Annotated in this window: 43 protein-coding genes and 10 pseudogenes (2 of these 53 running past the window's edge); 26 read left to right on the forward strand and 27 right to left on the reverse strand. The window is 47.0% G+C overall.

The window, feature by feature from the left end:
• Positions 1–56 carry the beginning of a hypothetical protein gene (locus DAI21_RS22575; RefSeq protein WP_107704353.1) on the reverse strand. Its footprint begins 487 nt before the window's first position, so the window shows 56 of its 543 coding nt (coding positions 1–56); it begins with the start codon at positions 54–56; the stop codon falls past the left edge of the window.
• 70 nt (positions 57–126) lie between these two features.
• Entirely contained in the window at positions 127–480 is a 354-nt protein-coding gene (locus DAI21_RS22580) for a hypothetical protein (protein WP_234419542.1), read from the reverse strand.
• A 639-nt stretch (positions 481–1119) separates the two neighbouring features.
• Between DAI21_RS22580 and DAI21_RS22590 the strand changes: the two genes are divergently transcribed.
• Both DAI21_RS22590 and DAI21_RS22595 read left to right on the forward strand, forming a co-directional pair.
• A complete protein-coding gene (locus DAI21_RS22590; RefSeq protein ID WP_107704355.1) occupies positions 1120–3330 on the forward strand; it encodes an AAA family ATPase in 2211 nt (736 codons plus the stop codon).
• 949 nt (positions 3331–4279) lie between these two features.
• Positions 4280–4990, forward strand: coding sequence for an RES family NAD+ phosphorylase (locus DAI21_RS22595; RefSeq protein ID WP_107704356.1), 711 nt, complete (start codon positions 4280–4282; stop codon positions 4988–4990).
• 32 nt (positions 4991–5022) lie between these two features.
• On the opposite strand, the gene DAI21_RS22600 is transcribed toward DAI21_RS22595, so the two are convergent.
• Both DAI21_RS22600 and DAI21_RS22605 read right to left on the reverse strand, forming a co-directional pair.
• A complete protein-coding gene (locus tag DAI21_RS22600) occupies positions 5023–5649 on the reverse strand; it encodes a DNA-binding protein (RefSeq protein ID WP_107704357.1) in 627 nt (208 codons plus the stop codon).
• A 694-nt stretch (positions 5650–6343) separates the two neighbouring features.
• Positions 6344–7462: a PIN domain-containing protein gene (locus DAI21_RS22605; protein ID WP_107704358.1), complete on the reverse strand. Its 1119-nt coding sequence runs from the start codon at positions 7460–7462 to the stop codon at positions 6344–6346.
• 151 nt (positions 7463–7613) lie between these two features.
• Between DAI21_RS22605 and DAI21_RS22610 the strand changes: the two are divergent.
• Positions 7614–7985: pseudogene (locus DAI21_RS22610) on the forward strand (VapC toxin family PIN domain ribonuclease).
• Positions 7986–9199: 1214 nt separating this feature from the next.
• On the opposite strand, the gene DAI21_RS22615 reads toward DAI21_RS22610, so the two are convergent.
• Positions 9200–9586, reverse strand: a complete 387-nt coding sequence (locus DAI21_RS22615) for a conjugation system SOS inhibitor PsiB family protein (RefSeq protein ID WP_107704359.1) — start codon at positions 9584–9586, stop codon at positions 9200–9202.
• A gap of 775 nt (positions 9587–10361) precedes the next feature.
• Here DAI21_RS22615 and DAI21_RS23130 point away from each other — a divergent pair.
• Together DAI21_RS23130 and repE are read left to right on the forward strand one after the other, a co-directional pair.
• Positions 10362–11006, forward strand: a pseudogene (locus DAI21_RS23130) (RNA-guided endonuclease InsQ/TnpB family protein); the annotation flags it as partial.
• Positions 11007–11474: 468 nt separating this feature from the next.
• Positions 11475–12227: a replication initiation protein RepE gene (gene repE / locus DAI21_RS22625; protein WP_107704360.1), complete on the forward strand. Its 753-nt coding sequence runs from the start codon at positions 11475–11477 to the stop codon at positions 12225–12227.
• Positions 12228–13013: 786 nt separating this feature from the next.
• Here the strand turns inward: repE and tnpA are convergent.
• Positions 13014–13439, reverse strand: coding sequence for an IS200/IS605 family transposase (tnpA, locus tag DAI21_RS22630; protein ID WP_234419543.1), 426 nt, complete (start codon positions 13437–13439; stop codon positions 13014–13016).
• A gap of 57 nt (positions 13440–13496) precedes the next feature.
• On the opposite strand from tnpA, the gene DAI21_RS22635 reads away from it, so the two are divergent.
• A complete protein-coding gene (locus tag DAI21_RS22635; RefSeq protein ID WP_107704362.1) occupies positions 13497–14663 on the forward strand; it encodes an RNA-guided endonuclease TnpB family protein in 1167 nt (388 codons plus the stop codon).
• Here DAI21_RS22635 and DAI21_RS22640 read toward each other — a convergent pair.
• From DAI21_RS22640 to DAI21_RS23575, 3 genes and pseudogenes are all read right to left on the reverse strand, one after another.
• Positions 14644–15270 (reverse strand): annotated as a pseudogene (locus DAI21_RS22640) (RNA-guided endonuclease InsQ/TnpB family protein); the annotation flags it as partial. The gene DAI21_RS22635 and the pseudogene DAI21_RS22640 overlap by 20 nt on opposite strands.
• 577 nt (positions 15271–15847) lie before the next feature.
• Entirely contained in the window at positions 15848–16327 is a 480-nt protein-coding gene (locus DAI21_RS22645; protein ID WP_107704363.1) for a hypothetical protein, read from the reverse strand.
• A complete protein-coding gene (locus tag DAI21_RS23575) occupies positions 16320–17087 on the reverse strand; it encodes a winged helix-turn-helix domain-containing protein (RefSeq protein WP_107704364.1) in 768 nt (255 codons plus the stop codon). The genes DAI21_RS22645 and DAI21_RS23575 overlap by 8 nt, the downstream gene beginning before the upstream one ends.
• A gap of 499 nt (positions 17088–17586) precedes the next feature.
• Between DAI21_RS23575 and DAI21_RS22655 the strand changes: the two genes are divergently transcribed.
• From DAI21_RS22655 to DAI21_RS22665, 3 genes are all read left to right on the forward strand, one after another.
• Positions 17587–18918 carry an EAL domain-containing protein gene (locus tag DAI21_RS22655; RefSeq protein WP_159075454.1) on the forward strand — a complete coding sequence of 444 codons (1332 nt, stop codon included), beginning with the start codon at positions 17587–17589 and terminating at the stop codon, positions 18916–18918.
• Positions 18919–18999: 81 nt separating this feature from the next.
• Positions 19000–19323: a hypothetical protein gene (locus tag DAI21_RS22660; RefSeq protein ID WP_107704366.1), complete on the forward strand. Its 324-nt coding sequence runs from the start codon at positions 19000–19002 to the stop codon at positions 19321–19323.
• 1 nt (position 19324) lies between these two features.
• On the forward strand, positions 19325–20569 hold the full coding sequence (locus DAI21_RS22665) for an FKBP-type peptidyl-prolyl cis-trans isomerase N-terminal domain-containing protein (protein WP_107704367.1): 1245 nt from the start codon (positions 19325–19327) through the stop codon (positions 20567–20569).
• Between the two features lie 84 nt (positions 20570–20653).
• Here the strand turns inward: DAI21_RS22665 and DAI21_RS22670 are convergent, their stop codons facing one another.
• Together DAI21_RS22670 and DAI21_RS22675 are read right to left on the reverse strand one after the other, a co-directional pair.
• Positions 20654–21037 (reverse strand): hypothetical protein, encoded by a 384-nt coding sequence (locus DAI21_RS22670; RefSeq protein ID WP_107704368.1) that lies wholly within the window; start codon positions 21035–21037, stop codon positions 20654–20656.
• Positions 21038–22169: 1132 nt separating this feature from the next.
• A pseudogene (locus DAI21_RS22675) lies at positions 22170–22535 on the reverse strand (VOC family protein).
• 151 nt (positions 22536–22686) lie between these two features.
• On the opposite strand from DAI21_RS22675, the pseudogene DAI21_RS22680 reads away from it, so the two are divergent.
• Positions 22687–23141: pseudogene (locus DAI21_RS22680) on the forward strand (DDE-type integrase/transposase/recombinase); the annotation flags it as partial.
• Between the two features lie 42 nt (positions 23142–23183).
• Positions 23184–24347: pseudogene (locus DAI21_RS22685) on the forward strand (IS3 family transposase).
• A gap of 919 nt (positions 24348–25266) precedes the next feature.
• On the opposite strand, the gene DAI21_RS22690 reads toward DAI21_RS22685, so the two are convergent.
• The 4 genes from DAI21_RS22690 to DAI21_RS22705 all read right to left on the reverse strand — a co-directional run bounded on the left by DAI21_RS22690 (position 25267) and on the right by DAI21_RS22705 (position 28251).
• Positions 25267–25536 carry a FaeA/PapI family transcriptional regulator gene (locus DAI21_RS22690; protein WP_107704369.1) on the reverse strand — a complete coding sequence of 90 codons (270 nt, stop codon included), beginning with the start codon at positions 25534–25536 and terminating at the stop codon, positions 25267–25269.
• A gap of 322 nt (positions 25537–25858) precedes the next feature.
• Positions 25859–26359: a hypothetical protein gene (locus DAI21_RS22695; RefSeq protein WP_159075456.1), complete on the reverse strand. Its 501-nt coding sequence runs from the start codon at positions 26357–26359 to the stop codon at positions 25859–25861.
• Positions 26331–27071: a helix-turn-helix domain-containing protein gene (locus DAI21_RS22700; RefSeq protein ID WP_107704371.1), complete on the reverse strand. Its 741-nt coding sequence runs from the start codon at positions 27069–27071 to the stop codon at positions 26331–26333. Before DAI21_RS22700 ends, DAI21_RS22695 begins: the two co-directional genes overlap by 29 nt.
• Positions 27072–27486: 415 nt before the next feature.
• Positions 27487–28251 (reverse strand): tyrosine-type recombinase/integrase, encoded by a 765-nt coding sequence (locus DAI21_RS22705; protein ID WP_107704372.1) that lies wholly within the window; start codon positions 28249–28251, stop codon positions 27487–27489.
• A 1883-nt stretch (positions 28252–30134) separates the two neighbouring features.
• On the opposite strand from DAI21_RS22705, the gene DAI21_RS22715 reads away from it, so the two are divergent.
• The 13 genes from DAI21_RS22715 (at position 30135) to DAI21_RS22775 (ending at position 42416) form a co-directional block, all read left to right on the forward strand.
• On the forward strand, positions 30135–32456 hold the full coding sequence (locus tag DAI21_RS22715; RefSeq protein ID WP_107704374.1) for an inverse autotransporter beta domain-containing protein: 2322 nt from the start codon (positions 30135–30137) through the stop codon (positions 32454–32456).
• Positions 32457–32826: 370 nt separating this feature from the next.
• A complete protein-coding gene (locus DAI21_RS22720) occupies positions 32827–33381 on the forward strand; it encodes a fimbrial protein (RefSeq protein ID WP_107704375.1) in 555 nt (184 codons plus the stop codon).
• Positions 33382–33432: 51 nt separating this feature from the next.
• Positions 33433–33972 carry a fimbrial protein gene (locus DAI21_RS22725; RefSeq protein ID WP_107704376.1) on the forward strand — a complete coding sequence of 180 codons (540 nt, stop codon included), beginning with the start codon at positions 33433–33435 and terminating at the stop codon, positions 33970–33972.
• A 41-nt stretch (positions 33973–34013) separates the two neighbouring features.
• On the forward strand, positions 34014–36515 hold the full coding sequence (locus DAI21_RS22730; RefSeq protein ID WP_107704377.1) for a fimbria/pilus outer membrane usher protein: 2502 nt from the start codon (positions 34014–34016) through the stop codon (positions 36513–36515).
• A gap of 62 nt (positions 36516–36577) precedes the next feature.
• A complete protein-coding gene (locus DAI21_RS22735) occupies positions 36578–37312 on the forward strand; it encodes a molecular chaperone (protein ID WP_107704378.1) in 735 nt (244 codons plus the stop codon).
• Between the two features lie 30 nt (positions 37313–37342).
• Complete coding sequence (locus DAI21_RS22740) at positions 37343–37945, forward strand: fimbrial protein (protein ID WP_107704379.1); 603 nt, start codon at positions 37343–37345, stop codon at positions 37943–37945.
• On the forward strand, positions 37945–38445 hold the full coding sequence (locus DAI21_RS22745; protein WP_107704380.1) for a fimbrial protein: 501 nt from the start codon (positions 37945–37947) through the stop codon (positions 38443–38445). Before DAI21_RS22740 ends, DAI21_RS22745 begins: the two co-directional genes overlap by 1 nt.
• A gap of 14 nt (positions 38446–38459) precedes the next feature.
• Positions 38460–39266 carry a fimbria/pilus periplasmic chaperone gene (locus tag DAI21_RS22750; protein ID WP_107704412.1) on the forward strand — a complete coding sequence of 269 codons (807 nt, stop codon included), beginning with the start codon at positions 38460–38462 and terminating at the stop codon, positions 39264–39266.
• Positions 39266–39775: a fimbrial protein gene (locus tag DAI21_RS22755; protein ID WP_107704381.1), complete on the forward strand. Its 510-nt coding sequence runs from the start codon at positions 39266–39268 to the stop codon at positions 39773–39775. Before DAI21_RS22750 ends, DAI21_RS22755 begins: the two co-directional genes overlap by 1 nt.
• 23 nt (positions 39776–39798) lie before the next feature.
• Positions 39799–40299, forward strand: a complete 501-nt coding sequence (locus DAI21_RS22760) for a fimbrial protein (protein ID WP_159075457.1) — start codon at positions 39799–39801, stop codon at positions 40297–40299.
• Complete coding sequence (locus DAI21_RS22765) at positions 40299–40835, forward strand: fimbrial protein (RefSeq protein ID WP_107704383.1); 537 nt, start codon at positions 40299–40301, stop codon at positions 40833–40835. The genes DAI21_RS22760 and DAI21_RS22765 overlap by 1 nt, the downstream gene beginning before the upstream one ends.
• Positions 40835–41422 carry a fimbrial protein gene (locus DAI21_RS22770; protein ID WP_107704384.1) on the forward strand — a complete coding sequence of 196 codons (588 nt, stop codon included), beginning with the start codon at positions 40835–40837 and terminating at the stop codon, positions 41420–41422. Before DAI21_RS22765 ends, DAI21_RS22770 begins: the two co-directional genes overlap by 1 nt.
• A gap of 7 nt (positions 41423–41429) precedes the next feature.
• A complete protein-coding gene (locus tag DAI21_RS22775; protein WP_107704385.1) occupies positions 41430–42416 on the forward strand; it encodes a reverse transcriptase domain-containing protein in 987 nt (328 codons plus the stop codon).
• 1146 nt (positions 42417–43562) lie between these two features.
• On the opposite strand, the pseudogene DAI21_RS23365 reads toward DAI21_RS22775, so the two are convergent.
• Positions 43563–43835: pseudogene (locus DAI21_RS23365) on the reverse strand (zinc ribbon domain-containing protein); the annotation flags it as partial.
• Between the two features lie 222 nt (positions 43836–44057).
• A pseudogene (locus DAI21_RS23135) lies at positions 44058–44132 on the reverse strand (IS3 family transposase); the annotation flags it as partial.
• A gap of 6 nt (positions 44133–44138) precedes the next feature.
• Here DAI21_RS23135 and DAI21_RS23370 point away from each other — a divergent pair.
• Together DAI21_RS23370 and DAI21_RS22805 are read left to right on the forward strand one after the other, a co-directional pair.
• Positions 44139–44531: pseudogene (locus tag DAI21_RS23370) on the forward strand (N-acetyltransferase); the annotation flags it as partial.
• 1070 nt (positions 44532–45601) lie between these two features.
• A pseudogene (locus DAI21_RS22805) lies at positions 45602–45880 on the forward strand (serine recombinase); the annotation flags it as partial.
• Between the two features lie 249 nt (positions 45881–46129).
• On the opposite strand, the gene DAI21_RS22810 reads toward DAI21_RS22805, so the two are convergent.
• From DAI21_RS22810 to traD, 10 genes are all read right to left on the reverse strand, one after another.
• Complete coding sequence (locus tag DAI21_RS22810; RefSeq protein ID WP_107704388.1) at positions 46130–47488, reverse strand: DUF1173 family protein; 1359 nt, start codon at positions 47486–47488, stop codon at positions 46130–46132.
• 26 nt (positions 47489–47514) lie between these two features.
• Entirely contained in the window at positions 47515–47718 is a 204-nt protein-coding gene (gene hha, locus DAI21_RS22815) for a hemolysin expression modulator Hha (RefSeq protein ID WP_107704414.1), read from the reverse strand.
• A 35-nt stretch (positions 47719–47753) separates the two neighbouring features.
• Positions 47754–48335: a DUF2913 family protein gene (locus tag DAI21_RS22820; RefSeq protein ID WP_107704389.1), complete on the reverse strand. Its 582-nt coding sequence runs from the start codon at positions 48333–48335 to the stop codon at positions 47754–47756.
• 77 nt (positions 48336–48412) lie between these two features.
• Positions 48413–48718, reverse strand: coding sequence for a hypothetical protein (locus DAI21_RS22825; protein WP_107704390.1), 306 nt, complete (start codon positions 48716–48718; stop codon positions 48413–48415).
• 969 nt (positions 48719–49687) lie between these two features.
• Positions 49688–50668: a plasmid replication initiator RepA gene (repA, locus tag DAI21_RS22835; RefSeq protein ID WP_107704391.1), complete on the reverse strand. Its 981-nt coding sequence runs from the start codon at positions 50666–50668 to the stop codon at positions 49688–49690.
• The gene (locus DAI21_RS23580; RefSeq protein WP_107704392.1) at positions 50661–50741 is read right to left on the reverse strand and encodes a hypothetical protein; all 81 of its coding nucleotides are present in this window, start codon (positions 50739–50741) and stop codon (positions 50661–50663) included. Before DAI21_RS23580 ends, repA (DAI21_RS22835) begins: the two co-directional genes overlap by 8 nt.
• A gap of 228 nt (positions 50742–50969) precedes the next feature.
• Entirely contained in the window at positions 50970–51212 is a 243-nt protein-coding gene (gene repA, locus DAI21_RS22845) for a replication regulatory protein RepA (RefSeq protein WP_107704393.1), read from the reverse strand.
• 162 nt (positions 51213–51374) lie between these two features.
• Complete coding sequence (locus DAI21_RS22850; RefSeq protein WP_107704415.1) at positions 51375–51980, reverse strand: DUF2726 domain-containing protein; 606 nt, start codon at positions 51978–51980, stop codon at positions 51375–51377.
• 104 nt (positions 51981–52084) lie between these two features.
• Positions 52085–57277 (reverse strand): conjugative transfer relaxase/helicase TraI, encoded by a 5193-nt coding sequence (gene traI, locus DAI21_RS22855; RefSeq protein ID WP_107704394.1) that lies wholly within the window; start codon positions 57275–57277, stop codon positions 52085–52087.
• On the reverse strand, positions 57277–57671 hold the 3' portion of the coding sequence (gene traD / locus DAI21_RS22860; protein ID WP_107704395.1) for a type IV conjugative transfer system coupling protein TraD. The gene runs 1786 nt beyond the window's last position; the window shows 395 of its 2181 coding nt (coding positions 1787–2181); its start codon lies beyond the right edge, outside the window; its stop codon occupies positions 57277–57279. The genes traI and traD overlap by 1 nt, the downstream gene beginning before the upstream one ends.

Below are 57671 nucleotides of genomic sequence, written 5' to 3' on the forward strand. Positions count from 1 at the left end.
GTGAGAGCCGAAATCCAGCAGAGTATCTGTAATCCACTCTTGAATAGTACTGTCATTATTGAGGTTCCTGTCCGGGTCTGAACTTCTTGTCGGTATGGAAACGGCAAATCCTTCCTGCCATTATGATCAATACTCTGCGGATAGGAAAAAGGGCCGCAAAAACATAGAACCTGTTTCTCCCATAAGGAGCCGGGTTAACAGCAGATGCAAATCCACCTTCACAGCACCTTCCGGCAGCCCCCCAAAATCTCTGGCGCGCCAGGTGGCGATTCGCCAGCCACCTTCTGGCTGTTCATGGATGTTTAAGCGGCGGGCCAGTTCAGTCCCGTTCAGATCAACGATGAACTGAATATCAGGGGAGGTCCCGTCAGGATTTTCAAGGCCAGGTTCGCAGAGATACCATACGAATCGGTGGCCACTATCCTTCAGTTCACAAAAAGTTCTTGCTCGTCCACGTATTCCCTCTGCTGTCCTTTCCACAAAATAGTCCCATCACAAAATCATTACCTGCTTACGCACCTGACGGTCACTTCACAGGATTTCTCCCTGCCGTCATCATGTTTAGGATGATAAGAAGCAGCCATATAGCCACGCAGTTAAATTACCGGATGGCCGTTTTAGCGAGATCCGACTTTCTGGCGTATAACAACTTTCCGGAAGCGTACCACGGCGGTGAAACAAGCAAAGCGCTAATTTCTGGTGCTGAGCGGGCGGTCGCTGGGGAGAGGGGGGAACACGACATACAGTAGAAAACGCAGCTGACCTCAAGGCACATGTTGTGTCAGTGGGCCGCAGCGCGTCGGATGCAGTAAAGAAGATCCGGAACTCAGGGTTTTCGGATCTGCATGAAGAAGAATACACACTAATGTTATAGTGGCATAAATAATAAATGATTATTGCGATATCATTATTAATGTAATTTAAGCACAGGAACTATAGTTTATTGCTTTAAGTGCAATAATCACCGGCGCATTACAAATTCTGTAACTTCTGCTTCCCGTCGAGCACGTTACCATATTGCAGCCTCAGTCAGAAAATAGTCTCCGAATAGCACAATCTGAATACATAATGCGCTACGATAGAAAGGCTTATAAAACTCAGGGATAAGGAATAAAAACAATGGCTCAACTCAGGATCCGGGGCGTTAGAAGCTACGCACCCGACAGGGATATATGCTTTGATCTGAGCAGCAAAGTGACGCTCATCTATGGCCAGAACGGCTCGGGAAAATCCACGATATCCGGTTATTTCTATGACCGACAGGCTGATAAATACCGACACTGCGTCTTTGAAAGTCCCCACATCAGCCACTTTCAGGTCTTTAATCAGGAATATATTGACAGCAAGTTCGCCCGTTCGGACTACCAGCCCGGGATATTCACGCTCAGCGAAGCCAATCAGGAGAGCCAGGATAAAATAAACAATAATAATAAAGAAAGAGCAAAAATCAGTGTTCGTATAGACAAGCTCAATGAAGAGATCGCAGAAAAAGAAGGAATGATAGGCACAATCACTGACCGCTGTGCCCGGGATATTTTTAACAGAACGGTTAATGAAAGAAAAAGTCTCAGCGATTTTCTTGATGGCGCCAAAATAAAGAGATCATTCTACGAACGAATGGTGGCAACACCACTTTCAGACGTACGCACCACAACAGAGGAACTGGCTGATAAATGGCGGATGCTAAGTCAGAGCGAAGGAACGCTCGTCGCCGAACTTCATCTTCCCCCGACCTCTGTCTTAACTGAAGAAATAAGAAAACTGATGCAGGAGCCTGTTATGCCTGCAGGCAGCACGCAATTCTCCGCCCTCATTCAGAAAATTGGCAATGCAGACTGGGTTCGTCAGGGACAGCATTTTATTCACGACGACATTTGCCCGTTCTGCCAGCAGACTCTGGACGTTACGGCCTTTTCGCGTGAGCTTGCTCAGATGTTTGATGAGACATATCAGACTTCTCTTGCGGCCCTGAGCCGGGCATCAGAACAACTGGCTCAGGACTGTGATGCCCTGGCAGAATTTGAACGCCGCGTGACGCTCCATGCTTTCGTTGATGATTCAAGCCAGATTTTGTCTCTGGTGAAAGCAGTCAATAAAGGCTTTCAGATTTTGTTGCAGCAACTCCTTAATAAAATTAAAGAGCCGTCTCTGACCATCCAGCCAGAGCTTCTCCAGGACCCCCTGGCGTTACTCCGGAATGAAGTCGACACATTCAATACCCGGGTACGGCAGAACAACCGGCTGGCTGAAAACTTCACCGAGGAAAAAAGAACCCTGTACGCTGATGTAATGGCACATCTCCGGGGAGTTTGCGATGAGTTCTTTACCGAACGTGACAGGCAGATTGATGAACTTCGAAATGACATAAACAGCAGGTTGCGTGATGTCCGGATCCACGCAGCCAACAGGCAGCAGCTGGACGAAGAGACGAATGCGCTGACCGGACAACTCTCCGATATACAACCGACCATTGACAGTATCAACGCGAATCTCAGGCTACTGGGGATCACCGGCTTTGAAATCATCTGCCATGATGCTGAAATGAAACTATATCGTCTGCGTCGGGGAAGCGAGCCTGAAAAGGCAGAAGTATTCAAATCCCTCAGTGAAGGTGAGAAAACAATGGTGTCTTTCCTCTATTTCATAGAGTCATGTTCCGGCAGCCTAACCCCCGAAACCATACATCCGGAGAATAAACTTATTGTTATTGACGATCCGATTTCCAGCCTGTCACATAACTATATTTATGAAGTGGCAGCCCTTATTAAACGGAAAATTATAAAGGCAGCCGCGGCGAGACATATTGTGATACTGACTCACAATATGTTTTTCTTCCAGGAAATGCTGCTGAACAGCGGGCGGCTGCAGGATAAAAAAGAAGCACCGGTAAACTGGTCTCTGCTGCGAATCATCAAGTCTGACTACAGCTCCTGCGAAAAGCTCTCCATGCACGAGATGCTTAATGAATACCAGGCGTTATGGCAGACCCTGAAAGACGTCAGGGACGATAAAACCCAGCCTGTTGTGCTCTTTAATACGATGAGAAATATCCTTGAGTATTATTTCAGCTTCGCCTGTAAAAACGAAAAGCTAAAAGAGGCACTAGAGGCGCTGGCGGTAGAACACAGCAATGCCGGAGAGTATGATTCATTTTACAGGGCCATCAACCGCCACTCGCATTCGGACGGCAGAAATCTTTTCTCCACCGGCGTCATCGATAAAGAGCGCTATCTGAAAATGTTCAGAAAAGTGTTCATTCATACCGATGACGATGCTCACTACCTGGCCATGATGGGGGAATCAGAAGCACGGCCGGAAACAGAGGCGTAGGAAGAGTATCGTCACCTGCGGGTACCGTTCACTTAACGCGTCGGGAGCGAGCGCATGTGATTACGCACATGCTCTACGCGCCCGAAACGAAAACGTGTATACCGTACAACGGGTACAATTTTCGGTTTCATGGCGGGTTTCCTTTTACAGTCCGGCTACTGCCGGAAGTCCCTGTAACCATTTACAGGCGGTAAAAAGCGCAGAGGGGAACACCCGAGGTGACGACAGCCTATTATAAACGCCATTCCGGTCAGAGGTAAATCATTCCCACATCAGAAAAAGGGAACGTTTTGTTCGACAGCGATTCGCGCAAAGCCTTGTATAACTGTACCTGATGAAAGCGGCAACTCACTGCTGTTAACTGCCAGTCCACACTCCCATCCCACTCGCTGGTAACCGAATATGATATTTCCAGGTTTACCTTTTTTCGGATCCCTGCGAGGGGGAAGAGGGATTAATGCAGAGCAGGCACTAATTAAAGAACATTGTTGCGTTATCTAGATTGTTGTCTCATAGGAATGAAAATATGCCGATTATTGCCCTAAGTGAACGAGACTCTCTGACGGCGAATCCGCGGCGAAGCTACACGCATCAACTTCATCCTGAGCGTTTTTCCTAACCTTTAACACGATGACGGCTCTGAAGTCCGCTTTGTGCCAGGAGCGGACAACTACACCGATGCTTCCACAGTGCTACACACTGTATCTATATGAATCCCTATCTCAATTGTTGTTAATAAAGTTACTTATTGTAAATCAATACATTGAAGACGGTGCGGATAATACCTAAGATATCGCAACCGGTGTAAGTGCGTACTCCTTTGAGTATTCACTCGCCGGATAGCAAGCATGTGGCCATTGGGCAAGCACTTTGGCTGTACAGTCATCCCATAACCCAGAAATGGTGAAATTATGGTTAGAGAAACTTTGAAACGTAACGGTGGTATCAAATGGCAAGAAAGAATCAAAAAAATGGAGAACCCCTCCATGAACAACTAAGTAAGTTAGAAGCACAGGGACAAATCCCAACGGTAGTTCGTGGGATTGTTCAGCAAAAGCGGTGGCAGTGGGAAGAGTACGAGTCTGGCGTTCACTACGCGGCTCCAACAAACCCCAAGAAAATGGGCCGGTATAATGACCCTACCGCAAAAACTGGCGTCTGCTACACGGCAGATTGCTCCTCTGTTGCGATAGCTGAATCTCTGGGAAGGGTTTACCAGCAAGACCCGGACAATTTCACATTAGGTGAGAGCGACTTGGTAAAAGCCCAGCTGTATACGTTGGAAACAACGCGTGAAACGACAACCATCGATATGCCTCAATTGCAGGCTATGCTGCATATTACCGCAGATAAAACGATGGGCGACGACCAGAGCGTAACCCAGGCTATTACCGACTGGGCTGCAAATAACTCTGAGAATGGCTATGATGGGGTTACTTACGCATCACGCCATTATAGTAGCGCAGGGACATGCACCGCGTTCTGGAAACGCGAGGGGATGGATGGTCCTCTTGTCGATGTAGAACATAGTCCTGTTGATTCATATGTCGATTCTGATAAGCGGAACTACCCACCGAACTGGCAGGAAGAAGACATCTCTGGATTTGAAATCGTGACCCAAACGTTACGCTTCAATGTGTCCAAAGACGGCAAAAAATAAGCGAAGTGGCCCGGCTCTCCGGGCCACTTTTTTTAATGGGCGTCCTGATGACCAAAAAGCGCAGCCTGCTTTCTGATCACATCCATGTGTGAGCTATCGCTGCCATATTTTTTCAATGTTTCAATAACATTGATATTTTCGTCACCGAAAAATTTTAGACCTGTGAAGAAGGATATCTTCGTAACGTCGCTGATATCTCCCAGCTCGGCTAGAATTTCCTCTACTCCGTCAGTTATTTTTTTTCCATCAAACTGAAAAATTGGAAAACGAGTTTCTTCGCCAATTTTAATCGACAGAAGTTTGTTCGCCTTCTGTCTGTTGCTGACCGTTTGACGCTTAACACCCAAGATATCCGCAGCAACACTCGCCCGGCAAGTTCCACCCAATTCCTTCAGTCTATTTGAGAATTTCTCTGTACCCTCAGTCAGCGCACTGATTCTTCTTAGCTCGCGAGGAGACATTTCTGAGTTTCGTTCAATCTGTGATTCAAAAATAATTCGTGCGAGTTCGGTATCAGTAGAGTTAAGCACTTTCCCAAGATTCTTGTCCTTCGACCACTTCACAACAAGCTCAGCGGCCAGGTGATGTATACGATTCATCACAGCTTCTTGCTGTTTTGTTTTCGGAGCCGGGACTTCTTTTTCAAGTGTACTATTCATGCTTCACCTCTCTTTTACACTTATCCTATTAAATCATTGGTAAAGTGTCAAATCAAAGAGCAATAAATGTTCATCGTTGCGCTGCAGACGTATAGACGCAGGTTTCGAAACAGCTGCGGATATCTTATGTTGCACTGCTGCAGACGCGCATTACTGGCATTTTAGGTCCACGCATCGCTCAGGCTGTGTGAAAAAGTTAGCGATCGCAAAAAAGGTGTAGAACAGAGCCGAAAAATGCGCTCCTACGTAAATATTGACGCAGTTGACCAGTCGATCGGACTCCAGTCTTTGCATAACCTCACGCATTTCGACTTTTGGTTAGGGTTTGCACACATTCTGCGCTCATAGCTGACTGTAAGCCTGAACTAAACCTTTCGAAAATCCGATCTAGGCCTTATCTATACTGCTCTCTTGAAAGATTCACCGGCAAAGATCCGACTCTACCTTTTTTCGGATCTCAGGATAAGAGATGAAAAATTATTGCAGGATAGTCAAAGAAAATGACTGATTGTTGCGATTGTCGGATTATTGAAAGATTGAAAATTATAACTCTTCTTTTTTGCTTTTCTGTGAACTCACTTCACCTCCCGCCTAGGGATATATCTCAGGGATGCATGCCAGCCGTGTCCTGAGACTGCCAGTTTCTTCTATGGCTGGGTGCTGCGTAGCGGCCTGCAGCACCTGGTACTGTTATTCAGAAGGGATCGGGAATTTGAGGCTCATCTGCGACAACTGGTACATAATCAATATGTTCAGCGCTATCCAGCTCCAAGAGGAAGATACTGTCGTCAAAACTCAGAAAATGAATTTCCGCGTTTGCCTTTATGCCGTACAAAAATCCAATCTCAAGCGCCGCCGTGTACTGTTCCTGATGACGATAGGAATCACTGGAGACCTCAACTCCATAGTACACACGATCTTCTTTATCCCAGATAGCGCCGGAGTAATCTTCGTAATCGTATTTGGCCATGACATCAATTTTAAACGTGATGTCGTAAGTAGCGTCATCTTTGCTGACGTCAATCAGCTGAACTTCATCAATGCTGACTGCGGTTATCGCTGTTTCATAGATCTCCGGCTCGTACTCTCCGGAGGATACGGGCATGAACTCTGCTCTATTCAGATGTTCCCGTGCCATCCTTATCACGTCATCCTTCAGTTGCTCCAAAATACCATCCGCAAATGTGGACAGTTCCGCCAGCTCTTCATCATTCCTGTTAACCAGGTCTAGCAGCGTATCGATGGCTGGAAGGTAAATATAATTATCATTAGCCGCCGCGACTGCTGCCATGTCCTCATCAGCACTGACAACATATACCTTATGGTGACGAGCTCTAGCCACAGCATCCACTGCGGCAAGGGAAAACGCATCCGGAAACTCTGACTTTTTCGCCTCACGGTGAAACGGTGCGGCGCGGGAAAAATAAGCATCAAAAATGAGTTTCGGATTTACGTCAGCGACGGACACGGATTCCGTTAACCCGTTATCAACTAACGCCCGGAATTTTTTCATAGCCACGCTGAGTACCGCTTCTGAGGTGAGCTCCGGGAAAAGGCCACCTCCAGTGATTTCGTCGGCCACGCATAAAAAACTCCCTTTTTTACGGAAATTTTTATGTTCCTTAACCGCCGTCTCAGCGTATTTTTTCAGATGTAATTCTATTTCTGCGCGAACAACATCGGTGATGAGCAGGTGTATTTTTTTGTCTTCGACGAGCTGCTGAAGCCTGGCCAGAACGAAATGACCGAACTGGAGTTTTTTTGTTTCGTATGCAGAGGTGTCAATAAACACGAGTCTTGTCTGTAGTTCCATGCGGATCTCTGACCAGCTGATTTTCAGATCACTATATCAGCCAGAAAAAGGCAGATGAAGTCAGGGATATGCCGTTACTGCAGTTGTTAAATAGTGAACGGCAGTTCAGTCCATTCCGCTTTTGCTCGACACCGGTATCTGCTCGTTAATCATGCGTGAGCAACCGGAAGTCATACTGAAGCGGCTTGAGCAGGCAGTACTGCGCAACCACCATATCATGGCGCCGCTAACACCTACTGAGAAATGAGCTTCGGAGCAATCGGCAGGAAGGCTCCCCCACGTCACGGCCAGCTGGTCCTCGCGTTCTGTATCTGCTTTGATGCCGCGTTGGCCTGGGACTGGGCAGCGGTGGGCACCACCACGGAAATTACAGCTGCACTGGCTGCAGCCGGGACGCCGATCGGTCCGAACGACACGGCGATTTCCGGACATGCCATCGCTCCCATCGCCGTACTGGTAACCAACAATACCAGGAAATCCGCGCAGGTACTGGGACTGATTCTGGAATGATTGGGTTAACTGATCACAAAGTTATGAAGGGTCTATGAGTTGTGTTTACCATTTCCCCCGTTCTGATACCGAGTAGGGATTGGCATTAAGAGGTTTGAGGTGCCTGGTGCCTCCAGGTGAGCCATTAACCAGCAGTAATGACCCGCGTAACTAACGACAATGTTGAGAGCATTGACTGGTTTGCCCCTCCGCATAGGGGGATTCACCTCAATTTGGAAAAGATAAATATGAATGCAAAAGGCAAATTAGGCCAAATATGAGTAATACAGCCGCTTGGCTGGATAAAAACATAAGGGCACTTAATATTTCCATATCATACATATCTTTATAAAGCATAGTCTCTAAAAGAAATAACCGCTATAAATACTGTGAGTTAGTGACAATTGATATAACCACCTTGCTTTATGTGAATTTAAAGTGTGGCGGCTCTCGTCCGGGAACAGCGAACACGATGAATAGTGGAAGGAGTTAAACTATCCATCTGAGAGCCAAAAAAGGCCGCTCGATTGAACGGCTAAACTCTGGACTGGATTGTGAGACTCAGTCACAACCGAAAAGCGTTCATCCCTTACTGCTTTCCCAAGCCTGTCCAAAACTTAGTTAACATGAACGCTTATCGCTTATGGCTAAGAACTGCCGCCATATAGCGGCGTAAAACTGTTGTACCATATGTTTCTGTTCGGGCATGACTGCACCTACACAGACATATTTGAACAAAACAGTCTCGCGACATCATTTATAATGATTTCTGTATAATTTAAAAAAATCAGTAATGATACAGATAACAATGTTACTACACCAAATCAAAAGGTCAATAACAACTTACTGGTTGCTTCTGGATTAAAGGATAGCCTTATAAATTTAAACGAATCCTAAACGCAAAATATAACTTTTTTAAACGATATAATCTGTATACCTACAGGATTCAAACGATAGTTTTATCTGGCAGTCCATCCCGGAAGGGTTAGTATCATGATGATTCAGTCCAGGTATGAATAGAATTCCAGGGCAATTTGAGCAAAAGGGGTTCATAAAGGAACAAAGATTAAATCTTGTTATTGATCGGTTTCATGATGATTGGCCAAAGTTTTCTAGAAAACGCTGTTGTGTCATAAGACTGAGTTTTGCATTAATTTACAAATAATCTTCGTTGTCGAAACACTTACATCAGTAAGCCAACCTCCAACAGGGAATGTTTAAAGCAATCCGTGAAAATTAATAGTTAACTTAATAATTCATTCTGTCAGCAGTTTTAAGAATTGAATTTATGATTTCAGGTTGAAATTTCTCTGTTTGAAGCTCGAATTTGACTTCCGAGCTATGAGCTGACATAAGCGTTGTAACCCAATTTTTGGATGAAAGACCTGGACTATAGACAGACAGGCAAAAATCACTCCCGGGGGACAAGTAATGAAGGCGTATTGGAGGCGCGCCTTCACGCTCTTTGATTACCCCCTCGCTGACTATCCATCCTTCAGGTGGATGCAAAAGGTTCATTAACGCTGTGGTTAGAACATGCCGTTCTGTATCACCTCTTTGAATCCATGCATTTAATTCAAGTGAATTCATGGTGTTTATTTCCTTTAAGAGATAACGATATTCCTTTCGAGTCATTTAATTTCCTTACTACCATATGATACATGTAAGACAGATTTATATACTTTGAAAATAACTTACACACAGTAATGATAACACGAACTCAAGTTCAATTAAGTGAGATTAAGTGATTAAACGAGATAATAATAATTACCATAACTAAATGCGTTTGATAGCATCATAGAAAATTATGTACTTTTTGTTAAAAGCTTTAATTAAGTGTTCCTAAAATTATAAGTGTAAATTATGCAACACAAAGAATGACGAGAATAGGTGTGTTTGCGTCATGATGCAATGCTGAGATTGTAGGATAGGCAAATTACGATAGTAATTAACGTATAGATAAAAAATGCGACATATAACGCTGTAAATTAATGCAATCACTGTTCATTTAAATGCAGGTCGTTAAACTTACAACGGGTTAAAAACCTGAAGCATAAATCTTGCAGTCATTAAGAAAAATATTTTCCTTAAATAGTCAGGGCCACTGGCAGTTCGACTGTGAGTCATGCAACTTAAAATTTAAGTTTTTCAATCGCGTTTTTTGTGATTGTCATATGTGGCTCCTTATGAAGTATTGAAATGATTCAATACTTCACAGTGACAGGAACAAAATGTTCCACCTGTTAACCTTGAAGATGAAATATTTCGGGATAGATGTGCTGAAAAAAAACAATCTAAACTATCCAAAGGCTAAAGATAATTGCCAGTTCGGACTTATCTGTTAAGAATGTATTTAACTGTGAACGTACATATAAAATTCACTCAGAATATTCTGAGCGCAGAATAAACCGTCACTGACAGCAAGTCATACGGTAAGTGGTATATCAGCATTCAGACAGAATACAAAGTTTTTCCACCTTCAATATCGATGGTAGGTCTGGATGCTGACGTAGCTAAACTCTCCACGCTGTCAGATGGAACAGTCTTTATACCTGTAAACACTTTTCAGAAAACCCAGAAGAAGCTGGCTACACTTCAGCGCTAGTTAAGCCACGAGGGTAAATTCCGCAACAACTGGCAGAAGCAGAAACGCAAAATTCAGTTACTGCATTCCTGTATCGCAAACATCTACAGAGACTATCTTCCCGAAGTCACAACGACCATTGCAAAAACCACGCAATGATCGTCATTAAGTATTTAAAGGTATTAACATGTCCATGTTCGCAGCGGTACATTCAAGCAGCCGGGACGCAATATACGGGCAAAGCCATCGATACTGGATCAGGGCTAGTATGAATTACGCCGCCAGCTTGAATACAAGCAGCTCTGGCGTGGTTGTCAGCGTTGCGCATACTGTAGTCATATAGCAAAAGCTGATGTAAATGGCGCTCGTAATATTTTATCGGCGGGACACGCCAAGCTTGCCAGTGGAGGAATGGTGCAGTCAGGCTGCCCGTTAGCGGTACCTAATGAAATGATTCAGGCGACAGCCTGAACGTAGCAGGAATCCACGTCCTTCAGGGCGCGGAGGATATGAACAAAACAATAATTCGCTACATCCAATACCTTGATGTTAAGAGGCTAGTAGCGCTCGACACAGACCTGTGACCGGGCTTAAGCCCGCGAACAGGCGAGTAAGCGCAAGGTCGTGAAGCCGATATAACTGCGTACGCTTTTATCCACATATACACAGCTATTTTTAAAGATCTTTTTTATAGATCTTTTTATAGATCTTTTTAGGGGTATCGTCAGCCCTTTGGTACCAAGCGTTTCAGCTGCTTTACTGTGACAATTTGCACTCTATGTGTGACAATCTGCCCTCTTTCAATGCTGTTTCAGGTGACAATTTGCCCTTAGATCTGTGACAAATTGCACTTGGATTTCCTTCTTAACCACAAGCTTATTGACAGAGATATTATTCAGTGACAACCTTTAAGTTTGTCACACTTCTATAGGCAGCAGGATGACCGATGTACCTCTGATAAATGCTAGGCGACGCAAAAACAGTCCACGTATTGTTCAGTCTAACGAATTGACTGAAGCGGCATACAGTCTGACCCGCGATCAAAAAAGAATGCTATACCTCTTTGTAGAACAAATAAGGGGATATGACGGTACGCAGGATGAGCATGGTGGGAAATGTGAAATTCAGGTTTCACATTACGCTAAGACCTTTGGTTTAACCTCTGCAGAAGCTAGTAAAGATATCCGTCATGCCCTCAAGGGGTTCGCAGGTAAAGAAATCACGGTTTATCGCCCAGAAGAAGACGACGGAGAGGAGAAAGGCTATGAGTCCTTTCCTTGGTTCATTAAAAGGGCCTATAGCCCTGCCAGGGGTGTATACAGCGTGTACATTAATCCTTTCCTAATTCCATATTTTATCGGTTTGCAAAATCGCTTTACGCAATTCAGGTTAAGTGAAACAAAGGAAATCACAAATCCTTATGCTTTACGCCTCTATGAATCACTGTGTCAGTATCGTAAGCCAGATGGCTCCGGCGTGTTATCACTGACAATCGAATGGATAATGGAGCGATATCAGTTGCCTCAAAGTTATCTGCGCATGCCTGATTTCCGCCGCCGCTTCCTCCTTCCAGTTATCGAAGAAATCAATACGAGAACACCAATGGAAGTCACTTACATTGAGAAAAAGAAGGGGCGCCAGACCACACATATTGTGTTCAGCTATTTCGACGATCAACGTGTTCTGCCGTAAGTGAAAACCACGTTATCTTAGTACTAGAGTCTGGTGTATCACATCATCTCTCTAGAAATTTGAATCTGATTACTCACATCTTATTATCATTTTTTCTTAAATATCAACGAAATAATACGAGAATGCACATCTTCAGTTTGAGGGTGATTTGTCACACTTGCGTTGACAGAAACCTATAATCGAGGGAAGTTGTAACGTAATTGTTTTTCTTTTTCCTTTATAAGGCCTGGTTCAGTAGGTAAGTCATTTATATCGTATTTATGCATATCAATCTCTCGATATGATGGTTTAATTTGAGGGTCCTTTGTCACACTTGATAGTTGCAGGACGTCTTATACCGTGTCGTTATGTAGGCACAATGTGTGCTGACAAAGACGATGAATGGGAGGGTGATTTGTCACAGATATGAACAAACTGCGTTGATGTGAGTCTTTGTGGCTATGGAACATAAACGTTTTAGGAGGCAACAAGCTCCCTTAAAGCAGAAAGTATCGCATTACAGATGCTGAGGGTGATTTGTCACAATTGGCATATGTTGCAAATGTATTACAGGAAACAGACCTACTTCCATAGATAATCAAAAAAAAATAATGAGGGCGATTTGTCACAGATGAATGCAGGTTTTCCAGTGGTGACCTTGACTAAGCACATGATGTTAAACCAATTGATACTTCCCTCTCTAAAGGAAGGGGATTCTTGTTTCGCGGGGTCGAACCTAAGCCGCGTTAAGCGGTTTAGCGTATGCCCCGTAAACCCTCGCCCAATCGGGCGGGGATATAAGGGGAGCTAATCAGAGGTTTTCTGCGAGGCAACATAAGCTTTCAATGTTTCTATTGTTGCGCCGCCAGTACTACAGGCGAAATAGGAGCGTGACCAGAGCACCCCGCTTTTACTCACCTTGCGTAAATTCGTATTCAGGATGCGCACCCGGCGGCTACTGACCGATTTCAAATTATTCACCAGCACGCTGATAGACAGTTTCGGCGGGTACGCTATCAATACATGGACATGATCCGCTTCGCCGTCCATTTCCAGAATCTCAATTTCCAGCTTTTCCGCTGCACTTTGAAAAGCTTCACGTATCTGCTGGATCATCATGCCGTCGAAAACCTTACGGCGATACTTTGTCGTAAATATCAGATGCACAACCAGTTTGCTGACACTATGGCGACGTGAGAGATAACCCTCAAACGCCTTGTCGTGTACACTCACTTGCATAACCTCGAACTAAACCCTACATTGTGCGAATTCTATGCCTGAGCACTGAAAATGAAAAGAGCTACCAAAGTACGCATTTACCCCGACGCAGAGCAAGCCGCATTTTTAAATGCGCAGTTCGGCGCAGTGCGTTTTGCGTACAATAAAGCCCTTCATATCAGCCGCCACATGTACAAGCGCCACGGCGTTTCCCTCAAGCCAACGCGCGATATTAAGCCCTTGCTGGCAGTGGCGAAAAAGTCACGCCGCTATAGCTGGCTCAAAGAATATGACTCACTGGCGCTACAGCAGGCGGTGATCAATCTGGATAAGGCATTTGCCAACTTCTTTAACAAAAAGCTCAAAGCCAGATTCCCCGTCTTTAAAAGCAAACATGGCAAGCAATCCAGCTATCATCCCAACGGGAGGGTACTAACTGACGCTATCCAGTTGCCGAAAATCCCCGCTATCCGGGCAAATATTCACCGGGAGATCGTAGGCAAAGTTTCGAGCATTACGATCTCCCGCAACGCGGCGGGAAAATACTACGCCTCAATCCTCGCAGACGATGGGCAGGAAGCGGCTGCAAAGCCGACCTTTATTACCCGCGTGGCGGGCTATGATTTGGGGTTATCTCACTACCTGATTGGCAATTACGGCGGCAAGGAGGCGAATCCCCGCCATCTGGTCAACGCATACCGCCGCTTACGCCGTGACAGCAAGTCGCTATCCCGTAAGAAGCTGGGGAGCGCAAACCGTCGCAAGGCTCGCTTGCGCCTTGCCGCACAACACGAACGGGTAGCCAATGCCCGCGCTGACTTTCAGCGCAAACTTTCCAGACAAATTATCGACGAAAACCAAGCGGTGATTGTGGAAACGCTTAAATCAGCAAATATGATGAAAAACCGTCGCCTTGCCCGTTATATCGGGGATGCGGCATGGTCAGGATTTGTGGCTAAACTCGCGTACAAAGCGGAGTCGGCGGGCGTCCACCTGGTCAAACTAGATCAGTGGTTCGCCAGCTCGAAAACCTGCCATTGTTGCGGTCACAAGATGCCAGAAATGCTGCTCAAAGTGCGCGAATGGACTTGCCCTGGCTGTAATGCTGAACATGACCGCGATATCAACGCGGCGATCAACATACAGCACAAGGGCATAACAGAATTAATGGCGGCGGGTCACGTCGTCAAAGCCCATCGAGGCTTGCGTAAGTCTGGCTCTATGCCAGTTGCAGCCTAAGAAGTGGGAAACCTCGCCGTTTACGCGGGGAGCAGTCACGATTTAAAGACTCTCCACAAGCGAACGTGGTCAGCCCAACCGCTTTTATATTTCGTGCCGCGCTAATGTCACGGTCATGGTCTGCACCGCATTCGGGGCAGTGACATTTCTCCAGGCCTTGTGGCAATGCTTTATAGATATACCCGCACCAATGGTAACGCTTTGAGGACGGGAAAAAGCGGTTAATTCTGACGACGTTACGCCCCGCCCATTCACCTTTTTATTCAAGCTGGCGCACTAACTCACCCCCATCTCGCGTCTGCTATCGCTTTGGCTCGTTTCGGGTTGCGGATCATATTCTTCACTGCAAGGGATTCAGCGCAAACAACCTGGTTTTCGTTAATCAGTGTGCGGGACAACTTATGCAAGTTATCCAGACGACAATCGGCAATTTACGCGTGGATGCGGGCTATGGATCGGTTTTTCGAGGCTTGGTCTTTTTGCTTAGACGGCGCTGGAGTAGTGCCAGACGCTTCGCATATTTAGCGGTGACCGGCAGTGATACAGGTTAAAACTCGCAGAGGCATGATACAAAGTACCGTCCAGCGGCGTCTTTGGCGGTCTTGACGTAAATGCCGCGAAGAATGTAAACGCTGCGGGGCTGGCGGTGTTAGCCTACGGAACGATTGAAAACCATAAAGCTGCTTAATATGGCTAAGGCAGGTTGTGTTAAAGGGGAAATCCTCACCCTTAGGGTGGGGGAGGAGACAAACCGGAATGTTCAACAACCGGGCATAGTGTCACAGTTACCTCGGCGGCGTAAGCCCGGAAGACTTTAACTGACCTTATAATGAAGACAGGATATATCTACTGTAGTGAGATCAGTCCATGAAAGACATCCGAGATGTCTGTTAAAACCCGCGGCGAACCCGCACTACATAACCTCATGCTTTACTTATCTGGCATTTATGAGGAAGTTTTGAATGCGCTTAGAACTATTGGCGCTGCATCAATTGCCTGTTCTGTGTAATTGAATTACGGGAAATAAAAGTGCTGAATGACACAATCAGCATATCAGGCAATAATGACTTATAAGTCGTAAAAGTTTAATCTTTATGGGTATAAAATCTTCTTCTTTGTTCTTTGAGTATAAAAGCGAAATAATAAATTGACAACGTATTCTTATACCTTTAAAAACACAGAAATTATTCAGAAATACATACAAACGCCGGTGCGTATAATCCCCCAATTATATGAGCCTTATCAAGAATATCCAGTGTGCCTATGTAAATAGTGTGTGGAGAAGTTCGTTGTACAGAGAAAAAATTTTGATCGAGTAATGACTGATGTGTATTATCTTGCCCTGCAGTTAAAACCTCAATATCAAAAAGTTGATAAATGTTATTATTTTTATGTGTGTACTTGAAGTGATAGTCTCTCCGCACTTTATAAGTCAAATCAAAATGAGTAACAACTCCATCCATCGAAAGACTCCCACTACCATCTTTAGAGAATGTAATAATGTTATTTGTAATCATCATGAATTGATTATCAAGAACTTTTTGTTCATAATATGATGAACATGAAAAATTTAACTTATTGTTTTGATTGACAGAAATAAAAAAACAAGCCATAAATAAAATTAATAAAACCGACATCATGATTATAATTTTCATTTTAATCATGTTCTTGCTTCCAGTCATTAGTTAAATAATCTCTACATTGATAGTGTTGTTTATCGTCTCTCATACAATAAGAAAGAAAAACCTTCCCTTTCGCGTAGTTTATAACGTGAGCATCAACGTGTATGAGAAAAAATCCGGACACGTCACATTGCATTTTTGACGAAGAGATTACGTCATTAATAATTTTTATGGTGGGGATCAATGAGTCATGTTTGTACAACTTTATGTTATACACAGGACATCCGTTGTAGTTATAGATAAGTGAAGATGAGGTTTCGCTCTTTGGATTGAATTGGAACGATGCTAACATCAGTATTATTAACACAAGAATCAAAATAAATATTGAATGATTGCGTGCCGAAAATTTATTCTTTTTTAGAATGCTTAATTCTTTCGTTAAGTCAAGAACGCTTGTGTCCTTATTTTTAACGATTTTTATAGATATCTCGTTATTAAAAATAAAACCTGTTTTTGGTATGGTTTTGATGACTTCGGAATTGACGTTGAAGGAGACAAAAATCTTTCTTAGCATCGATATATATTGATTAAGTGTGTTATTGGATGCATTAAGCCCGTATTCTTCCCACACGATTTTTAATATTTTATCACGTTCCAATATTACACCCTGGTGATTCAAGAGTGTCATCAGTAAACGATTTGTGGAGACGTTTAGCACAACTTTATTTTCCGGATTGTCGATCTCCCACATAGTACCATCAACAGTACGGTAAAATAATGACTCTTCGATTATATAATTCATTAAATTACCCTTACTGAGTGATTTGGCAACAACATATAATTCTGTGTATGCAGGTGTGGTTTATTACTAGTAGCATCATGCGAATGCTATCATAATATTGTGCAGATTGATTAATTTTCAAGTTAATAATAAAAAGTATATTTTTCAATATGTCATTAAATGCTGTCTTTTATGTTAATAACGCTGTGAATAACAACGATCGGGTGTTGTGTTTTTGTTAATTTTGGATGCGTCTAATAAAAAATTAATGCGTTACTGATTAAAGAATGCAGAGTTTTATATCGTGGAAACTTTGTCTTATTACACTTAACAGGTGAGATGTATCGCTAGTTTGATGGGGATATCATGAATTAATCGTTGTTTGTGCGCATGCGCTTCATTATATTTTTAATGATGCAACACGGGTATTATATTTCTGCAAATCAGAGCATGTGTAATACTTAATTTAAAGCCAGACTCAATTCAATGGAAGTGCGTTCGTAAGCCGATGAATGATATTATGACAAAAAAAATGACATCTCCTTTAGAGCACATTACAGGGCTGCGACTACAACCTTTGGTTGTTGTCGAGAATGGAAATGTCATCGGGTATGAAGTACTTACTTCATTGAAGGACCTGGATCCTGAAGTCTTTTTCTCGTCTTTAACTGATGAATTACTGGTTTCATACACGTTCTGGCAGATAGCTGTCATCAAGGCAAATAGTGTTTGTTTATGGATGAATCTTCCTTTTACTGTCTTTTTAAATACTGACTTGATATCTGCTATTATTAGTCATTGCGATGGAAAAAAAATCACATTTGAGTTGCAAGACACTATTAAGCTTCTTCATTTGAAATTACCACAACTTCATCAGGTTAAAACTGGTATCAAACGACTTCGCGAGGCTGGGTTCGAAGTTTGGATGGATGATGTTGATGAGAGCATGCTTAGCTTTATCTACTTGAATAAAATTGAGTGTGATGGTATCAAAATCGATAAAAAAGTGATAAGAAATAAGAAACTCTTCAATGACTTTATAAATGAAGTTTTACCTATCTATCGTGCGGTTCTTGTTGAAGGGATTGAAACTACTGATGATTTCTCGATTTTGTCAAAAACTGAAGCACGAATGGGGCAAGGATTCTTTTGGCCAGAAATCGTTCTTGAGATAGATGTTCCTGAAGAGATATATCTTAGAGCGTATGAGTTTTATATAGCATTACTGACCAGATCACATAATAAAATATCAATTTTTATTGATAGCACAAATAATTTCCTGATAAATGGGATGATAAATGCTTCCGAATTAGTAGGGAGAGTCGATTTTTGTGATAATTTAGATATCCAGTTTGTTACTTATCCCCTGGATGCAGATATTGTCATATTTGACGATTCTACCATTAAAAGTCACTTTAGTTGTAATAAGATGATATCAAATCCTTATCATAGATTTAATGCTTCCAATAAGCGTTTTATTCATATTCACGATGACTCTAATTATCCGACATTCACGTGTCCACATGTCTTAAGTTATGCAAAAGTTGAAAATAAAAACTTGAATATAAAGGAAGTCATTAAGAACTGTATTGGTTCATTACTAGTACAGCGTAGTACACACAATAAGAGACGTAAAGCATTTTGCTGCAACAATTGTCATTTATCTAAGATCACTTTAAAGGAGAATCGCGTTGCTATGGGTTTGGCTAATGGAGCGACCATCAGTTCGCTTTCATGCCAGATGTCATGCTCCATAAAAACAGTGAGCCGTTATAAAAGGTCAGTCATGAGAAAGCTTAACGTAACGAGTAACATTTCACTATTGAAATATGTGAGAACATATTTTAACTAAATAATTTATCAAAATAGGTCAAAAATGAATAAGTATGCAATGGTTTTTTTAATGTCATGTCTTACAACGAGTTGTTCATCCATGGATTCGAAAGATGATTACACAAAAGATAAGATAATTTCAGAAGAAAAATCGAACAATCAGAGTAATGATTACGATGATTTAAAAAATTGTGAAAGCGAACTTGATGTGTTGAAGCAGGTAGATCCAGCTAAATATGCAGATTTACATGCACGCTTTACTCAAATGATGAAAGGTGCTGCTGATTATTCCCACGTCAGAGGCTCGGTTAATACTGCTACTCAAGGAGCAATAGATTCACTCTATCGGTTCTCTACAATCAGTATATGCTCAGATATTCGTGCTGAAACCTTGAAAGGGCTTTCGAACAAACCAGGAGTTTAATGTGAAAAAGGTTGATGCATTTGCATTCTTTCTTACCGTTACCCTGTTTTCTACCGCAAGTCACAAGGCTTTTGCTGAAGATATGTGGTCATTTGCTAATGACTGGGAGCAGCGTAACTCATCAGTTAAAAGTAAAGAAACAAACATTAATGAGTCTCAGAGGAAAATGCAGGATCAAAAAAAAAACACTACAAGTGAAGCTAAGAAGCCTCAGGTTTCAAATGTAAAAAAACAGAAAAAAAAGAGTGAAACTAAGCAAGTCCCTCAAAATACTAACGAACAAAAAAAGTTTACGCCAACAGAAAAAAAACAACAGAAAAATAAAGATGATAGTCGCGAAGTTATTGCAAAACCTCAAAATGAAAACAAAACCATTATCGATGAACCAAAAGTATTAACTGATGAAAATGTTAAAATATATGCATCACAATTTGGTTTGTGGTTGAAAGAGGTTGTCAAAACGGTTAAAGCGACGCCAGAAGAGAAAAAAATACATGCTCTTATTGCGAATCTGAAAGAATCGAATTCAGCATTATCGAAAGACGTTGAACATGCGAAAGATAATTATAGCCAGCAGCAACATACCCTGGAAAGCGTTCAACGCCGGCTTAAAGAACTTCAGTCCCCATCCTTACCTGTTAAACAAAGTGAGCGTGAAGATTTCGCCGCAGGAATGGCGGCAGGTTACAGTTTAAGTCACATCCTTGATGTGCATGAAAAACAGGGAGCTTCCATCGAACGTAGCGCTTTTCTTTACGGTATAAATGAAGCTATGCAAGATGGTAAACGTCTACAGGGAGAGGAATTCGAAAATTTGCTTGCATCTGCTAATTTGCGAATCAATGACTCGCGTGAACGATGGTTAAACACAGAAGCAAACAAAGATGCTAAGTGGTTAAAAAAATTTACTAAGAAGTCGAACATCAAAAGGACTGATGACAATATCACTTATCATATCCTGTATTCTGGGGACAGAAAAATAAATGATAATGAAGAAATAAGTATCGCGCTAAGTCGTTATAAAACGGATGGAACATTGCTTGAAGATACAGATATCGAAAATAAAAACATTACGCTAAAACTTGCAAACTATACCTCCTTGCTACGAGGCGTTCTCATAAACCTTGGGTTACATGGCGAAGCAGAAGTCGCTATGCCAGTAGATGAAAACGGTTTGTCCAGCCTGGATGGGAGGTTCCTGGAACTCTGGCGCGTACGTATTATCAGCTCGGACCACGATTTTTAATCAACCTTCTGGCGTTATTGGCCTCACTGAGGCCATTAAATATCACGATGGTATGGTTTATATTTAGAATAATAAATATGTTGACTACTGAGCCATAATTAGACTCGACTTGTATTTTTGTACACCATACGGGCATTTTCTAAAATTACATCGATGTTCTAAGGTACAAAATTCGGGATGTAACGCTTTTCTACCCGGGCAGGTGATACCTTTTTCTATAAACTTCCAGACACCAGGTTCCATATAGCTAATCTGCATTACATTGAAGAGTTCATGAACACCATCTATAAAAACTTTTCCATTTTTTATTTCGATTGATTCTCCGGGTAATGGTAATTTATCTGAAGTAAACCAGATAACATACTTCCTGTTTTTTTCAGAGTAGACCAACATAAACATTGTACCTGTAGAAGGACACGCCAGACAATCAATTACCATAAGCTTTAGCTGTTCAGTCTCATCTTGCATTAAAGCACACCATACCTTTTCAACGGGGGAAAAATGTATCAGTTGTTGCGGATACATTACGCACCATCTTAATGTAAGTCATTGATAATGATCATAAAAACAACCCAGCCCATAACTATGTAATTTTATGAGTAAATTTACTAATAAAAAAATTAAATTCTACTATTTTAAATATTTATAGAGTTATCCCTGACAAAAATAGTATATTAAATGTTCAAAAACGGTAGCGCTGGAACTAAATGTCGCATTCTTAAAGAAAGGTGATGTTTTAATCTCCTGACGCCGTTTTAAATTAATTGCATGATAGCGCCTTCAAATTTGTAACATCTAGAAATATAGATAGTGTGATAATTGCAATGATTTTTGAGTTGTTATGTTATAAATCTTGCGAATTTCGAAATACTGAATGAATATGTGCCCAGTTACGCTGATCGTGAATGTCCTGAAGGCAGAGAAGTTAATGTTATCCGAACGTCTTATCAGTTTTTGGAAACATTTAGGTTGTTTATTAAAATAAAGCTGCAAGCCTGCTGGCAATGTGTTTTGACAGGACATTTATACATTGCCTCTAATTCTTCTAAATCAGGTGTCTCGCATCATAACTTCGGCCCTGAGCTTCTGAACACTCTTTTTGATGATTTGGTAGCATCCATCCGCAGTGAATTACCCTCATACGGCACTTCCATGCTCTTTAGTGACACAATGAATTTGGCCACCTGAGAAGAGGTCCTATGAACACTTCAGACAGTAAAGCCGCTCCAGTGAAAGAAGAAAATTCAGTTCTGAATTTAAACGCGAATCATCCCAGCTGTAGTCGACAAAATTGGGGTCCGCCTGGAAAACGTAAAATATCCTACGTTAAGCCTGTTTTTTGAGCTGGCATGACGGGCAGCTATGAGCGAACAGCGGAAGTTCGCAACTCCAAAAACCACATGACTGTCTTAATCAATGAGAAGCAGGTCACCTTAATTAGCGTATCGTAGAATTTGCTATGTCGGTACCAGGCACAGGGCTGCTAACCGCTTGGGGTTTTATAGACATTTCCATAAAGCGCAGTTCAGCCTGCGCATCTGTGCAAGCGTGGATCGATACATGTTTTCATACTTAGTGACATGGCCTGCCGGATAAATTTCTACTGCACTTCATCATCCGACCAGACAGCGAGCTCATAGCCATCCGGATCGATAAAATGAAACATGCGGCCGCCAGGAAAAGAAAATATTGGTTATATAATCGTGGCGCCCGCAGATCTTACAGCCTTAAGAGTCTCCTGAAGATTATCTGTATAAATAATAATGAGCGGTCCCGCTGATAATCTGACCTCACTGAGTGTTGTTAGTCCCCCGAACAGGCGACCATCGCTGAACTCACAATAGCGAGGACCATAGGTTTTGAATTTCCAGCCGAAAACCTGTCCATAGAATGCTTTAGAGCGCTCAATATCACTGACAGCCAGTTCAATGTTATCAATATTTCCGTGCTCAGGTTTATAATCCATAGTTTGCTCCTTTCTAACTCCTGATGTGGCAAATACGCATTACATCCTGCGATCGTTTTATGACTCTAACTGAGTCGCCACAGGTTTAACAGACACCTCAGAGTCATTTTTGGCTCGGAAGTGTCTAGATTATCCGTGGCGATTTAGGTGATGCGGTAATGTGACCTATATCTGGACAGGCAAACGCCGGGCATACCTCGCTGTTGTTCTCGATATGTTTGCAGGAAAGCCAGTGGGCTGGGAAATGTCGTTCTCGCCGGACAGTAGACTCACCATGAAAGCACTGGAAATGGCATGGGAAACTCGGGGTAAGCCCGCAGGAGTGATTTTCCACAGCGAAGAGGGCAGTCATTATACGAGCAGGCAGTTCCGGCTGTTACTGTGGCGCTACCGTATCAGACAAAGTATGAGCCGGCGTGGAAACTGTTGGGATAATAGCCCATTAGACGCTTCTTCCGGAGTCTGAAAAACGAATGGGTGCCAGTAACAGATTACGTAAGCTTCAGCGAGGCTACTCATGCCATAACGGACTATATCGTTGGATATAACAGCGCACTCAGGCCCCACGAATATAATGGTGGGTTGTTCTTACCCAGCGATAGTTGACACGCGACTAAGTGAGTAAACTCTCAACCAGAGGTGACTCTCATGACAAAGCCTGTATCGACTACCAAAAAGCCACGCAAGCAGCACACGCCTGAATTTCGTCACGGAGCACTGAAACTGGCTGAACGTATTGGTGTGGCCGCAGCTGCCCGCGAACTTAGTCTGTATGAATCACAGCTCTACAACTGGCGAAGTAAACAGCAAAATCAGCACTCTTCTTCTGAACGCGAACAGGAGATATCCGCTGAGATTGCCAGTCTGAAGCGTCAACTGGCAGAACGGGATGAGGAACTGGCCATTCTCCAAAAGGCCGCGACATACTTCGCGAAGCGCCTGAAATGAAGTATGTCTTCATCGAAAAACATCAGGCTGAGTTTAGTATCAAAGCCATGTGCCGTGTACTTCAGGTTGCCCGTAGCGGCTGGTACGTCTGGCATCAGCGTCGTCATCAGATAAACCGGCGTCAGCAGTTCCGACTTGTCTGTGATAACGTCGTCCGGAAGGCATTCAGTGACGCAAAATAGCGCTATGGTGCGCCACGCCTGATGGACGAGGTTCGTGCTCAGGGACTGGTGTATAACATAAAAACCGTGGCTGCCAGCCTGCGCCGGCAGGAACTGCGGGCGAAAGCCTCGCGCCGGTTCAGCCCGGTCAGTTACCGCGAGCATGGTCTGCCAGTATCAGAGAAACTGTTGAAGCAGGACTTTTTCGCCAGCGGCCCGAATCACAAGTGGGTGGGTGACATTACGTATCTTCGCACCGCTGAAGGCTGGCTATATCTGGCCGTGGTTATCGACCTGTGGTCGCGGTCAGTCATTGGCTGGTCGATGTCCTCGCGGATGACGGCACAACTTGCCTGCGATGCGTTACAGATGGTGCTGTGGCGGCGTAAACGCCCGGAAAACGTCATCGTCGCATAGCGACTGCGGCGGTCAGTACTGTTCAATGTATTTCCAGAGCTTACTGAAACGCCATAATCTGCGGGACAGTATGAGCGTGAGAAGCTGTTGTTACGACAATGCCTGCGCGGAAAGCTTCTTCCACACTCTGAAAGTGGAATGTATCCACGGAGAGGACTTTGCCAGCCGGGAAATAATGCGGACAGCGGTGTTTAATTATATCGAATGCGATTACAACCGGTGGCGTCGTCACAGTGCCTGTGGCGGTCTCAGTCCGGAACAGTTTGAAAACCAGAACCTCGCTTAGGGTTGTGTCCATATTACGTGGGTAGGATCAGGTTGCCACCAAACGAATCAGAAAATCGATACTGGAAAACGCTAACGCGGTGGTCAGTTTTTGTTGACCGTTACAGGCGTGGCAATGGTTGATTCCGGATGCCGTGTGAGAAAACCAAGCCTGGGCTTACCCAATATCGTCACCTTTTCCTCCGTCCAGTATACCTGCATGAAGATCTCGTTTATTCACTTCTCCAGTAAACGTTCAATGATATTGGATTCATTAAAAGAGTTTTTAATATATCTAAGATGCACTTTCAGTGCCGACGATAGTTCAGTCAAAATCTATCTGAAATGTAGATTCTGTTCTCTCTTGTATTTTTATCATGAGCATCCTGGCAATTTAATTTTTTCATTATTATGATAATTATTCGTATAATGTGTCTTATTGAATGCTAAATGGCGGTCATTATGAGAAGAGAGTAATAATAGAAAGACACGGGTGTATCTCTGACTGATGATTTTAATCAGGGGTTAGGTTTTATTGTGTTATGCCGAAATATTTCTTGAAGTAATTTTACGCGGGGAGAGTAACTGGGAGGAAGTATATCAGAAGATACTGTTTTATAATTTCATTCGCTCAATTAGCCATTCTGATGGAAGGCATTGAGGACAAACATTGTGTTTGCATTGTAATAAAGGTGAGCCAATCTCACGCATGAAGATTCACAGTGATGAAATGACCACATCAGAAAATATTAACTTTCGTCGCATGGTTCGTTATACTTTACTGAGATTAATTATCAATAATGAAAGAAGCATTGCTACTGTGGACAATGCTCCTCTCGGCATGAATAATCGCAGCGATATTGTTCGCAGTATTACTGCAAAGGCATGGTTCTCGTTTCGGTATGTCAATGCATGAGCTTATGATTTCTGTAACCTTTTAATTAGCTAACAATTTTCCATTTACTGCTGCGAATACTGTCACTAACTAATATCACATAGTGTTTCTCCTCCAGTTTCAACAGCCAGTTTCTGGCGGAATAAACAGATAGATCACAGTGGTCTGATATTTCACGTGTTGTTGCACCAGTATCTCCTTTTCCTCTCAGATAGCTCAGAATGCTCTCGAGTTTTAACTGGCTGGACGCCCTGGTGGTTAATGCAACCAGGTCTTTTTGCTGTGCCTGCATCCTTCCGCAAAGATTAATCATCATCCGCTCCTCATGGTGTAAATTATGGGAGTGATTTTATTGAAATTTCATTCTGCGGCAATTTATAACGTAAAAAACGTCATAAATAGAGAAATAAGCTATTTTATAAAAATTTATGAAATAATCATCTACATGGTGTAACTTCTCTACCAGGTATCTTTACATCGATGTATGCTATTAACGTAAGATGGTGTCATACCATTGTTACGAGGTGTTTAACATGACATCTGTTGATTCTTCACTGGAACTCATTGACGTGATGTTTATTTCGGTTGTTAACTAAAGTACCGTTTAGTCAGATCAGTACGTAACTAATATGGTGCGATTATCCATCAGTTATGCATATCATAACAGGCGAAAATACATTCCCCATAATGTAACTTGTATTTGTTAGCTTACGTATTTTTAATCTGCGAGGTCCAGATGATAAGTCAAATATTTGTTTATGGAATGATGCGTCGTCCATTGTATCATTTATGTTTTTTTTGATATCAAAATTAGAAATTTGAAAATAATCATTATTTTCAAATGCGATATCGAAGTACAGTATTCTTAATAATGTGCTATCCTTGATGGAATTTTTGAAAACCTGACCTGAATATGCGAACAGTCCGCGCCCATGAGCATCGTAAGAGAATCTCACGTCTCCACGGTATTCATTTCCTTCCCCGAGAATATAATGTACATTAGCAGTACAGTTCATTCCTTCAGCAGGAATTTTGTAATCAGTCTTAAACCTAAGCATAATCGTTAAGACTAAAAAAATCACGGCTCCAGCAAACAAAAGCAAGGAAAGACTATTTTTTATTTTGATAAAATGAATCACAATTCTGTACCGTCCCGTTAATTTTGATACATCTACTTAAGAAAAATCGTCCATAATTGTTTTTTGTAAACCCTTTTTCATTAGCAAATAAATAAAATGCGTCCTTCTCGCACACCAGTTCACCACTTTCTCTAGATGTAAGTCTGATAATCTCAGGTTTAATGTTACGATAATCTCCTTCGCTAATTTTCTGAAGGGATAACACTTCACAGCCATCAATCATATCAACTTCGAAGAGAGAGTTGATGTTATCTTCTTTATTTTCAGTGAAATTTGAATGAACGAAAATGATAACTGAAATGAGGACCAGAACAGCAGTGATAATGTTCAGCACACCGTAATGAATCGATAACCCTCTGTTCTTTTCATAATACGCTACTGCATGCTTTGTAATTAACTCCTTTTCAATGATGAATCCTTTTTTGGGTATAGTGTGAATAATTTCACTTTGGGAACCGACTTCTGCAAGACCTCGCCTGATAATAGAAATGTACTGATTGAGTGAGTTTTCAGATGGAGCAAGTCCGTACTGTGTCCAGATGGCATCAAGCAATTCATCCCGGGAGATTTCTTTACCTGCGTTATCAAGCAGATAGACAAAAACTCGGCAAGCAGTAGTCGTCAGGGTAACTTCTGTGCCCGGCAGCTCAGTATTCCTGAGAACGCCGTCACCAGATGTAAAAATAATGCTTGTACAAATGACGAATTTCATAGGAATGGATTTTTATCTTATTTAAATCATTACTATAGCTAAGTATCATTATCGTGGCAAACAATCCTCCCTTAATCATATAAACAGACGATACTTTTAACTGATAGTTAAAACCATAATTTTAGGATGGTTTAATGTTTCAGATGATGCTCAAGAGAGGGCTCTCATCTTAGATTAAAAACAAACCATGAATCGCCTGGTCACGTGAAAGATTTCCTCTGTCATTCCTGAGTTTTCACAGATGGGAGAATTTTTACTTCACAGGTAAGGGGGAGAGTGACGCCGGCACTGAAAATGAGGGTGGACGATCCTGCTTCAACTTTTTTTGCTTTTCTTCAGGTGTTGAAGTGGTGCAGAAGCAGGATGAATCTATTGAGAATACCTTTTTGTACCGTTTTTTAGATACTTTATCAGGTCAGCCTGGCTGGTTAAGTAGCTTGAGTGCCATTGCAACAGGCATGCTGAATGTCACGTTCTGACTTGCCGCAACATCCAGAGCAAAAACTTTTGTATAAATTTCAGTACTTTCAAATTTCTCATGACCCATTAATGACTGAAGTACTTTGGGTGGTGTATGAGCGTACAGTAACTGCATGGCAAAACTGTGCCGGAAGGTATGAGGGGATACCTCAATCGACATTCTGATATTGTCACGTTCTGCCCGGTCGGTGGCAGCCTTCAGCCAGTTTCTCACCGTGCGATCGGTAATGTTCCAGACCGGAAGTGCACGCTTTTCCCCTGTCACTGAATCAATTTCAAATTTTTCCTTTGTACTGGCAAAAAGATTCCTCATTTCAGTGACATATGCAACATCGGAAAGAGGGACAACACGATTGGCCGATTTTCCTTTTGCGGGGCGACCACCACTGCTTCGGCGTTGTTTGGCCGTGCGGATCACAACATGTGGAACAGTATCGTTGAGCCGAAAATCCCGCCTTCTTAATGCCAGTGCTTCGTTGATGCGGGCACCCGTATTCCAGAGGGTATTGATCAGACCATGCTGAACCCAGTCGGGAATATAATGAAGCAGAGCTGCAATTTCAGGTGCAAGCAGATAACGGGGGAGCTCCGTATAATGCATGGCCATACGGCGCAGAGATAAAGCGCGACCATAATCCGGACCTGCAGATAGCCGGTCTGGCGTATCTGATGGATAAAGAGTGACAGAAGGCAGGGACATGACACCTCACAAAACAGGATGCGCTACGTAAAATCTGCTGTCAATTACCCCTGAAAAACAGAAAAAATTCACGTAGCGCAATCTGGTAATAATCTGAGTCTATTTTCGCCTGTTACAAGCCGCACCGCTACAGGAAAAACTCGCAGCAGCAGGATCATCAGATTTCCGTTAAAAGGTAATATACCATAAAGCGGAAACATAAACTTATGTCGTACGATCGCAAAAGGATCCGTTAAGGATCCTTTTTGTACCACATATAGCAGCCCTGCGGGTTCAGGATACTGTATATTGTGGTCTCTTCCCCAGGAGAAGTGTAGCAACCAGGTTGCCGTAAATTACAGAAAACGGAAGTACTTTTCTTTAAGACGCAGCAGGCATGCCAGTGTGTCGTCCTCGATGGTACCGGCGCCTGAAATCGATGTTGTAAAGTCTTCAGACAGGAAGCCGTTCCAGGCATTGAGTGGTGACATCGACCCGGGGCAGGGTGGTTGCACAGCAAAGTTATCAGACAAATGATGATAATTCTTAATTATTGGCATAAAGCCGCCACGGGGGTTTAATTTATGAGAATATAACCCTATATAGGCAGTGGGTAATATTGCTCTTAATAATATAAAGGTGCTCTCATGGCATGGTACGCCAGTTCGAAAAAAGTTAAGCTTTCATCAAACCAGGCTAAATACAAAGAAGTAAAGAATATCAGTGAAGAACCTCTCTATCCTGGAATTTATAAGTGTGATTCCTGTGGATTTGAAGATGTTATTAACCGCAATTGTTCAAAGTTCCCCCCATGTTCTAATTGTGCGAAACCAGGGCATTCCAACACATGGAAACTACTTGTCCGCGCGGAAGATAAATGATTTCAAAACCGTCTGAATAGGCGGTTTTTTTTGCATAATTATTTATCAACGTTATCTTTCAATAAGTGGAATGACGAATATCTGTATATGATTAACATCATGTTCTGGTTCGCCGTTTCGTTCAACACAAGTTGGTAAGTAAAACAGGGTAAAGTATTTTAGCGATATCGTTTCTCCTGAGTACGGCTGTTTTCGGTGCTTAGGCTGGGCAGGCATTAGCCTGATCAAAATCTCCTTGTCATCTCTTTTCAGTTCTTTGAAGGTAAACGCTGATGCTTTTGACTGACCGGGTAGCCAGGGTTGCTCCAGAGTCTTCTATTTTATAAATCTTATACATGGAGTATGTGCTTAAAAAAACATATTCTGTGGAAGGATGACTTTGCAGGATTAACTACTGTAATTTACAATATTAAATCCCTGGCATGACGGTAAAACAGGATCTATGTCATACCATTAATATCGCTGACTTCTTTGTATTTTTTCAAAATAACCATTTATACGGTTTTTTTCATCCATTCTAATGTAATTATTTTTCCCAACCCACGCAACACATAAGCTACTGATATTAAAGGATATTAATCGTTTTGCTTTGTAATTTTTTCCTCTGTCAAATGTCTTGTGCTTGTAATGTTGGAATGTGAAAAATAAAACAATTAATAATATTGACACTATTTAATTGCAGTATGGATATTTGAAAATTATATTTTTATCAGGACTGTAAATGACATAACAGACACTGTCGTTTTTTTATGACTTTCTTGTGTTTAGCAATGTTAATGCGCTTATAACGATAGTATATTTTTCTCAATTTTCATATTTAATGTAGATCAATCCTCAAAGTTGAAAGTGCATAGAACTATTTGATTCAAAACAATTTTTGCAATTTGTCAGCTTAGTTAAATACATGGTAAACGATGTCAAGCTTTGCTCTTTTTTATACTTAATTGTTGGTTTTTATATGCTACACAAGTAAGGCTTTGACCTGTTTGTTGGACATTTGTTGCATCTGAATGGATACCATGTATGTGTAAAAATATTTCTCACTTTATCCTTTTATTACTACTCTCTGCCTCCGTTTTTAGTTCTGACCTTTCTGGTTTTGATAATAATGCTGTTGATGATAATCGCTCAAGTCCAAAATCCCGCTTAGTAAATTTAATGTCAGGAACACTGGTAGGTGAATTATCTGAGCAACTTAATCATTTTGGTACAATTGAAACTTCCTTTATCTTTGATGATTCCTTATCGATTAGCCAGTATTCTTTCGATACGCTCCTGCCCGTGTCATATCATGATTCTAATCTTATGTTTACTCAATTAGGTTTACGTCGTGAAGATAGAAGGCAATTAACTAACATTGGGCTTGGTTACAGATTTACTCATCATAACTGGTTAATAGGTTATAACGCTTTTCATGATATGGCCTGGGATACTCACAGCCATCGTTATGGCGTTGGGGTTGAGTTATGGCGAGATAATCTCAAGTTTTCTATGAATGGTTATAAAAGAGCCTCTGGCTGGAAAGACTCGCATCGACATGATAAATACCAGGAAAGACCTGCAGATGGCTGGGATCTGAATATCGAAACCTGGCTCCAGTCCTACCCGCAAATCGGGGGGAGGATTTCCTATGAAAAATATTACGGTGAAAATGTAGCATTATTTAGCTTTGACCAACGAAAACCTGATCCTGATGCATTAACTGTGGGTGGAACCTATACCCCGGTTCCGGCTATAACAACTTCAGTTGACGTGAAAAAAGGGAAATATAATTCCAGTGCTATAAATACCGGTCTTCTTTTCACTTACAGAATGGGTGTTGGCTGGAAAGAGCAGTTCTCACCAGATTACATTAAGCTCTATAGAACCGTTCCTGCAATGAACCTTGATCTTGTTAATCGTAATAATTCTATCGTAATGAATTATAAGAAAATATTTAACCTTTCTCTCTCTTTTCCTTCTGAAATCACTGGACCAGAAGGAGCAGAATATTCTTTTGCACCAGAAATACGGTCTTCTAATGGCATTGACAGAATCGAACTGAATGATGCGGAGCTCATCCACGCTGGAGGGCGCGTTCTTGTCAATGACGGGAAAACGATATCCCTGAAGCTTCCATACAGCACGAACTCATCTCCTGTGCATTTTAGTGGTGTGGCCATTGATGCACGAGGTAAAAAGTCTCCCATCGCTGAAACTAAAATTATCCCCATAAAAGGTCATCATCAATTAGATATCGATGCCAATAAAGTCTCTGCTTTAGCTGATGGTAGTGATCAGATCGCTTTCACAATGCATGTCAAAGATGATAATGGATATCCTGTTCCGTATGAAGATGTCACTATTCGCACTGATGGCGGGCAGCTTTCCACCACATCGGGCAAAACTGACACAAAGGGTGAGTTAGTTACATTTCTCTCCAGTAATACAGCAGGAGAGTTCCATGTGACATTGATTGATGGCGCTGACAGAAAGGTCCACTCTGGTGTTTCGTTTATTTCATCCGTAACCGGTAACCTGACTGCCAACAAACAACAGATTTGGGCAAACAATCAGGATGAAGTTATCTTGTCATTGAAACTCGCAAACTCTGACGGGCAGGTGACCTCTGGTCAATCCGTAATGTGGCATACGTCAGAAGGTACTCTTTCAGCAGATAATTCTCTTACTGATGATAAAGGAATTGCGACTGTCAGGCTAAAAAGTAATACGCCAGGTTCTGCCATTGTTACTGCGACCCATGGTAGTACGGAGTGGGTGTCAGAGAAGATTACTATGAAAGATGCAACACCTGTATTACGGATTGTCGAAGACAAACACTCTGCACTGGCTAATGGGAAAGAAACAATCACCTTTAGCGTCTCTGTCACCCGCAAGGATGGTACACCCCTGGAAGGTAAAAAAATCCTTTGGTCATCCGGTATGGGTACGCTTTCTCATAAATCATCATTTACTGATGATGCTGGTAAAGCAAGTGTGAGCCTGACAAGTGAAGTCGAAGGTGAGACCTTCGTTCATGCAGAAATCGAATCCGAGAACATCTATGCTGATTCTTCACCCGTAAAGTTCTCAGAGGTTTTGGTGATGTTCTTAATATATACACAGTCAGTACATGTCGGAGGAACCAGCAACATTGCACTGATTCTTGAGAATATCAATCGTGAACCTCGAGAAGGCGCAACGGTTAACTGGTCAACGTCAGGTGGCAGTTTGTCTGAAGCAGTGACTCTCACAGATAGCAATGGCGTAAGTTATATTGATTTAACCAGCAACGAGAAAGGAACATTTACTGTTACCGCTACTGTAGGTGACAACAAAATGTCTGCCAAGATATCATTTTATTAACATGCATACAGATTTTGCATCATATAAATCCGTGCTATAACACTTTTAATTGAGTATGTTTTAGTATTGTTTAACTAGCTGTGATGCCAGTGCTGATGGGCGATAATAATATTCGTCCATTCCTTTCCCACTCGCTGTCTCTAGAATTTTATATCGTTAGCATGTCAATTTTGTGCGATTTTGTCGTAAAAGGTAGTGTAATAAATTATTACTTAATATCATTCAGGGTAGTTGATATCTTATATACGTCACTTGAGTTCGAAGAAATTAATTCTAACTCAATGGCGAGCAAATCAATTTGTTCTCAACTTTTAAATGTTATTAATACCCGCTTTTAATGTAAAAGCTATCTATAGGGATTATAGGAATAATGAAATTTAACAAAATTGTTACTGCACTGATTCTGGCTTCTGGTATGGCTACTTTTGGTGCGAACGCAGCTGCTGATGGTGGTTCTGGTCGTGTTGATTTCCGTGGCTCTATTATTGATGCCGCTTGTTCAATTGACCCAGATAGCTCTGTAATTGATGTAAACCTGGGTCAGGTTGCTTCTAAGCAGCTTGCCGGTCAGGGTTCTTCGACTCCTGTTAATTTTGAAATTAACCTGAAAAACTGTGAGCTCGACACTTCTGCTGGTGACGGTACTCGTGCTGCTAACAACACTGTATCCGTAACCTTTGGTGGTTCTTTAGCTGACGGGGATAATACTCTGCTGGGTATCACCGGTGATGCGAGCGGCGCAGGTGTTGCAATGACTGACGCTTCCGGTAAGCGTATTACCCTGGGTGAGGCGACTCCTGCACGTGCACTGATCGAAGGTGATAACACCCTCGGCTTCTCTGCATTCCTGGTTGGTCTGAAAGATCAGACTCCAGAAACCGGTAACTTCGCAGCAACAGCTGATTTCACTCTGGCTTACGAATAATCGTGTTCTTAAGGAGCAACATATGTTGCTCCTTTTACACGGGGCTAACTGATGAAATATTTCCGAAGAATATCACTCTTTCTGATAACCACCTTTGCGCTAATTTCGAATGTCTACGCTATTAGCTATGCTGGTAAAGGAAAAGTAATGATGGGAGGTGAGATTCATGAATCAGCCTGCTCAATTCATACCGATGATATATGGCAGGAAATTAAGTTTGATACTGTTTCTCATCATACTTTGACTAAAGCGACAACTAATATCACCCGTCCTGTGAAGATACGATTGATTAATTGCTCATTGCAGAAGGCTAATGGTGAGTTATGGAGAAACGTGAGCATGACTTTTGATGGTGTTAAAGATCATAGTTCTCCTGATCTTTTCTCCGTTAATGGTAACGCCCAGGGCGTAGGATTAAGAATTACTAGTTTTAATGGTCATAGCACTAAACCCGGAGAGAGTTTACCTCCTGAAGATTTGAAAGATGCAGAAAATGAACTCAAATACACTTTAAATCTTGTCAGGAATGGTGATGAATTCAAGGAGGGTGACTGGTTTAGTGTAATAAGATTTGTTGTTGCTTATCAGTAACATATTTAACACCCGAGAGAAGGCGAAACGGAATATCCGCAATGTTAATTAATAATAATCATGTGTTAATCAGGCATCGCCTTGGTGTTTATATCTTCATGGCCATGTTTGGAATGATGCCAAGAGCATACGCCGTTGAGTTTAACGTAGACCTTTTGGACTCAGAAGATAAAAGTAACATTGACCTTTCACGCTTTTCTCAGGCTGGCTACATTATGCCAGGAACCTATTCTCTTGGTATAAGACTTAATGACCATATTATTTCCGATCAGGAAATAACATTTATTGAGAATAAAGATAGCGAAGGTAATCCTGTCGTGCAAGCTTGTTTAACTAAAGAGCAAGTCGGCCTTTTAGGATTGAAAGACGATGCCCTGAAACAAGTCAAATTTGATGCACAGGAGCGGTGTGCAGATTTTAGTAATCTTGATGGAATCGTATTGCGTGGCGATCTATCTGAATCAACACTTTATGCAGCTGTGCCACAGGCATGGCTAGAATATCAGGACTCTTCGTGGTTACCGCCTTCACGATGGGAAAATGGTATTTCTGGTTTGTTACTTGACTATAATGTAAACACAAATTTAACAAAACCACAGTCTGGTAATCAGAGTCAGAGTGTCAGTGCAAATGGTACTGTTGGCGCAAATATAGACGCCTGGCGCTTACGCGCTGATTATCAGGCACAGTATAACCATACGACAGGAACAGGATTATCCAGCTCCCAACGTTTTGACTGGAGCCGTATATACGCATATCGTGCCATTCCAAGCTTAATGGCAAAGCTTACTGTGGGTGAAGATTATTTAACGTCAGATATTTTTGATTCATGGCGCTTTACCGGTGCATCTCTTGCAAGTGATGAGAGTCAGCTACCTCCAAAATTGAGGGGGTATGCCCCTGAAGTTACGGGGATTGCAAAGACTAATGCTAAAGTCACTGTCTCTCAGCAAGGACGTGTTGTCTATGAAACCACCGTAGCTGCTGGTCCATTCAGGATTCAGGAGCTTAATGGTGCTACAAGTGGTCAACTTGATGTACGCGTTGAAGAACAAGATGGCTCGGTTCAGACATTCCAGGTCACTACCGCCACGGTACCGTACCTGACGCGTCCGGGACAGGTACGTTATAAATTTGCCCTGGGCCGACCTACGGACTATCAACATGCTGTCAATGGTCCAGTGTTTGCTACAACAGAAGCTTCCTGGGGTGTTACAAATGCATGGTCTCTGTATGGCGGTTCAATAGTTTCTGATAACTATTACAGTGCAGCTTTGGGTCTTGGTCGAGATTTGTATCAACTGGGGGCGATTTCTGCTGATGTTACTCAGTCTGTAGCTCGTGTTCCTGGTGATGAAACAAAATCGGGTCGTTCATACAGAGTCAGTTACTCAAAACGATTTGATCAAATAAACAGTGAAATTACGTTTGCTGGCTATCGTTTTTCAGAGAAAGATTACTTATCAATGTCTGATTTCGTAAGCCTGAAAAATACAGGCGTAACGTATGGTAGAAATAAAGAACTCTATACTGTTACTGCGAATAAATCGTTTGCAGATCTTAGACTTTCTACATATTTAAGTTGGACCCATCAGACTTACTGGGACCGTAAAGATAATGACAGTTATAGTTTATCAGCGAGCAAATACTTCGATTTCGGTGACTGGAAAAATATTTCAGCCAGCCTGACCGGTACACGTCGAAATTATAACGGAATTAAAGATGATGCAGCATATTTGTCTTTAAGTATCCCATTTGGAACTGGGACTGCGAGCTACAGTGGGAACTGGTCTAAAGATCAATTTACACAGAATGCTGGCTGGTACGAAAGACTTGATAACAATGACACTTATCGTCTTTCAGCGGGTACACGAACGATTAAAGACGAAAGTACTACTGCAGAAGCGAGTGGCTACTACACCCATAGCGGTAGCATGGCTGATATGACAGCTAACGTTAACTGGTCACAGGATAATTACGTCTCAGGGGGCATGTCCCTCAGCGGTGGTGTTACTGCGACGATGAAAGGTGTAGCCATGCATCCTACTTCCGGGAATGGGGGGACAAGGATGCTGGTGAGCACTGATGGGGTGCCAGATGTACCTATTGGCTCTAATGGTAAAACAAATATGTTCGGTATCGCGGTTGAACCGGGTGTTCCAAGTTATTTCCGTTCGAATACGTCAATAGACGTTACCCGATTACCGGATGACGTCGAAGCTTCTGGTTCACCGGTAGCTGAAGCAGCGCTTACTGAAGGTGCAATAGGATATCGTAAATTTGATGTTCTGAAAGGACACAAAGTTGTCGCTGTAATGACAATGAAAGATGGGAGTCATCCTCCGTTTGGTGCAGTCGTTATTAATGATAAACAGCAAGAATTAGGCATGGTCAGTGATAGCGGTCTGGCCTGGTTGATTGGTGTTAATTCAGGCGAAACGCTCAATGTACGCTGGAGTGATAAGGTGCAATGTAAGGTTTCTATACCTGACGTTATCCCTGAACAACAGCTGTTATTACCGTGCCTGGCAGTAGACAACTAATTTTTTGGTTCAGACATTGATTGTTCTGAGTGATTTATTATCTATTATATCTGGAGTGGGAAATGAACTTTGTCAGTAAAAAATATATTTCCTTGTTAATGACAGGCGCTATAGCATGCTCTGCTTGTTCAGCCTATGCCGCCATTGCTCTTGACAGAACTCGAGCCATTTTCCCGGGTTCGGAAAAACTGATTTCTCTCAATATTCAAAATGAGAGCAAAAAAGAACCTTACCTGGCCCAGGCCTGGCTTGAAGATAAAAATGGGGTAAAATTAGAAAGCCCATTTTCAGTAACACCACCTTTGCAACGCGTTGAACCCGGTGCGAAGAGCGTTGTTCGTATAAATGCACTTCCAGCAGTATCTTCTCTTCCGCAGGACAGAGAAAGTGTATTTTATTTTAACTTACGAGAAATACCGCCAAAAAGCCAAAGGCCCAATGTATTGCAAGTTGCGTTGCATAGCAAAATAAAGCTGTTCTACCGACCTGCTTCAATTATTCCGGCGCGTTTTGGACGTCTTGACGATAAACTTGTTTTGCATAAAGTTAGCGGCGGTTACGAAGTTGAAAATCCTACCCCATATTTCATGACTGTTGTAGGAATTATGGGTGATAAGAATGGGACTATTTCTGCGGATGCTAAACCAGTAATGATCTCGCCGATGTCTAAAGCATTGGTTCGTAGTGCATCATTTAGTTCCCCACATGTTATGACCATTAATGATTTTGGCGGCAAGCCTGTAATGAAATATCGGTGCACAGGTAATGAATGTCATTCTGAGCCTGAAGAAAAATAGCCTGATCTTATCAGGGGGAGAGTAATATTAATGATTGAAAATAACATCAATAAATTAATTTTAATGGCTTCGATGCTGTTTTTAACTCATTCAGTATTTGCAAGTGGTTCTCCTGATAATTGGGATGTTGATGGTATGAATGGCACTATTTATGCATCAGGTCAGCTTGTACAGTCGACTTGTTTTCTCGCACCTGAGTCAACAGAGCAGGATCTGGATTTAGGTATGGTTGCTATGTATACACTCGATCGTCCTGGTGTCGTGACGCCGCCAGTGACGTTCAGACTTGTGCTGGACGGCTGTCCGGAAGTGAATTCTGCGACTGAAAATCCCGAGTTATTTCGCGGCGCTTTATCACTTTATTCTCAGCCGACGGTCAGATTACAGATTACGGGTGAAAGCGAGCCTACAGATGGACGGCTCTATAAAGTTCACGGCGATGCAACTGGAGTGGCATTGAGACTCGAAGATCCTCACGGTGAACAGCTTTATCCAGGAATGTTATCCCGTTCATATCCATTGGATCCCGGACATAATGTGCTGAATTTAAAGGCGCAGCTTTGGAGAACCAGTGAACGCTTTACCCCGGGTGAGTGGCAATCGGTTGTAAATGTCGGACTGGAGTATGAATAATGAGAACCCCCTTAGTCCTGATGTCTTTGCTTATATATTCGGCTTATGCTGTATCTGATACGGATGTTGTATTTGACGGAGTTCTTATTTCTGAACCCTGTAATATATCTACAGATTCTGAGGAGCAGTTAGTTGATTTTCGTAACATACCGGCTAAAACATTTTTGAGCAATGACCGAACTGCGCCTGAGAAATTCAGCATTCTGTTAAAAGAATGTGACATTTCAATTGGGAAAACTGTATCGGTTTCTTTTCAGGGGACTGAATCTCTATCTCAGCCTGGTAACTTTGCTACTGAAGGTGACGCAAAAGGCATATCTATTGCGCTTGAAGACGCGAAAGGTCGTGCAATTCATCCTAACGAACCAGCCATACCTGTTTCGCTTAATGAAGGCGATACGGCGCTGGAATATCAGGCATATGTTCAGGCAAGTGATTATACCAGTCTCGAGTATGGAGACTTCACTAGTTCAGTGACATTCTCCTTCGAATATGAATAGGTTTATTAATGAACATGACTAAACATTGTCTGGCAAAAGCATTAACTTTCGTTGTTTTTGCAAATATTTTCTCTGCTCATGCGGCTCTTACCGTTGATCGCTCCCGTCTTGTGTTCAATGAGAAAGACAAGTCTGTCAGCGTCAACGTGACAAACAGAAACATGCAGGATCCTTACCTTGCACAGGGTTGGATGGAAGATGAAAAAGAAACAAAACTCAACGGACCTTTAATGGTTCTTCCGCCTGTTCAGCGTGTTGAAGCGGGCTCAAAAACACTGGTCAGAATCCAGGCATTAGCGGATACAGCAAACCTTCCAAAAGACAGGGAAAGTGTCTTCTGGTTTAACCTGCGCGAAATTCCGCCAAAATCCACCAAACCTAACGTCCTCATGCTCGCCATGCAGACCCGCCTCAAGGTCTTCTGGCGCCCTGAGGCACTGAAGGTCGACCCCATGGCCGACACCGTGCCCGGCACCGATACCCTGACCCTCACCCGGCAGGGCAGCAGCCTCGTGCTCACCAACCCGACACCGTACCACTTCTCCTTTGTCGAGCTGCGCAGCGCCGTCTCCTCTAAACCCGTGGACGGCTTCGAACCCGTTATGGTGGCCCCGAAGAGTTCCCTGACCCTGAAGCACTCCGTGTCCGGTAACACCCCGGTGCTGATGTTCGTCAACGACTACGGCAGCCAGCGTCTGCTTCCGTTCTCCTGCGCCGGCAACACCTGTAAAGCCGGCAGCGTCGTCATTCCGAAGATTGCCAGCCCGTCCGCCGCCGACGGGAAAGCCCCGTCCGCCGCCCCGGCCGTGAAGGAGGAGTGATGACCCGTTATCCTTATCGTACGCTTCAGGCTCTCTCCCTTCTGCTGCCCCTGTATGCCGGTCCGGCCCTGGCGGTTGAGGAAGGGGATACCACCACCGTCACCATCTCCGGCACCCTGGTGGATGCCCCCGAGTGTACCGTCAACGGGAACAACATCGTCGACGTTAACTTCGGTGACAGCGTCGTCACGCGCCTCATCGACGGGGTCAACTATCGCAAGGAAATCCCGGTCACCCTGAACTGCAACAACCCGGTCAAGTATGACATGACCCTTTCCATCCGGGCTGCCAGGGACGCCGGCTTCGGCTCCGGGCTCGTCGGCACCGACGTTGAGGGCCTCGGTATTCAGCTCTACTCCGGTTCGGTGATGCTCAAGGCCGGGGACCCGGTCAACTTTGTCTACCCGTCCGTGCCGGGCCTTTCTGCCGTCCTGGTGGCTGAAGACAACGCCACCCTGACGTCCCGGACGTTCAGCGGGACCGGGACCCTGGTCATCAACTATCAGTAATGCGACGCAAGGAGCGACACATCATGCACATGAATCCCCGATACCCTCAGGCCCTGGCTTTGCTCTTTAGCGCAGGTCTGATGCTCTCCGGCCAGGCCCGCGCCGATGCCGAAATTACCTTCCATGGCACCCTCATCGAGCAGCCGCCCTGCGAAATCAGCGGGACCGCCGGAAAGGCCATCGAAGTGAACTTCGGCTCCGAGATGGTCACCCGCAAAGTCGACGGCGTGAACTTCCGGGAAAAAATCCCGTTCACGCTCGACTGCGCGAATGCCGTGAACCAGAAGCTACAGCTCACCCTTACCGGGGAAGCCGGCTATGCCGCCGGCCTGATTAAAACCGAAAAGGAAGGGCTGGGGATACGCCTGTACAACGACACCACCCGCATCACCCCGGGGGTGCCCCTGAACTTCACACCGGACACCATCCCCGTGCTGTATGCCGTTCCTGAAGCACAGGACAACACGACCCTCACCGGCGGTGATTTCACCGGGAAGGCGAACATGATTGTGGACTACCAGTGATGGCCCGGATAACGCTCAGACGATACCGCCAGCGCCTGCGGCACGTCACCCGCAGGTTACGAACCCTTCCGGCCCTGCTGGCCCTGGTCGCCGTCGCGGCGGGACTGTCGTCAGCTGAGGCAGAGGAGGTCGGCTTTAAGGGAACCCTGATTGAGCAGCCGCCCTGCGTGATTAACGACGGCGAACTTATCACCGTGGACTTCGGGAGTGAGGTAATGACCACCCGTATCGACGGGAAGCAGTACACCGAAACCGCCGCCTTCAGCCTCGACTGCTCGGCCGCTGTCGGCAGTGCCCCCCTGAAGCTGCGCGTTGCCGGCACAAAAGCCGGGTTCGCTGACGTGCTGGATGGCGGGATACCGGGCCTGGGCATTGCCCTGTCCCTGGACGGCCAGGCGCTGAAGCCCAACGACTGGCAGACCTTCAGCAGCACCGTGAAGCCACTCATTCAGGCGGTCCCGGTGAAGCAGGAGGGCGTCGTTCCGGAGGGCGGGAACTTCAGCGTCCTCGCCTCCCTGGAAATGGAGTATCAGTGATGAACCACAGTGATGAGCTTCACATCCCCCGTCGCGGGAGCCGCGCGCCATGTCGCCGCGACCTGCTGACACTGGGACTCTGGTCGGCCCTGTTCCTCAGTGTGCTGGCCGGGATTGCGGCCCTGAGTCCGGCCCGGGCAGATGACGGGCCGGGCAGGGAGAACCTGGAGCTGAAGGGAACCCTGATTACGCCGCCGCCGTGCACGCTGAACGGGGACAACACCCTGGAGGTGCACTTCGGTGACCGCCTGGGCATCAAAAAGGTGGCCAGCGGGATATACCGTCAGCCGGTGAACCCGGGACTGAGCTGTGAGCCGGGAGTGTCCTCCTGGCAGCTGACCCTGAGCTGGAGCGGCACGCCGGCGGACTTTGACGGGGCGGATAACGCCACGGTGGTCTCGGCGCAGCAGGCGGCCCTGGGAGTGAAGCTGTATGCGGACGGTCAGCCGCTGGCGCTGAACGAGAAGCTGGCCATCAGCGCGTCGGCGATGCCGGACCTGGAGGCGGTGCTGGTTCAGGCTCCGGATGCGGAGCTGGAAGACGGGCCGTTCACCGCCCGGGGCACCTTCCGCGCCGAGTATCAGTAGGGCCGGAATGGACGGCATTTCTGAATCCTGCCGCATCGCGGCCTGGCAGTGGCTGCATCGCCGGCGCCGGAACGCGCCGCACAACGCGGATATCTGGCATCTGCGCCACCATGCGCACCGGTTACTGCCGGTGATATGGCAGCAGGTGCAGGACAGGACGTACCGGCTCAGCCCCATGCAGCAGGTCAGCCCGGCAGGCCCCGGGCGGGAAAGTGACAGCCTGATGATGTGGTCCGCCGCGGATGCCCTGGTGCTGAAGTGGGTGGCCCTGACGGTGGCACCGGACCTGCAGATCCATCCCGGCTGCCTGCACCTGCAGGGTGGGGCCCACCGCGCGGTCAGGAAGGTGGCAGCGCAGCTGGCCACCGGGCGCTGGCGGTTCGTGTATCGCACGGACATCAGGGGTTACTACCGGCATATCAGGAAAGCCATGGCCTGGCGGGTCTGGCAGGAAAACACCACCGACCCGGCGTGCCTGAGCCTGATACGGCAGTACCTGGCTTACAGTACTGAGCAGGGCGGCGTGATACGGACTCCCGGGTCTGGTATACCCCGGGGCTGTGCGCTCAGTCCGCAGACCGGAGCCATCCTGCTCCGCCATATGGACCGGTTCTTCAGTGAACGACCGGCCCTGTTTTATGTGAGGTATATGGATGACGTTTTAATCCTGACACAAACGCGCTGGCCCCTCAGACGGGCCATCGCGGACCTGAATAACTTTCTGAACCTGGAGGGCTTTGAACGCCATCCGGATAAAACGCAGGCCGGGAGGCTGGAGCGGGGGTTCGACTGGTGCGGCGTGCAGTTCACCGCCGGTCAGGCGCCGCGCATCAGCGACCGGTCATTACACATGCACCGTGCGCGGTGCCGGCGGCTTGATGAGCAGCTCAGGGCGAGAGGGATGTCAGAGACTGGCATTGCTGCCCGGGTGTCGGCATACCGCGCCCGGTGGACAATATGGGCTGACAGCGTTCTGCGCGCAGCGAAAGGATGATCAAATGCAACTGACAAGAACATTGTTGATATCATGCTACCTAACCGTAGCTCTGTGGACTGCCACGAGCATAGCGGAGCAGGCATCACTGCCCTACGTGTCGTCCATTCGCTCCGTGTACCGGGTCGCTCGCCTCGACGTCGCCCAGGAGTGGCACACTACAGGGGGCAAAACCACAAGACCGATCGACGCGGCCGAACTGGACACAACTTGCGCTGAGCTCATCAAGTCCACGCCGACTACAACGAACAATGGTAAGTGCTATCTGGCTATAGTGGCGCCGTCAACTGACTCGAACGGGAACGAACGCTACGAAATGCTCCTAAATAGATACGAACTGTGGCCCACGTTCACTGTGCGCGACGCTCTCAAACACTTCAACCCGACCGGAGTAACAAGCAATATAAACCCCGGTGTAAACGGGTATGTATACCGTGAAGGGAGGGGGTGTATGGCTCTTACAACCAATGCCCCTCGTGCGCGTATGCCTGAAGGGTCGTCAGCAGGCGGCCTCAGCCCGCTAGTGCCAGAACTCAATGGGCTCTTATCGGGAACCTGTGTAGGCGTGACACCACAAGAAGAATGGTGTGCAATGGAAACCCGGGAGGCCGAGTTTAACTTCGGAACACTTAACATCTCATCCTGGAGCGGGCAGCGTTTAACCAAAGCTATAAATGTTCAATGTACAGGGTCCGTGAAATATCAATTGCGGACGGGGTCGGGAGCCAGATCAATCTCCTTAAGTAATGGCGGGCTCGCCAAGCTGGATGTTGATGGGGGATGGGGACAAACCGTCCAGGGTGTTGCGGGGACAAACACACACACCCTGGGGGTGGAATTAACAGAGCCGCCGTTAACAAGCGGGCCATATAACGGCAGCGAAGTGATCAGCGTGTCCTATCCATAGGCAAAATCTGACGCCTGTGACAGGGCTCATCTGCCCAAAACCAAGTCTATAGCCAAGACATCGGGGCTGAACGGGAACGCGAATAGCGCAGTGTGCTGGATATCACAAGACTAAATAGCTGCGCCAAATACCGCTACACTTTTGCCAGCCCATGTTTAACCCCGGGGAATGGGCTGGCCGTTTCCTTGACACTCCCCTCCCTAAAGGAAGGGGATTCTTGTTTCGCGGAGTCGAACCTAAGCCGCGTTAATGTCACGGTCATGGTCTGCACCGCATTCAAGGCAGAGCCATTTCTCCAAGCCTTGCGGCAATGCTTTATAGATATACCCGCACCAAAGGTAACGCTTTGAGGAAGGATAAAAAAAGCGGTCAATTCTGACGACGTTACGCCCCGCCCATTCGCCTTTTTATTCAAGCTGGCGCACAAACTCAACCCAGCTCGCGTCTGCTATCGCTTTGGCTCGTTTTGGGTTGCGGATCATATTCTTCACTGCAAGGGATTCAGCGCAAACTTCACCATGGCTTTAAAGTATCGCAAACCCAGGAAGGGACTCTGTTCCTCAAACTACCACAATAAAATATAAGAAGAGAAAGTGTAGCTAATGATATAACTAATTGAATACAAAGTGTAAAATTAACGTATTTAACATAATCTTTGTTATGCGCATCAATTTTGTGGTAGCCAAATTGAGATGTCCGTCTCGGGGTTGCGGATGTTTTCCTGGACTGTTATGTGTGATCCCAAGATGCTGCCGGTACTTCACTGGGCTCATTGCTCCTAATGATAACTTGATACGCTTCTCGTTATATCAGCGTATGTGCTCGTAACGAGAGAGGAGAAACCTAGTGTTATGGGGTACTACACATTGTCCGAGAGCTGCTTCGAAAAAGAGTATCTTCCGAGCAAAACTCAACAAAAGCGGGTGCCTTATAAAAACGTTCCGAGTGTTACCCTGGGTCGTCTGGCAATTGATAAAAGTGTTCAACGACAGGATTATGGAGATGCGCTTGTTACACATGCCATGAAGGTTGTGTATCAGGCGTCCCAGGCGGTAGGCATACACGGTAGGTTCGTTGAGGCACTGAAGGATAACGCAAGAAAATTCTACCTGGGATTGAGCTTCGTACAGCTCAGGGATACAAATAGTAACGCCCTATTCTGTCCGACTAAATCGATAGAAGAATTATTCGCTGCAAAAGACAAATAGATATATACGCATTGATAATTACAGTCCCTCTATGGTTAGGACAGAAGCCGTCTGGGAGGAGAAAAACTACCCGGTATTAGTCCCGGCTTTTTTGCGCATAAAAAACCCGCCGAAGCGGGTCTGGAAGCAACAGCACCCCGGGATATTACGGGTACGTCACCATGAGCACGCCCTGGCCCTGGAAGGCCCCGGAGCCGGACGGAGCACCCTGCAGGGTTGCAGTCAGGGTATGCGAATTGGTCCCATACGTACCGTTGTAGACCTGTCCCCACGTTCCGTCCAGTGCCAGTTCCGCGGTGCCCCCATTGCTAAGGGGGATAACGTTTGTGTCCGTGCCTCGGAGGGATACCATGTACTTGGCCGCCCCGGTGCAGCGAACGTGAATCGGAGAGCTCTTGGCTCGATTAGTTGGGTTTTCAAGGATGACGGTTATTCGGGTTTGTAAAAACAGTCAGACTGGGCTGACCACAACTTATGGTAACAAAGAATGAAATTTAACTAGGACCAGCGTAACTGGAGGAGCAACGAGGGGTTTGACTCAGGCAATCCCTGCCAGCCCAGTTTCAAGACATTTGTCATGCTACTGAATGGTTCCGCGCCTGTTTCTGAATGGTTCATGCTTATACAACTAGCTTTCGCGAAGTGTAGATTATAGATAGAGAAAAGCCACCTTTTAGGTGGCTTTTCCGGTACTAACTTTAGCGCTCAGGTCCGAAGAAGTCTGAGCATTGATGTGAAAGCACTAAGCTAATTTGACGTATACGTCAACCGTAATAAGATAGAAGAAAATTACGGAGCCTTGTATGAACCTGGAAGACTACATCTCAGAATAACGGCTAAAGATCTACGAAAGTATCTTAAAGCTCAAAGAAGAAGAAACGGTTGATGCATATAACTGGAACAAAGCAGTAAGTAGTTCCATGCCCCCCCTGATGCACTGTCTTGAAGTGACTCGCAGGAACAGTATTGATTACCGCATCCGACATAACCCCCCCCTGGCGCAGCAACAATTGGAGGGCCGGCACTGTATCGAACCGATAAAAACTGGATTTTCGATCTGTTCCGCTATCAGTATGTTGAAGGCCGTCAATGGTATGATGCTGGATATGCTTGCCGCTATTGCCCGAAAAGACTACGAGGACAGGCGACGTCGCCTGTCTGAAGGAATCAGTAAAGCGAAAGCGGAAGGAAAATACCGGGGCATGGTGGCTGATGCGCAGAAACATGAACTGATACGCACTCTGCGTCTGGTCAACGGAAAATCGCTGCGGGAAACAGCCCGTCTGGCTGGAGTGTCAAAAATGACAGTGATACGCGTCTGCAGCAGTTCTGAAGATAAGGAAGCTTAATCCCCGGACCAGCCCCCGATGAAACTCAGGTTCCAGAACTCCAGCTCCGGTATAATAACTTCCAATGGACTTCAAAACCCTATTATAAACGCGCTCAATACGTTGAGCTTCACCAGTACGACTAGGCAGAGTGGACACACAACGGCCTGCGGGACTTTTAGCGTATGCCCCGTATACCCTCGCCCAATCGGGCGGGGATATAAGGGGAGCTAATCAGAGGTTTTCTGCGAGGCAACATAAGCTTTCAATTTAACGTAGGATATTTTCCGTTTTCCAGGCGGACCCCGGTTTCGGCGGAAATGCCGGAATATTGTTTTCAGCATTCCGCGCCGCTGCATCCCAGAACCACCATCCCTGAGTGCCGTATTTGTCGTTATACAGCGCAATTTTATCATCCCGTCGCGCTATATATTCAGGCGTTCTCATGCCAAAAACTTCCATCGGAAGCGCGCGTTCTCCGCCCGTATCCGTCAGCCAGAAATCAGGCAATGTGTCGTCATCGGTATCAAAACGCAGGGGTTTCACAAAACTGCGTTGCTGTTCGCAAAGGCGAGTTTCAATAATCTCCTCATACCCTGAGTCTACGGGAATAAATCGCGGTGATACGCGCATCAGCGCAATGCCGATAACATCCGCTTCATTGACGGGGATAACGCGTCCACCTCGTTGTTCGAAATGCAGCCTCGGGGTTTCAGTCTCGATAATCGCGACCACTTTATGACCGGCCCTCCAGGCATTCAGCTCGGTCTGAAAACTTCGCTCGCAGGCCCTGTGAACGGAAGGTGAAACCTTCAACGCGGGGAAGCCGTAGGGGCTGGAAAGGCGCAGCTGCCCGGCCTGCATCTCAGCATAGCCTTCAGTGGCATCGCGCTTAAGCTGTGCGACAGCGACCATACGCCTGTTATTCTGAATAGCACTGCGCACCCGCTCCTGATTTTTCTGTCTCTGCACGCTGTTCCTGGCCGCACTGACGAGAAGCACGTCAGATAATCTGACACCACCTGCCAGTATGTTACCTGCCGCCCTGCTGACTCTGCCGGCGACCCAGAGAGCCGTTCTCGGCCTGTTCACGACGTACTCTGGTCTCCAGGTATTGATTTCAGCCTGCTGCCAGATAAAGTTGACCAGCCCGAGAAGGCTCATCGAGGACTTTGCCTTACCTGTACGCGGATGTCGTGCCGGGTTGACGTTCTGCGCGGACGCGTCGCCGGGCTCCTTTCGTGAAAGGCCGACCGGAAGCGTGATGCAGAAAAGACCGTCATCGTTGACGGTAACAACGCCGGATGAATAGGCTTTAGCTGACGATTTATCTGGCCAGATAGACCAGAACCGGCAGTCATGCCGGTGCTGTCCGCCGGTAAATTGCCAGGCAGACACATAGAATTTATCCGTATCGGTCCGGTACCGGACCACCAGTCTGCGAAGCGAGTTGTCCTCGTTCTGCCCCTTACACAGGCATATTACGCGAGCTTCAGCCCTGTTGCTCCGGGCATCCCGTAAGGCATCACGCCATTCAGCATTGTTATCCGACTGCCTCTGTTCGCCAAACCAGCCGCCACCTGATACCAGACCCGTAACGTGAACGGTGTAGACTTTTCCTTTGGCCATACATACTCCCTGCCTGGATTTTGCTTTTACACGACGTACTGCCAGACGCTTTTTGGGATACGGTCGTACAAACGATTCATTACCAGTTCAGCCAGCCGGTGATCGGCTGCCCCCCAGAAAACTGCCAGCTCAGCATCACTTAGCTCGTAGTATTTCTTCTCGATGATTTTCTCAAGAGATTCTCGCTCGGTTATTCGGCGTAGTTTGTAAAGCCAGTCTTTTTTTGTCATTTTCATATTGTTTCGCGCAACGATAGATACAGTCGTCAGCCGACGTTCCTGGCAATAAGTTGCCAGTTATCGTCTTTACTGACCGCCTCCCAGCCACAGCTTCTGAGCAATGCGTTCAGTCCTTCCATTTGCCCGCCAATTCTTACCGCGACAGGCTGTAGCTGGCTTCCGTCACTACTGAAACCGGCATCAAGGGCGCTTTTGAGCACAAAAATGCTGTTAACGCCTGGGTTAAGCCTGACCTGGTGCCGCCCGCTCCATTGCTTATCGTCCATTACGTGATACACCCAGTCGTGCTGAGTGGCCAGTTCGAGAGCATAGGTCAGACGGAAAAGGTCGTTCTGCTCACGCAGCTCTCCGGTGCAGGAGCGCCAGAGATAATCAAGCTTGTTGCGTAAACGCGCCCTGACTCCCTGAGTTCTCCCCTGGTTCATTATCCAGTCGATATCCGCAGCGACTTCGCGTGAAAACCGGCGCTGTTTTTTAGCCTGAGCGAACCAGCGCGTTATAAACAGGTTTTCCTGCGATTCAGAACTGACAGTACCTTCCTGTCGTGCGGAATGAAGAGCTATCAGGGCACACCAGGCAAGATGCCCTGTTTTATCCGTGTCTCTCATAAGAAAATTGCCGGCAGAGTTAATGATTCCAATATTATAACCCGTATGGCTTAACGTCTCACCGGCAGATATTCTGATTAAACCCGCGTGATTTCAGCAAATTCAGGCGTACTCAGGATGTCAGTAATTTTTGACAGTGCATCCATAACTTCCGCTTTATCACAGGCCGTCAGCAAATCCATTGCCAGGATTTCAAGGCGGGAAGTGCTGGTCATCTGTCCCAGAATGCCGGCATGAATGGCGAGCGTCTGGCGCCCTAATTTTGATGGTTTAGCCCCGTCATCGATAAACAGGGACAGTATAGCCTGCTGAGCATCGTCTTCGAGCCTGGAGTAATCGCGCTCGCGCAACACTTTTAACGAGTAATTGAGCGTTTTTTCCATTGTTTCTATATCCATAACCACCTCATATTATTAATTTTTCATCATACCTCGCACTATTAAGCCATATATACACAAAGGGTAAACGACCCAAAGGCATCTTCAATTTCGTGATGCCCGAAGGGCATGGGAGCGAAGCGATACAACCGCGCAGTATTGCGCGGGGTTTTTCTTTTCCGGCTCCGTGGCGAGTGAGGCACTTTAGTGAAGTCAGCTGATAAAGGACAGATACGGTAGCCCCCCCCTCCTTCCTGCCAGACCAAACCCCGCTTTCAGCAACACAGAACCTTCAGTGCGCGGTCGGAGTGGTCACAACAAGGCGTAGCCGCAGTTGTGGCGTATCTCCGCGTTAGCGGCCCGTCAGGGGCGCTTACGAGCGTGTACTCAAATCTTACAGCAGTACTACTGACAGCAATAAAGAAATCTAGTTACAACATCCATTATTAAAAGCGATGGTGTTCCGGGCCTTCGGCCCGGGCGCGCTCGCTTTTCAGTGGTGGGTCCCGGCTCAGGTGTTGCCGCTGTGCACGTTCTTTGCTGGTTGAGAGGGGCTTTTGGCTTCAGGCCTGCTCTGCGGGTTTCCTGAATGGCATTTAGAGTGTTGTAACTAATGAAACGGTGGGGCCCGTCGCGTAGCGGTGGGAGGTGCTTCTGATTTTTATGCCCGTTATCCACAGAATTTATCCAAAGATAAACAATGTATTTTTATGAATAACAATGGGGTTTATGAATATTTTGCAGATGTGGCAGGGCTTATATGCAGATGATTGGTACCTCTCCTTTGCAGAAGTTAGTGGATAACGTTGAAAAGGTGGGATCAGGGATGAAATCAGCGCAAAAATGATGACAGGAAGACGGAAAAAAGAGGGAGGCTAGCGTGAAAACAGGCTGGGGTTGTGCAAAAAACAGGCTGCGCCGTGCTACAGACGTGCGAAATCCGCCGCCGTCAGGCGGTGAATGAAAACTGGGGGATTAATTTGGTGGGGCGTTTATCGGGTCGGCAGAGCCCAGGTCAACAAGCTCCATCTGCCAGAGGTTGTTCCGGACGAGTTTATTGAACTGCTCGCTGGTGAGTAAGTGGATACGCTCACCAAGCTGCCGGCGAAGTCTTTCTGCCACCTCGCGTTTACGACCATCAAACGGTATTGCAGCCAGCTTTTTCCTCTGCTGACTCTTTGCCGCGTTGTTTCTGCGTTTGATAATGGTTGCCTGCCGGCAGTTAGCGTGCCAGATTTTACGGGCATCAGTGAGAGGTGTGCCGTTCAATTTTATTTCCTGCTCGTGCCGGATTTTTTCCACATCGACACCTGTCAGACGCCAGAAAACGTCGGTCAGCATGACGTGTTTGGGAAAGCGGGTTCCATCCTTTACATCAAACTCGCTGGGGTCGGCATAAAGCACACCGCACGAAATTAAAAACATCACCATCCTGCTGATGCGGCTGACTGTTACCGCAGTCTCCGGAATCACCTCCCCGTTCTCGTCCTTCGGGCTCAGATCCTCTGCTATTCCGCTGAGATTAACCGTCATTATGCCGGTTGCGAAGTCTGTTTTGCAAAGAAGCAGGATGGCCATCACGTCCATGAGGTTGCACACGACAGCTTTTATACGCTGCTTTCGGCCCAGTTTTGCAAGAACAAAACTAAAGTACGGGTCGCAGGAGATACGTCTGCGGATCTCCATTTCGCCGGTGTCGCGGTTTTTACCACACAGGTTGTTCAGAGCACGCCCGTACTCCCCGGGCAATTTTTTATGTTCCGGGTCACGGAAAAACACGGGATTTGGGCACTTACAGGCAGTAGAGTGTGTACCGCGAATGCGCTTTGTTTTTTTCTTCGTAAAAGACGAGTTCGCGGAAATATTTTTCGCTGAATAAGCTAGATTCGGTAGACGAATCTGTTCATCAGAGGGGGCGCCATCCCACCTGGCTTGTGATTTGTTCTGCTCAGCCACGCCTTCCTGCGCTTATGTTGCACGGAAGGAGTAGTAACGGCCGCAGCGGAGGGTATTGAACTTTCCAGGGCATAAATCTATACTCCCTGCATAGAGCAACAGCTTCTATACAGTTTTAAGTGGCCCCGTTAATCTTATCGTCCCGCCAAGAATGAGAAGATTATCGGGGTTTTCCTTTTCTGATTACGGGTAGACACCCCTTCAGAACCAGTTCCCTGCCACCTTACGGCGTGGCCAGCCTTCAAAATTCTTTATACGAACAGCAATTTAGCACTCAAACATTGTTCAATCAAGAACGTGACTACTCACTTAATAATTCGCGAGCAATGAGTTGTTCTATCGCTTCTGCCTGAGTTAACCCATTTTCCTGACAATATTCATCCAGTTTATCCTTGTGAGAGTTACGGATGAACACATTTATCGGTTTGTGGGTCTCCCTTTTACGGGTCACCGATCGCATTTTTCTCTCACTGTCACTGAGAGGCGAACCTTTTCGGTAAGCTCGTTTTGCTGAGGAAGTTTCTACATTAGCGGCCTGTGACATCTCTTCCTCCTCAAGGTTCTAAAAAAGGATCATTTTGTAGAGATTACTACAGCTTACGCTAATGGGCGACTTCTTATTTCGGGGGACCTTATGCCTGTTGGCGCAGGCGCGGGTCTTCAGATTCTAACAACACAGATAAATTTGTCGTTTCGGTTCAGTTCGTTAGCTTTTTTCGACAGAAATGCTTTCGTTTCCCGCCTCATGTATCGCTAAATGTCCGGAAACCTGGCTTATCAGCGTCGTGGGATCGCGGTCACGGATCAGCGGTATACCCGCCTGCCGCAGCACCTCTTCCAGCAGGATTTCCCGCCGGACCCTCCGCGGCTGCAAGTGTGACGCATCATCCAGCTCAACCGCCGCCACTATCCGGAAGCTCTCCCGCTCCACGATCACGACATCGCAGTGCCACTGAGATGCCATCCGGAACAACTGCCACCAGGTGGCGGAATGTTCCCGGATATCCGGCGTGATACGCACAATATCTGCCACCCTGACCTGAGGACACAACCGCCAGCGGCGCTCGTCCACTTTCTGCGAAAGACGACGGAGAAAATGTTGCTCTCTCGCCGTCATCAGCGTTTCAGCCGACTCCCAGACCTGTCGCTTACAAAGCAGATGCTCTGCAGGCTTGGGCTTGATCCCGTTCAGTCTGAGAGCCGCCAGTACGGGATGACCACGGCCTTTGACGGCCCGCACGAGCCGGACAATCGCGATTTCCAGACCAAACACCACAACCGACAACACCACAAATACCGCCATGACGGACATATCCATAACCACTCACTCCCTTAAACATTCCTGCCCGGAACGTTCAGGTTGAGGCGGAGCGCAGCAACGCGAGCACCGAACACCCTGAACGCGACGGGGAGGCATTACTCTCCGAACGTCTTCTCCAGGCTGTGCTCCTGTTCAGGAACCCATTCCCGCTCCTGCTGCTGCAGACGATGTGTCACATCACGCCCTGATTTACCGCCCAGCTCAGCGGCCACCTGCTCGATGGCCTGCTGCATTTTGTGGTCAGCAATATCCACATGAACATCAGGGGTCTGCTTTTCCCCGGGGACTATATTTACCAGATCTGATTTCTGTATGAATCCGAAAAGTGGGTCCTGTTGAAGTTCCTGAGCAATCTGAAATACGGCATGGTCTGAATCTGTGTTACCCGTCACATTCCTCTCAGGGAAAAGGGGAAGCGGCTCCTCTTCCGTGACCGGTGGCACCACGGGCTCACTCTCCTCAACCCGCCCTCCCGTCAGACGCTGCGCATTCAGCAGCGACTCATCGCCTTCCAGGCGAATGATCACCCCGCTCTCCGGGTTCTCACGCGCCAGTTGCAGCGCCTGTGCAAAGTCGTCCGCCTGCAGCGTTTCGCCGTTCCGGCTGGACTGCAGACCCGCAAACCGCGCGTCTTCTGCCCCCATCAGCCGGTGCTCATCGCCCAGCTGCAGACGACGGCCCTCGTCGCTCAGGCGAATTTCCGTCAGCAGCACGCCACGCTCCTTGCCGTACTGGTTCCAGACGGGCAGTGCCATGTGTGGCACAGGGTATTTCTTCCCGGGCGCAATAAAGCTGGCCATCGTCTCTCCCGCCAGCTGTGCGGTATTCAGTACCTGACGACCGAGGCCGGTTTTCTCCAGTGACACCGCGTTCTCAAGCAGCCAGCTGGCTGTACCTGCTCTAACATCACCCTGCTGATGCAGCATGTCATATGCTGTCAGGCGCTTCTCTGCACCTTCAATCCGCTTCACCCAGCCCGCCGTATCGTCGGTATAGGTCTGCATATGCGTCACCGCGCGTGACAATGTCACGTACCAGGACTCCATCGAGGCCATCATCTTGCGTCCGCCCTCGATGCCGGCGAGACCGATAACGAGCTTAGCGCTGGCACCCTGAGAGCCGTTGACCGTGACGGCATAGGCCAGGTCAATATGCCGGTCGGCATCCTCCACAGCCGGATACAGCAGTTTTTCCTGCCCGTCGCGCCCAAAGCGGATACCCCCCTTCTCGGCGAACCCCGCCACCGTCCAGACATCGTTGGCCACGTAGCCCCGGTCCGTGTCGGTGCGGTTGAACAACACCTTATCCCCCTCGCTGACGGCAAGCGTTCGGGTTTCATAGACGGAAATGTCCTGTGCGGTGTTCTCCTGGGGTGAAATCATGATTTCATGACCGTCCCGGTCGCGAAAATACACAATACCGCTCTTCGTATCGGCACCGGTGATGGTGTAGTACTGCTGGTTAAGCATTGCCGTCTTGCCGGTATACTGCGCAAAACCGTCAGCCGAGCGCAGCGTATTGTCCGGTACCCGCACGGGAGACAGCACGGACAGATGACGCTCCTCCTGCCCGATATCACCGTCTTCCCGGCGGGCCTGGTGGATACCTTCATTAATGGCGCGGCGGTCGGCGTTCAGCGGCGCCACAACCAGCGTCTGCTCCTGAGCGTCACGGGTACGTCCGCGCCAGTCCGCGATAATGGCGTCAATGGCACTGGCGGGTGCATTCTTATCCGTCTCCGCGGCTTCGGCAGATATCTCTTTTACCGTTCCGTCTTCAGGCTTTTCACGCTTAAACTCCATCACTGACTGCTCAGGCACCCAGGCGCCGGTCTTTCGCGGCACCATTGCCGGAGAGACGGCCTCCACACGTTCAAGGGACTCAGTGACCCTGCCGGCAATCACGCTCTCGACTGCAGGGCGCAGCTCGGGGGTCTGGCGAACAATCTCCTGCATGATAGCCACGTCGGCGGCGCTGCGCTGCTGCATCAGGCGGAACGGCGTGCCCGCCGCAATCGGCTGCAGCTGCGCTTCATCCCCGCTCGATACCATACGACCGTGACTGGCGGCGACAACCTGATGCAGTTCGGCCATGTCACGGTTGCCAATCATCGAGCTTTCATCGGTGAGGAACAGGGTGTTGCTGAAATCGGGCTTCTCATCGCTGAGCAGCGCCTGTCGGTGTTCGCTGAGAAAGCTGGCCAGCGTCTGCGCCGGAACGCCCGCATCGCGCATCTCTTTCACGGCGCGGTGGGTCGGGCCCAGGCCGATAACGAACGGGCGCTTGTCCTCCGGTAGCGTACCAATCGCCCTCATCACCGCCCTATACTGGGTGGTCTTACCCACGCCCGCATAGCCCTGCACGCCCAGGAAACGGTCCTTACTTTCCAGTATCAGCTTCGTCGCCGCCGTCTGCCCCTGCGTCAGCCCCTTCAGCACACCGGCAGGCACCGCTTCCATCAGCGGTGATACAGCATCTTTCCCCTCCGCAATGGTCCGGATAATGGTTTTCTCCATCTCATACGCCACGCGCGGAACCAGCACATCGGTACCGGCGCCCGACACCACTGGCAGGTGAATGAGGTCCCCGCTTTCCGTCTGGCGCTGTATTTCCGCGCTGACGTCCGCAAACGGTACGCCCGATGACAAAGCACGTGACAGCAGGTCCACGCGGGACATCTGGATTTTACCGTTCTGCGCCAGCGGCACGGCCAGGCTGACAGCCTGTTCAGCCGGCGACATCAGCTGCTCGCGTCGGGCCTCTACCGCACCGGATAAGTCTGCAGCATCAACAGAATCCATGACCCGTTCGCTCGCCAGGCGCACGACCGGACTGGCCAGCACGCGCTTCTCTGCCCGCGACCGCTCAAGGGGAGTAAAGACATGAATATCGCTGCCGCTGCGCGACAGCCGGGTGAGTGAATCTGCCGTCAGCCGCTGTCCGGGCAGCAGGGCCAGCACCTGACGGTCGGCGCTCACGCTGCTGCCCACGCTCTCCACATAGTCGTGTGACAGCTTCAGCGCGCGGGAAGTGTCCAGCTCCACGCTGCGCTCGCCGGACTGCAGAACCAGTTTGCCCTCGTCGGTGGACTGCACGGTATAACGCTCACCGGCTTTAATACTGCCCTTCGCTTCGCGCCCCAGGGTACGCAGCTCATCCCCCTGCGCCACATCGAGGGTTTTCGCCCTGAACAGGCTCCAGCTGCCATCCAGTTTGCTGATTTTCTGCACCAGACGCTCACCGGCCTCAGAAACCAGCACCAGGGAGTTGGTTTTGTCCGCCACGCGGTCGATGCTGTAGCGGGTCATCTCACGCTTCTCACTGCTCCACTGCTCCATCACCATGCCCGGGCGGTAGTTATCGCGCTGGCGGCGGGTTTTGCTGTCCAGCCATACCGGCTCAATAACGCTGAGCTTCGTATCCACCGCACCAATCTCACCGGCATCGCGGCGCGCTTCCCGGATGGCGTCGGTCAGCGTCTTCTGCTCCACGGGACCGTCAACCTGCGCCACCACGTCCCGGCCATTCCGCCCGGCCTCCACATACAGCCGGGCCACCTCACCGAAACGCGTCCGTTTATCCGGCTCGCTGACCAGCGTCACTTCCGGCTGCTTACCGCCGTAGAAGCGGTACTGCGGCACGTCACTCTCCTTCAGTACGGACAGGGCATTGCCGGTACCGGCGCGGTTCTGCGCGTCCATAAACACCACCTGCGCGTTCGCGGCCTGCCCTTTTTCCAGCACCAGAAGCGTCTCTTTCAGCGTCAGCTTTTCGGCCTGCTCGACAATCAGCGTGCTGTGCGCCGGAATTACCGTATCCGCGTTCAGGCCCGTGCGGTGCATCAGGCGCCCTTCCAGCAACGCATCCTGTTCCAGAAACGCACCGCTGCGCCGGTCAGAGGCCAGCACTATCACCTCACGCCCCTGCTCACGCGCCATCTGCGCCACGTCGGCGATGCGCTCACGCTGCGCAAGGGCGCCGCCCTTTCCGGACATCAGCGCCAGCGGGCTGCGGTCCTGCCCCAGCACCGAAACCGCATCGCCGGCAATATCCGTACGCGCCACGCTGCGGTCGGGAAATACTTCCGTGCGCTGCTCGCGCACCATCGTCTGCGCCAGCTGCTGCACGCTGAGTTCATTGAGGAGATGAATATCGGAGGTGAATATGCCCTTTTCACGGTCAAGGGGGATAAGGCGCTGCTGTTCGATGGCCTGATCAATACCCGCGCGCGCCTGCTCAAACACGCCAGGCAAAGACGGTAGCCGGTTAACTGTGCCGGACAGCAGCTCTGACATGGTGAACTGAACCTTTTTGTCCGACAGCGCCGAAACGGCCTCGCTCACGGCGAGGGCCACATCAGAGTCCCGTTCCGGCACCTCCGTGACTACTCCAGGTTGTCCGGCACTTACAGCGGCGTGGGCTACATAATCCTTCATATCAAAATCCCGCTTTTGCAGGCGGGTTTCCCAGCTCTTAACCAGTAGCTCCGCGTCAGCCCAGCTTTTTGGCTTACGGGTATCCAGCGCCGCCAAGTCCAGCGATTTAGCAGAAGCGTCCGGACCGGCTGCCTCCCGAATAGCCGTACTGCGGGAGGAAAACTCCTCCGTAGGGACATCCTTCAGGTCCCATAATCCATGGGGCCCCGCCTCTACCGTCTCGTAGCCCATCTGTGAAATATCATCGCGAAGAACGGTACGGTAAATATTACCAATCGCTATTTTGTTGCCATAAACGGCCTCACTGAACCCGGTTTTGAGCTTCGGGTCGCTCGCCAGTGACCGCCATTTCCCCTCTGTGAAGGTGGCATTCAGCACCAGGGCGTGCGTGTGGATTTGCGGCTCAAGATCTCTTGATGTGTCATGGTTAAACAGGGCCGCCACCATCGTTCCGGTGGAGACAGTCTCTGTCTTTCCGTTCTCCGTAAGGCGCGCCGTCACCAGACTTTCTACTTCCCGCATGGTGATTTCCACCGCGCGGTTATGTGCATCCAGCAGCTTCTTGTCACCCCCAATCAGAATGGCCATCGAGACGCCCTTTGGCGCAGAGAACGTCAGATCGTAGCCTGCCCGGTGCGTATTTTTATCACCGGACATGCGTGTCAGATCGGAGCCGTCCGGGAGTTTTCCCGCCATGACTGCATCCAGCGTGGTGGCATCCACGCGGCCTTCAAGACCGAGCTTCTCCGCCCCTTTCCCCAGCCAGCGGTCGTCCAGCGCACCGCTGACATAGTAGTTATCCTCTTTGCCGTAATACCCGGCATCGCCCTTAATCGGTGAAACAGACAACATCAGACGTACTCCCATTCTTTATCGCCGTGCTCCTGAGGGTGGTTGATATTCACCTCCTCACGACGAACCTGCTCCTGTGTGTTGCCGGTCTGCTGCGCCCACGCTTCATAGGCGGCAAAATCAATGATTTCACCGTCTTCGCTCATGCCTGCCGGCACAGGGTGTTCCTGCTCCAGCTCCTGCTGGGTTCCGCCACCCGCGCCCCCTGTCACAGCAGAGGCAGTAACGGTCGATTCATCAGACTGGCTCGCAGAGGTTGCCGCAGCAGTCACGGCCACCGCAGGCTTCACGTCAGGTACGGGGACAGCGGGTTCAGCAGGCAGGCTGGTCGCCTCTGTAACGGCCGCAGGTGTTTCACCCGGGCTGAACAGGGCATCCATCTGGCGGCGGTGTG

This window comes from Lelliottia sp. WB101, from assembly GCF_003051885.1.
In the GTDB taxonomy this organism is placed as follows: Bacteria; Pseudomonadota; Gammaproteobacteria; order Enterobacterales; family Enterobacteriaceae; genus Enterobacter; species Enterobacter nimipressuralis.

Excerpts from the sequence above, each read along its gene's own strand:
- DAI21_RS22615 (WP_107704359.1), bottom strand. The coding sequence starts at position 9,586 with ATGACTCGAAAGGAATATCGTTATCTCTTAAAGGAAATAAACACCATG.
- DAI21_RS22660 (WP_107704366.1), top strand. The coding sequence starts at position 19,000 with ATGGATTCGAAAGATGATTACACAAAAGATAAGATAATTTCAGAAGAA.
- DAI21_RS22600 (WP_107704357.1), bottom strand. The coding sequence starts at position 5,649 with ATGAATAGTACACTTGAAAAAGAAGTCCCGGCTCCGAAAACAAAACAG.
- DAI21_RS23580 (WP_107704392.1), bottom strand. The coding sequence starts at position 50,741 with ATGCCCTGGAAAGTTCAATACCCTCCGCTGCGGCCGTTACTACTCCTT.
- DAI21_RS22745 (WP_107704380.1), top strand. The coding sequence starts at position 37,945 with ATGAGAACCCCCTTAGTCCTGATGTCTTTGCTTATATATTCGGCTTAT.
- traI (WP_107704394.1), bottom strand. The coding sequence starts at position 57,277 with ATGTTGTCTGTTTCACCGATTAAGGGCGATGCCGGGTATTACGGCAAA.
- DAI21_RS22635 (WP_107704362.1), top strand. The coding sequence starts at position 13,497 with ATGAAAAGAGCTACCAAAGTACGCATTTACCCCGACGCAGAGCAAGCC.
- DAI21_RS22705 (WP_107704372.1), bottom strand. The coding sequence starts at position 28,251 with ATGTCCCTGCCTTCTGTCACTCTTTATCCATCAGATACGCCAGACCGG.
- DAI21_RS22700 (WP_107704371.1), bottom strand. The coding sequence starts at position 27,071 with ATGAAATTCGTCATTTGTACAAGCATTATTTTTACATCTGGTGACGGC.
- DAI21_RS22760 (WP_159075457.1), top strand. The coding sequence starts at position 39,799 with ATGCACATGAATCCCCGATACCCTCAGGCCCTGGCTTTGCTCTTTAGC.
- repA (WP_107704393.1), bottom strand. The coding sequence starts at position 51,212 with ATGTCACAGGCCGCTAATGTAGAAACTTCCTCAGCAAAACGAGCTTAC.
- DAI21_RS23575 (WP_107704364.1), bottom strand. The coding sequence starts at position 17,087 with ATGAATTATATAATCGAAGAGTCATTATTTTACCGTACTGTTGATGGT.
- DAI21_RS22645 (WP_107704363.1), bottom strand. The coding sequence starts at position 16,327 with ATGATTAAAATGAAAATTATAATCATGATGTCGGTTTTATTAATTTTA.
- DAI21_RS22715 (WP_107704374.1), top strand. The coding sequence starts at position 30,135 with ATGTGTAAAAATATTTCTCACTTTATCCTTTTATTACTACTCTCTGCC.
- DAI21_RS22655 (WP_159075454.1), top strand. The coding sequence starts at position 17,587 with ATGACAAAAAAAATGACATCTCCTTTAGAGCACATTACAGGGCTGCGA.
- DAI21_RS22670 (WP_107704368.1), bottom strand. The coding sequence starts at position 21,037 with ATGCAAGATGAGACTGAACAGCTAAAGCTTATGGTAATTGATTGTCTG.
- repE (WP_107704360.1), top strand. The coding sequence starts at position 11,475 with ATGACCGATGTACCTCTGATAAATGCTAGGCGACGCAAAAACAGTCCA.
- DAI21_RS22735 (WP_107704378.1), top strand. The coding sequence starts at position 36,578 with ATGAACTTTGTCAGTAAAAAATATATTTCCTTGTTAATGACAGGCGCT.
- DAI21_RS22810 (WP_107704388.1), bottom strand. The coding sequence starts at position 47,488 with ATGGCCAAAGGAAAAGTCTACACCGTTCACGTTACGGGTCTGGTATCA.
- DAI21_RS22605 (WP_107704358.1), bottom strand. The coding sequence starts at position 7,462 with ATGGAACTACAGACAAGACTCGTGTTTATTGACACCTCTGCATACGAA.
- DAI21_RS22750 (WP_107704412.1), top strand. The coding sequence starts at position 38,460 with ATGACTAAACATTGTCTGGCAAAAGCATTAACTTTCGTTGTTTTTGCA.
- DAI21_RS22725 (WP_107704376.1), top strand. The coding sequence starts at position 33,433 with ATGAAATATTTCCGAAGAATATCACTCTTTCTGATAACCACCTTTGCG.
- DAI21_RS22590 (WP_107704355.1), top strand. The coding sequence starts at position 1,120 with ATGGCTCAACTCAGGATCCGGGGCGTTAGAAGCTACGCACCCGACAGG.
- DAI21_RS22775 (WP_107704385.1), top strand. The coding sequence starts at position 41,430 with ATGGACGGCATTTCTGAATCCTGCCGCATCGCGGCCTGGCAGTGGCTG.
- DAI21_RS22740 (WP_107704379.1), top strand. The coding sequence starts at position 37,343 with ATGATTGAAAATAACATCAATAAATTAATTTTAATGGCTTCGATGCTG.
- DAI21_RS22690 (WP_107704369.1), bottom strand. The coding sequence starts at position 25,536 with ATGATGATTAATCTTTGCGGAAGGATGCAGGCACAGCAAAAAGACCTG.
- DAI21_RS22720 (WP_107704375.1), top strand. The coding sequence starts at position 32,827 with ATGAAATTTAACAAAATTGTTACTGCACTGATTCTGGCTTCTGGTATG.
- hha (WP_107704414.1), bottom strand. The coding sequence starts at position 47,718 with ATGACAAAAAAAGACTGGCTTTACAAACTACGCCGAATAACCGAGCGA.
- DAI21_RS22755 (WP_107704381.1), top strand. The coding sequence starts at position 39,266 with ATGACCCGTTATCCTTATCGTACGCTTCAGGCTCTCTCCCTTCTGCTG.
- DAI21_RS22595 (WP_107704356.1), top strand. The coding sequence starts at position 4,280 with ATGGCAAGAAAGAATCAAAAAAATGGAGAACCCCTCCATGAACAACTA.
- DAI21_RS22770 (WP_107704384.1), top strand. The coding sequence starts at position 40,835 with ATGAACCACAGTGATGAGCTTCACATCCCCCGTCGCGGGAGCCGCGCG.
- DAI21_RS22850 (WP_107704415.1), bottom strand. The coding sequence starts at position 51,980 with ATGTCCGTCATGGCGGTATTTGTGGTGTTGTCGGTTGTGGTGTTTGGT.
- DAI21_RS22825 (WP_107704390.1), bottom strand. The coding sequence starts at position 48,718 with ATGGAAAAAACGCTCAATTACTCGTTAAAAGTGTTGCGCGAGCGCGAT.
- DAI21_RS22730 (WP_107704377.1), top strand. The coding sequence starts at position 34,014 with ATGTTAATTAATAATAATCATGTGTTAATCAGGCATCGCCTTGGTGTT.
- DAI21_RS22820 (WP_107704389.1), bottom strand. The coding sequence starts at position 48,335 with ATGAGAGACACGGATAAAACAGGGCATCTTGCCTGGTGTGCCCTGATA.
- DAI21_RS22765 (WP_107704383.1), top strand. The coding sequence starts at position 40,299 with ATGGCCCGGATAACGCTCAGACGATACCGCCAGCGCCTGCGGCACGTC.